This is a genomic window from Singulisphaera chitinilytica (genome assembly GCF_049331405.1).
Classification (GTDB): Bacteria; Planctomycetota; Planctomycetia; order Isosphaerales; family Isosphaeraceae; genus PoT.
The window spans coordinates 8,916,463-8,974,133 of sequence record NZ_CP186274.1; the positions used below are offsets into that span (position 1 = coordinate 8,916,463).

Annotated in this window: 39 protein-coding genes (2 of these 39 only partly in view); 17 read left to right on the forward strand and 22 right to left on the reverse strand. The window is 65.2% G+C overall.

Annotated elements, in window-relative coordinates:
• Together ACOYYX_RS34760 and ACOYYX_RS34765 are read left to right on the forward strand one after the other, a co-directional pair.
• Nucleotides 1–148: the 3' portion of a hypothetical protein gene (locus ACOYYX_RS34760; protein ID WP_422927246.1), read on the forward strand. Its footprint begins 155 nt before the window's first position; 148 of the gene's 303 nt are visible here — the last part of the coding sequence; its start codon lies beyond the left edge, outside the window; the stop codon is at nucleotides 146–148.
• Nucleotides 145–2,751 (forward strand): DUF1668 domain-containing protein, encoded by a 2,607-nt coding sequence (locus ACOYYX_RS34765; RefSeq protein WP_422927247.1) that lies wholly within the window; start codon nucleotides 145–147, stop codon nucleotides 2,749–2,751. Before ACOYYX_RS34760 ends, ACOYYX_RS34765 begins: the two co-directional genes overlap by 4 nt.
• 111 nt (nucleotides 2,752–2,862) lie before the next feature.
• Here ACOYYX_RS34765 and ACOYYX_RS34770 read toward each other — a convergent pair whose 3' ends face one another.
• Complete coding sequence (locus ACOYYX_RS34770) at nucleotides 2,863–4,254, reverse strand: DUF1501 domain-containing protein (RefSeq protein WP_422927248.1); 1,392 nt, start codon at nucleotides 4,252–4,254, stop codon at nucleotides 2,863–2,865.
• 525 nt (nucleotides 4,255–4,779) lie between these two features.
• On the opposite strand from ACOYYX_RS34770, the gene ACOYYX_RS34775 reads away from it, so the two are divergent.
• Nucleotides 4,780–5,319, forward strand: a complete 540-nt coding sequence (locus ACOYYX_RS34775) for a hypothetical protein (RefSeq protein ID WP_422927249.1) — start codon at nucleotides 4,780–4,782, stop codon at nucleotides 5,317–5,319.
• A gap of 800 nt (nucleotides 5,320–6,119) precedes the next feature.
• On the opposite strand, the gene ACOYYX_RS34780 is transcribed toward ACOYYX_RS34775, so the two are convergent.
• Genes ACOYYX_RS34780 through ACOYYX_RS34790 form a run of 3 tightly spaced genes read right to left on the reverse strand, consistent with a single transcriptional unit; the run spans nucleotide 6,120 to nucleotide 11,094 of the window.
• Complete coding sequence (locus ACOYYX_RS34780) at nucleotides 6,120–6,521, reverse strand: hypothetical protein (protein ID WP_422927250.1); 402 nt, start codon at nucleotides 6,519–6,521, stop codon at nucleotides 6,120–6,122.
• A gap of 28 nt (nucleotides 6,522–6,549) precedes the next feature.
• Entirely contained in the window at nucleotides 6,550–8,034 is a 1,485-nt protein-coding gene (locus ACOYYX_RS34785; protein WP_422927251.1) for a DUF1501 domain-containing protein, read from the reverse strand.
• Nucleotides 8,035–8,040: 6 nt separating this feature from the next.
• Nucleotides 8,041–11,094, reverse strand: a complete 3,054-nt coding sequence (locus ACOYYX_RS34790; RefSeq protein ID WP_422927252.1) for a DUF1553 domain-containing protein — start codon at nucleotides 11,092–11,094, stop codon at nucleotides 8,041–8,043.
• Between the two features lie 300 nt (nucleotides 11,095–11,394).
• Here ACOYYX_RS34790 and ACOYYX_RS34795 point away from each other — a divergent pair, with 300 nt between their 5' ends.
• The gene (locus ACOYYX_RS34795) at nucleotides 11,395–12,171 is read left to right on the forward strand and encodes a hypothetical protein (RefSeq protein WP_422927253.1); all 777 of its coding nucleotides are present in this window, start codon (nucleotides 11,395–11,397) and stop codon (nucleotides 12,169–12,171) included.
• Complete coding sequence (locus ACOYYX_RS34800) at nucleotides 12,168–12,692, forward strand: hypothetical protein (protein ID WP_422927254.1); 525 nt, start codon at nucleotides 12,168–12,170, stop codon at nucleotides 12,690–12,692. The genes ACOYYX_RS34795 and ACOYYX_RS34800 overlap by 4 nt, the downstream gene beginning before the upstream one ends.
• Nucleotides 12,693–13,021: 329 nt before the next feature.
• Here ACOYYX_RS34800 and ACOYYX_RS34805 read toward each other — a convergent pair whose 3' ends face one another.
• From ACOYYX_RS34805 to ACOYYX_RS34815, 3 genes are all read right to left on the reverse strand, one after another.
• Nucleotides 13,022–13,432 carry a PIN domain-containing protein gene (locus ACOYYX_RS34805; RefSeq protein ID WP_422927255.1) on the reverse strand — a complete coding sequence of 137 codons (411 nt, stop codon included), beginning with the start codon at nucleotides 13,430–13,432 and terminating at the stop codon, nucleotides 13,022–13,024.
• Between the two features lies 1 nt (nucleotide 13,433).
• Nucleotides 13,434–13,904 carry a hypothetical protein gene (locus tag ACOYYX_RS34810; protein ID WP_422927256.1) on the reverse strand — a complete coding sequence of 157 codons (471 nt, stop codon included), beginning with the start codon at nucleotides 13,902–13,904 and terminating at the stop codon, nucleotides 13,434–13,436.
• 143 nt (nucleotides 13,905–14,047) lie between these two features.
• Nucleotides 14,048–15,307 carry a WD40 repeat domain-containing protein gene (locus ACOYYX_RS34815; protein ID WP_422927257.1) on the reverse strand — a complete coding sequence of 420 codons (1,260 nt, stop codon included), beginning with the start codon at nucleotides 15,305–15,307 and terminating at the stop codon, nucleotides 14,048–14,050.
• Between the two features lie 161 nt (nucleotides 15,308–15,468).
• Here ACOYYX_RS34815 and ACOYYX_RS34820 point away from each other — a divergent pair, with 161 nt between their 5' ends.
• On the forward strand, nucleotides 15,469–16,158 hold the full coding sequence (locus tag ACOYYX_RS34820; protein WP_422927258.1) for a hypothetical protein: 690 nt from the start codon (nucleotides 15,469–15,471) through the stop codon (nucleotides 16,156–16,158).
• Nucleotides 16,159–16,194: 36 nt separating this feature from the next.
• Here the strand turns inward: ACOYYX_RS34820 and ACOYYX_RS34825 are convergent, their stop codons facing one another.
• On the reverse strand, nucleotides 16,195–16,587 hold the full coding sequence (locus ACOYYX_RS34825; protein WP_422927259.1) for a DUF6404 family protein: 393 nt from the start codon (nucleotides 16,585–16,587) through the stop codon (nucleotides 16,195–16,197).
• A gap of 198 nt (nucleotides 16,588–16,785) precedes the next feature.
• Between ACOYYX_RS34825 and ACOYYX_RS34830 the strand changes: the two genes are divergently transcribed.
• The 3 genes from ACOYYX_RS34830 to ACOYYX_RS34840 all read left to right on the forward strand — a co-directional run bounded on the left by ACOYYX_RS34830 (nucleotide 16,786) and on the right by ACOYYX_RS34840 (nucleotide 24,642).
• Nucleotides 16,786–19,689, forward strand: a complete 2,904-nt coding sequence (locus tag ACOYYX_RS34830) for a sigma-70 family RNA polymerase sigma factor (RefSeq protein WP_422927260.1) — start codon at nucleotides 16,786–16,788, stop codon at nucleotides 19,687–19,689.
• Between the two features lie 153 nt (nucleotides 19,690–19,842).
• The gene (locus tag ACOYYX_RS34835; RefSeq protein WP_422927261.1) at nucleotides 19,843–20,844 is read left to right on the forward strand and encodes a DUF1559 domain-containing protein; all 1,002 of its coding nucleotides are present in this window, start codon (nucleotides 19,843–19,845) and stop codon (nucleotides 20,842–20,844) included.
• A gap of 1,095 nt (nucleotides 20,845–21,939) precedes the next feature.
• A complete protein-coding gene (locus ACOYYX_RS34840) occupies nucleotides 21,940–24,642 on the forward strand; it encodes a serine hydrolase (RefSeq protein ID WP_422927262.1) in 2,703 nt (900 codons plus the stop codon).
• A gap of 62 nt (nucleotides 24,643–24,704) precedes the next feature.
• Here the strand turns inward: ACOYYX_RS34840 and ACOYYX_RS34845 are convergent, their stop codons facing one another.
• The 7 genes from ACOYYX_RS34845 to ACOYYX_RS34875 all read right to left on the reverse strand — a co-directional run bounded on the left by ACOYYX_RS34845 (nucleotide 24,705) and on the right by ACOYYX_RS34875 (nucleotide 31,079).
• Entirely contained in the window at nucleotides 24,705–25,379 is a 675-nt protein-coding gene (locus ACOYYX_RS34845) for a hypothetical protein (protein WP_422927263.1), read from the reverse strand.
• Between the two features lie 4 nt (nucleotides 25,380–25,383).
• Nucleotides 25,384–25,785: a RusA family crossover junction endodeoxyribonuclease gene (locus tag ACOYYX_RS34850; protein WP_422927264.1), complete on the reverse strand. Its 402-nt coding sequence runs from the start codon at nucleotides 25,783–25,785 to the stop codon at nucleotides 25,384–25,386.
• A gap of 199 nt (nucleotides 25,786–25,984) precedes the next feature.
• Nucleotides 25,985–26,509, reverse strand: a complete 525-nt coding sequence (locus ACOYYX_RS34855) for a hypothetical protein (protein WP_422927265.1) — start codon at nucleotides 26,507–26,509, stop codon at nucleotides 25,985–25,987.
• 770 nt (nucleotides 26,510–27,279) lie between these two features.
• Nucleotides 27,280–27,804: a hypothetical protein gene (locus ACOYYX_RS34860; protein ID WP_422927266.1), complete on the reverse strand. Its 525-nt coding sequence runs from the start codon at nucleotides 27,802–27,804 to the stop codon at nucleotides 27,280–27,282.
• Nucleotides 27,805–27,913: 109 nt separating this feature from the next.
• Nucleotides 27,914–29,230 carry an FMN-binding glutamate synthase family protein gene (locus ACOYYX_RS34865; protein WP_422931704.1) on the reverse strand — a complete coding sequence of 439 codons (1,317 nt, stop codon included), beginning with the start codon at nucleotides 29,228–29,230 and terminating at the stop codon, nucleotides 27,914–27,916.
• 172 nt (nucleotides 29,231–29,402) lie between these two features.
• Nucleotides 29,403–30,119 carry a glutamate synthase gene (locus tag ACOYYX_RS34870; RefSeq protein WP_422927267.1) on the reverse strand — a complete coding sequence of 239 codons (717 nt, stop codon included), beginning with the start codon at nucleotides 30,117–30,119 and terminating at the stop codon, nucleotides 29,403–29,405.
• A 48-nt stretch (nucleotides 30,120–30,167) separates the two neighbouring features.
• A complete protein-coding gene (locus tag ACOYYX_RS34875; RefSeq protein ID WP_422927268.1) occupies nucleotides 30,168–31,079 on the reverse strand; it encodes a glutamine phosphoribosylpyrophosphate amidotransferase in 912 nt (303 codons plus the stop codon).
• Between the two features lie 342 nt (nucleotides 31,080–31,421).
• On the opposite strand from ACOYYX_RS34875, the gene glnT reads away from it, so the two are divergent.
• The 5 genes from glnT to ACOYYX_RS34900 all read left to right on the forward strand — a co-directional run bounded on the left by glnT (nucleotide 31,422) and on the right by ACOYYX_RS34900 (nucleotide 38,692).
• Entirely contained in the window at nucleotides 31,422–32,792 is a 1,371-nt protein-coding gene (gene glnT / locus ACOYYX_RS34880) for a type III glutamate--ammonia ligase (protein WP_422927269.1), read from the forward strand.
• Between the two features lie 49 nt (nucleotides 32,793–32,841).
• Entirely contained in the window at nucleotides 32,842–33,984 is a 1,143-nt protein-coding gene (solA, locus tag ACOYYX_RS34885; protein WP_422927270.1) for an N-methyl-L-tryptophan oxidase, read from the forward strand.
• A gap of 380 nt (nucleotides 33,985–34,364) precedes the next feature.
• Nucleotides 34,365–35,321: a cyanophycinase gene (locus tag ACOYYX_RS34890; RefSeq protein WP_422927271.1), complete on the forward strand. Its 957-nt coding sequence runs from the start codon at nucleotides 34,365–34,367 to the stop codon at nucleotides 35,319–35,321.
• 832 nt (nucleotides 35,322–36,153) lie between these two features.
• Nucleotides 36,154–37,167: a 3-deoxy-7-phosphoheptulonate synthase gene (gene aroF / locus ACOYYX_RS34895; RefSeq protein ID WP_422927272.1), complete on the forward strand. Its 1,014-nt coding sequence runs from the start codon at nucleotides 36,154–36,156 to the stop codon at nucleotides 37,165–37,167.
• A 250-nt stretch (nucleotides 37,168–37,417) separates the two neighbouring features.
• Entirely contained in the window at nucleotides 37,418–38,692 is a 1,275-nt protein-coding gene (locus tag ACOYYX_RS34900) for a PHP domain-containing protein (RefSeq protein WP_422927273.1), read from the forward strand.
• Nucleotides 38,693–38,782: 90 nt separating this feature from the next.
• Here the strand turns inward: ACOYYX_RS34900 and ACOYYX_RS34905 are convergent, their stop codons facing one another.
• The 3 genes from ACOYYX_RS34905 to ACOYYX_RS34915 form a co-directional block, all read right to left on the reverse strand.
• Nucleotides 38,783–41,758: a sigma-70 family RNA polymerase sigma factor gene (locus tag ACOYYX_RS34905; RefSeq protein WP_422927274.1), complete on the reverse strand. Its 2,976-nt coding sequence runs from the start codon at nucleotides 41,756–41,758 to the stop codon at nucleotides 38,783–38,785.
• A gap of 123 nt (nucleotides 41,759–41,881) precedes the next feature.
• Nucleotides 41,882–44,863, reverse strand: a complete 2,982-nt coding sequence (locus ACOYYX_RS34910; protein WP_422927275.1) for a sigma-70 family RNA polymerase sigma factor — start codon at nucleotides 44,861–44,863, stop codon at nucleotides 41,882–41,884.
• Between the two features lie 129 nt (nucleotides 44,864–44,992).
• Nucleotides 44,993–47,959 (reverse strand): sigma-70 family RNA polymerase sigma factor, encoded by a 2,967-nt coding sequence (locus ACOYYX_RS34915; protein ID WP_422927276.1) that lies wholly within the window; start codon nucleotides 47,957–47,959, stop codon nucleotides 44,993–44,995.
• Nucleotides 47,960–48,216: 257 nt separating this feature from the next.
• On the opposite strand from ACOYYX_RS34915, the gene ACOYYX_RS34920 reads away from it, so the two are divergent.
• Nucleotides 48,217–49,356, forward strand: coding sequence for a tetratricopeptide repeat protein (locus ACOYYX_RS34920; protein WP_422927277.1), 1,140 nt, complete (start codon nucleotides 48,217–48,219; stop codon nucleotides 49,354–49,356).
• Nucleotides 49,357–49,610: 254 nt separating this feature from the next.
• On the opposite strand, the gene ACOYYX_RS34925 is transcribed toward ACOYYX_RS34920, so the two are convergent.
• Complete coding sequence (locus tag ACOYYX_RS34925; RefSeq protein ID WP_422927278.1) at nucleotides 49,611–50,654, reverse strand: catalase family protein; 1,044 nt, start codon at nucleotides 50,652–50,654, stop codon at nucleotides 49,611–49,613.
• Nucleotides 50,655–50,811: 157 nt separating this feature from the next.
• On the opposite strand from ACOYYX_RS34925, the gene ACOYYX_RS34930 reads away from it, so the two are divergent.
• Entirely contained in the window at nucleotides 50,812–51,315 is a 504-nt protein-coding gene (locus tag ACOYYX_RS34930) for a hypothetical protein (RefSeq protein WP_422927279.1), read from the forward strand.
• 621 nt (nucleotides 51,316–51,936) lie between these two features.
• Nucleotides 51,937–53,646, forward strand: coding sequence for a thiamine pyrophosphate-binding protein (locus ACOYYX_RS34935; protein WP_422927280.1), 1,710 nt, complete (start codon nucleotides 51,937–51,939; stop codon nucleotides 53,644–53,646).
• Between the two features lie 65 nt (nucleotides 53,647–53,711).
• Here the strand turns inward: ACOYYX_RS34935 and ACOYYX_RS34940 are convergent, their stop codons facing one another.
• The 3 genes from ACOYYX_RS34940 to ACOYYX_RS34950 all read right to left on the reverse strand — a co-directional run.
• Nucleotides 53,712–54,803 (reverse strand): redoxin family protein, encoded by a 1,092-nt coding sequence (locus ACOYYX_RS34940; RefSeq protein WP_422927281.1) that lies wholly within the window; start codon nucleotides 54,801–54,803, stop codon nucleotides 53,712–53,714.
• A gap of 305 nt (nucleotides 54,804–55,108) precedes the next feature.
• Nucleotides 55,109–55,432: a DUF5076 domain-containing protein gene (locus ACOYYX_RS34945; protein ID WP_422927282.1), complete on the reverse strand. Its 324-nt coding sequence runs from the start codon at nucleotides 55,430–55,432 to the stop codon at nucleotides 55,109–55,111.
• 965 nt (nucleotides 55,433–56,397) lie between these two features.
• On the reverse strand, nucleotides 56,398–57,671 hold the 3' portion of the coding sequence (locus ACOYYX_RS34950) for a polymorphic toxin-type HINT domain-containing protein (RefSeq protein ID WP_422927283.1). It continues 877 nt past the right edge of the window; the window shows 1,274 of its 2,151 coding nt (coding positions 878–2,151); the start codon falls outside the window, past its right edge; the stop codon is at nucleotides 56,398–56,400.

Genomic DNA, 57,671 nt, shown 5'->3' on the forward strand with positions numbered 1-57,671 from the left:
GAACAGGGAGGCCGAGGCCGCCTTCTATCGCAAGCTCCGGTCGACCCCCCCGGCCAATACTGACGCGAATCCCCCGGCCGGCCCCGATGCCAGGGTCGCCGGTTCCCCCAGCAGCAACCACACCGCCGATACCCGAGAGAAACCATGAAACGTCCCCCCTCGATCTCGCTCGCGTTATTCGGACTCGTACTCGCGCTCGCGCCGCCGGCTCAGGCGCACTTCCTCTGGCTGACCGGGGAGAAGACGGACAGGAAGGTCGCCGTCGAGGCCTTCCTCAGCGAGACGCCGGCCCCCGATTCCCCCGCGCTCCTGAGCCACATCGCCAAGTCGAAGATCACGGCCGGCGACAAGGCCCTGAACTGGAACAAAGGGGAGGACACGTACCTCGTCGAACTGCCCCAGGCGACCCCGAACGTCATCGACGGATTCTGCGACCTCGGCGTGATGACCCGAGGGCCCGCCTCCTTCCGCCTGCTCTACACGGGCCGCGTGCAGTTCGCCCCGGCGAGCGCCGGCGAGCCCGAGAACCCCGAACTCCTCCGCATGATGGTCGTCGAGCGGCCCGGCAAAAGCCCGGTCGTCCGCGTGACCTTCAAGGGCAAGCCCGCCCCGGCCGCGGTCGTCAAGGCGTATCCCGAAGGAGGCAAGTCGATCGAGCTGAAGTCCGACGCCGACGGCCTCATCGACATGCCGGGCGTCGCCGAAGGGAAGGCCGGGCTCCTCGCCAAGTGGGTCGAGAAGGAGGCCGGCGAATTCGAGGGCAAGCAATTCCCCGAGACCCGCTACTACGCGACGCTGACCGTCGCGAGCAACGTCCCCAAGGAAACGGCCAAGGTCGAGAAGGCCGCGGAGGCCGTGACGCAGGTCGAGACCCCGAGCCGGACCGCCCCGTTCGCCGTCATGCCCGAGGCCGTCAATAGCTTCGGAGGCGCCGTCAGCAACGGCTGGCTCTACGTCTACAGCGGCCACATCGGCGACACTCACAAGTACAGCGAAGCCACCACGACCAAGCACTTCCGCCGCCTCGACCTCGGCGACCGCACCACCTGGGAAGAGCTCCCCTGCGGCCCGGCCCTCCAGGGGGTCACGCTCGTCGCCCACGGCGGCATGCTCTACCGGATCGGCGGCGCGGCGGCCACCAACAAGCCCGGCACCCCCGACAACCTGACGTCGGTCGCCGACTTCGCCCGGTTCGACCCGCAGAACAAGACCTGGACCGACCTGCCCAAGCTCCCCGCGCCGCGGTCGACCCACGACGCCGTCGTCGCGGGCGACAAGATCTACGTCGTCGGCGGCTGGGCCATGAGCGGCGACCCCTCGTCCGACTCCGAGTTCGTCGAGGACGCCCTCGTCTTCGACCTCTCCAAGAAGGACGCGGCCTGGGAGAAGCTCCCGACCCCTCCCTTCCAGCGCAGGGCGCTGGCGGTGGCCGAGAACGCGGGCAAGATCTACGTCCTCGGCGGCCTGACCGACGACGGCAAGGTCGTCCGCGACGTCGACATCTTCGACACCGCCACCAACGCCTGGTCGAAGGGCCCGCAGATCCCCGGCGGCGAGATGCAAGGGTTCGCGGCCTCGGCCTTCGGCGTGGCCGGCAAGCTCTACGTCAACGCCCACGACGGCATCCTCTATCGCCTCAGCGGTGACGGCCAGTCCTGGGAGAAGGCCGGCAAGCTGGCGGTTCCTCGCCTGACGCACCGGCTCCTGCCGGGCAACTCGCGCGACCTGCTGGCCGTCGGCGGCAACTTCGCCGGCTCGCCCGTCCGGATCGTCGAGTCGCTCCCGCTGACCGAGGTCCCGGGCCCGAAGGTCGTGACCTGGAGCGTCCCCACCACGACCGATGCCAGGCAGGGCCAGGCCCTCGCCACCGTCCGCACGAAGCTGCTGGCCATCGGCGGCAACCGCACGACCGAGCCGCACTCGTTCAAGGCCGAGAACCTGATCCGCGAAGGGGTCGAGCTCTCGCTGAGCAAGCTGGACGCCCGCGAGATCGAGCCGCTGCCCGAGCTCCGACAATCGGCGGCCCTGGTCGTCAACCCAGCGAAGAAGTCGGAAGTCTTCCTGATTGGCGGCATCGGCCCCGACGGCAACCTCTCGCGCACGCTGGGCGACGTCTTCAAGCTCGACACGCAGTCGGGCAAGTGGACCAAGACCGGCGCGAGCCTGCCCGACGCCCGCGGGATGTTCGGCAAGGCCGTGTACAAGGATGCGGTCTACGTCTTCGGCGGCTCGATCTTCGACCCTCGCCCCGGCCAGGAGAAGAAGAAGATGCCGGTCGAGGTCCTGAAGTGGGAGCCCAAGAGCGAGGGCTCGACCTTCGAAGCGTTCGGCCCGAAGGCCCCGAACGCCCGCCGCTCGTTCGGCGGAGCGGTCCTCGGCTCCAAGTACTACATGGTCGGCGGCCTGAACGACGAGATGAAGCTGGTGGAGACGGTCGACGTCTACGACTTCGACGCCAACGCCTGGAGCACGATCGAGTCTCCCAAGCCCCGCCTCTTCGCCGACCTCGTCCCCCTCGACGGCAAGCTGTACCTCTCGGGCGGCTTCACCAGGGGGGGTGAGAATCACTTCGAGCCCGTTCACTCGATCGAGTCGTTCGACCCGGCGACCGGCAAGTGGACCACGGTGTTGGAGAACACCCCGTTCGACGACGCCAGCGTCACGATGCTCCCCTTCGCCGGCCGCCTCCTCCTCTACTCCCCCGCCACCAGCGGCAGCCGCGAAGCCAACTTCGCCCTGATCGCCCCTTGATCCTTTGAGAGTTGCGTCTCTCCCGCAAATCTCGATGTGTCAAAACGAAGACCCCCGCCGACCGTACACGTTGCGGTCGGCAGGGGTCGTTTCGTTTGGAACTTCGCCTCGTTACGACCGGCCGATCAGTTCGGGGATGGCCTGGCCGTTGGAGACGATCGGGATCGGGCGGCCGAGCTTGTCGGGGATGGTGGTGCGTTCGTAGTCGATGCCGAGGTGGCGGTAGATCGTGGCCATGAAGTCGTGCGGGCCGACGCGGCGGTCGACGACGTCCTCGCCGCGGCTGTCGGTCGCGCCGATGATTTGCCCCCCCGGGATCCCGCCCCCCGACCAGATCATCGAGTTGGCCCGGTTCCAGTGGTCGCGGCCGGGCTGGGTGGTCCCCGCCGGGGCGCTCGCGACGCCGCCGCCGCTGCTCGCCACGTAGGAGATGCGAGGGGTGCGGCCGAACTCGCCGGTGACGATGACCAAAACGCGATCCTGCAAGCCGCGGTCGTGGACGTCCTGGATCAGGGCCGAGACCGCCTGGTCGAAGTAGGGTGCGCGGAACTTGAGGGCGTCGAAGACGTGGTGGTTGACCGCGTGGTCGTCCCAGTTGGCGACCCGACCGCAAAGGGGGCCGTCGAAGGTCGTGGTGACGAGATCCACCCCCGCCTCGACGAGCCGACGCGCCATGAGGCACTGCTGGCCCCAGGAATGCCGGCCATAGCGATCGCGCAGCTTCGGGTCTTCTCGAGAGATATCGAACGCCAGCGCGGCCTGCGGGCTCGTCATCAACTCCAGGGCGCGGGCCTGGAAGCTGTTCATGGAACGCTCGGCCTCGGAGCGATCCAGCGAGCGCCTCATCTCGTCGAACGACTGGAGCAGGCGGCCGCGGCTGCGGAGGCGGTCGTCGGCCATGGCGTCGCCGAAGTTGACGCGGAAGTCAGGGGCCGAGGGATCCCCCATCACGGCGAACGGCTCATACGTCGAGCCCAAAAACGCCGGCCCGGCGATCCGGAACCCGTCATAGCCGTGGACCGGGTTCACGCCGACGTAATTCGGCAGCGCCCGGCCTTCTTGCTTGCTGAGGAAATTCGCCACCGACATGACGTCGGGGAAGGCCGGCCCCGGCTTATCCGCCGGGTCGGGGTCGCCCGAGAGCAACTGCAGCGACCCAGCCGGGTGTCCGCCCCCAGTGTGCGCCATGGATCGCAGGACGCTGAACTTGTCCGAGATCGCCGCCTGGAGCGGCAGCAACTCGGTCATCCGCAGCCCCTTCGTCTTCGTGCCGATGGTCGAGAAGGGCCCCCGGAATTCGGAAGGGGAATCCGGCTTGGGGTCGTACGTGTCGAGGTGGCTGCACCCGCCCCTGAGCCAGACCAGGATGACGGCCTTCCGCTCGCGGTTCGACTCCGCCTGCGCCCGCAATTGGAGCAGACCCGAGAGCGACAGCGAACCCATCCCCGCCAGCCCCGCCCTGAGGAATTCCCTGCGAGACCCCGCCCCGACTGCGTATTCCATGAGAAACCCTGCATTTGTCAACCGGAGGCTTCGATTGACAATAGTTTAACACATCCGCCGCGGGCCTTCCAGGCGAGGCCACACCCGAGAAGGACCGACTTCGGCAGGACCACTCCAACCCTTGGGCTTCGAACGTCAATCGCAGCCTTCTGGGTGAGCGAGCCGATGACGTGGCCGCTGATCGATGCGTGAAGCGCTTCCACGCATGCCGATTTCATAACGATTCCGTCCGCGAACTCATCCTCAACGAGCGAGCCTTGCGGCGGTCCTGCGGGACGCTCGATATCGGCGACGAAGCCAGTGACCTCCGGCAGCGGTCTGAAGTCACACGCCCGAGCCTGGCAATAAACCGTCGCTTGACGCGAATACTTGATTTGTTGACTCGCCAAATGTGACAGGACGGGCCTCGATGAGTGGCAGAGCCCTTTGATAGGCTGACGTAAGGCGAATACGTCGAGAAGGTCCCGGCTCTTTATCCGACCCATGTCGAGATTCCATCCGACGGGCTTCGAGGAGATGGTTTTGATGCTCACCCATGGATCATCTGACGCGGATAAGCTCACATACCGGGCGCACTGGCATCGCGGGATGCGGAAGATCGGCCGGATCTTCGTCCCCGTCTATGTCGCCGGCGTGCTGATCGCGATGGGTGGCCACGCCGGTCATCTCACCGACACCTTGCCGGCGTTCCTGGACATCGGCCTCGACGTCCTCATGGGCCTCGCGCTGCTTGTCGTGGTCCCCATCTGGATCTCACTATCGAGCCCCGCTGGGATTAGGGATGACGCGGAAGACCTCACGCTCCGGCTCGGCCCCCTGGTCGATAGGCTCGCGCAGGAGTCCGGCATCGACGTGACCTCCGACACCCTCTGGGCCGTAAGCCGGCTGGTCGATCAGGGGGACACGCCCAGGGCCGTGAAGCTCTATCGCGAGTCGATGAACGTCAGTTGGGATGAGGCCAACGCCACCGTCGTCAAGTGGCAGCAGACCATCTTCCAGCGCAAGCTCGAGGCGATCCTGGATCACATGCAGCAGCACTCATCCGTGCCTCAGGACAAATCTTGAGCTCCCTGCGAACCATGGAACGCCTCTTCGGTTCTGAAGCGACAGGCTGGAGCCGCATGACATCGGCATGAATTCGCGAGGCTACGCGATGGCCGACAACCTCGACACGATCGATACGAACTGCTGGTCCAAACCCGCCGTCCTCCTGTTCCAGCCCCCAGCACGTTCTCGGAGGTCGCTTGCAAAGCACTAATTCATTTACAAATTCATGTTTCGCTTTTTAAATTCGAGCCCTGGGGAGCCGAAGCGGCGCCGAGATCATCTCATCGATCGATTAGGAAGCCGCTTTCCAGGGACAAAGGAGTCAGCCGTTGGAACCTCCGGCGTCGCAAGTCCACGCCCTGGCGACCGCAGCCCCCTCAGCCATATCAAACGCCTCTGGGTGGCCGCGATTGGAACAATCGGGGTCGCGAAGCGACAAGAGGCTCTGTGCAAAAGGCCCCGGCCGAGACCGGAGGCTCTTCCCAATCGCCTTGGCCGACGCGACAGGCCATGCACATTCACTCGCCCGATGTTCCGCCTCATAGATGGCCGCGATCATCGGAGAGACCGAGGTTTGAAGGCAATCCCACTGTCACCTCAGTGTGACGACATCTCGGCTGGGGACAATACGAATACGGGCCTTCGCGTCGGCCAAAGCCTTGGATATCGTGCCTCTTGTCGCTTCGCGACCCCGATTGTCCCAATCGTGGCTACCCTAAAAGTGGAAGGCTCGCGGGGATGCCGAGGGGATTATCCAGAGGGGCCCGCAGGTCGGCAACTTGTGAATCATCGAAGTCATCGACATCCCCCAAGCGGATTCACCCCTGTGAGGGAGCGCGGAAACCGGGGTCATTGGACTCGCGCAGATAGCGAGCGGCGCACTCGCGTATCAGTCGCTCGGCTTCGGCGTAGGGCATGAAGCTCGCCTCATGGCCCCGAGGTGAGCCGTAGTCGCCGGCCAGTTCATAACCCTCGTACTCCCCATCGCGGAAGAGTCCCACCTGATTCTCTTCCGGAGGGTTAATGCAGGACGGGTCGATATCGGCGTTGGTGCAGAGGGTGAAGGTCCAAAAGTCGTGGCGGGCTCGGAAGTAGAAGGGATGCCCGGCGAGGCGCCCGTCTGCCTGGACGGGCGCAAGGCCGTAGATATGGCAAACCAGCCCGAGGGCCGCGTCGTGGACGTGGCGCTCGGGCTCGTTTATCCAGCTTTCCTCGGCCATAAGCGTTCCCCTATAACTTAAAGAGGGGTCAGGCCAGGATGCCTCGGATGACCTCGCCGTGGACGTTGGTCAGGCGGCGGGCGATGCCGTTGTGATAATAGGTTAATCGCTCGTGGTCGAGGCCGAGGAGGTGCAGGACGGTGGCGTGGAAGTCGTACCAGGGGACGGGGTCCTTGACGACCTTCCAGCCGACCTCGTCGGTCTCGCCGAAGGCCTGGCCGGATTTCAGGCCGGCGCCGGCGAGCCAGCAGGAGAAGGCGTACTTGTTGTGGTCGCGGCCGGCGCCCACGGTGTCGGCGGCGGACTGGGTGAAGGGGGTGCGGCCGAACTCGGTGGTGAAGAGGACGAGCGTGTCCTCAAGCATCCCGCGCTGGCGGAGGTCGCGGAGCAGGGCGGCGACGGGCTGGTCGATCCGGAGGGCCTCGGTGCCGTGGTTGTCCTTCACGTCCTCGTGGGCGTCCCAGCTCGTCCGGGGCGTGCCGGCGATCGGGCCGCCCGAGTAGATCTGCACGAAGCGGACGCCTCGCTCCAAAAGACGCCGGGCGGTGAGGCACTGGCGGGCGCAGCCGGAGGTCTCGGCGCGGTCGAGGCCGTACATCTCGCGGATCTTGGCCGGCTCGTCCTCGAGCTTGCTGGCTCGAGGGACGGCGAGTTGCATCTTGGCGGCGAGCTCGTAGGTTTTCAGGCGAGCCTCGAGGCCCGAGTCGCCGCCGGAGCCTTCGAGGTGCTCGGAGTTGAGCTGCTTGAGGAAGGCTCGCGCCGCCTCTTCCTCATCCGCCGAGATCGGTCGGCCGGGGAAGAGGTCGCGGACGGGCTCGTTGCCGCCTCGGAGGACGACGCCTTGATGCACGGAGGGCAGGAACCCGTTCGTCCAGTTCGAGGCCGCGCCGTTGGGGGCGCCTCGGGGGTCGGCCAGGACGACGAACGAGGGCAGGTCGTCCACCTCGTTGCCGAGGCCATAGGAGAGCCAACTCCCGAGCGCGGGGAACCCGTTGAACTGGAAACCGCTGTTGGCGACGAAGAGGGCCGGGGTGTGGTTGGCACTCTCGCAGGTCATCGACCGGATCACGGTCAGTTCGTCGGCCATCTCGGCGATATGCGGGAAGAGGTCGGAGACGTAAATCCCGCTCGAGCCGCGCTGTTTGAAGGCCCAATCCGATTGACGGAGCCGGCCCATCTGCCCGAAGAAGAGGTCGGGCTTCTGATCGGTTTGAAGGGTCTTGCCGTGAGATCGGATCAACGCCGGCTTGTAGTCGAATGAGTCGAGGTGGCTCATGCCGCCGACCAGGCTGATCTGCACGGCCCGCTTGGCCTTGGGCAGGAAGTGCGGCCCGGCGGGCAAGTTGCCGGCGAGAGTGAGCGAGCCGGCCTCGGCCGCCTTGACGGCACCGTCGCGGGCGAGGAGGTCGAGCAGGGCGGTCGCGCCGAGGCCACGGAGCCCCCACGAGAGGAGGCCGCGGCGATCGATGATCCCCGCGTTCGCGACGTCGTTGCGGGCGTCTGGATGAGGCATCGCGAGTCACTCCACCGTGAGGAATTCGTTCGTGTTGAACAGCACCCGCGCCAAGGCCCGATAGCCGAAGGCCGAGACGACCGCACGTGCCGAGTCGCGCTCGGTCGGCCTCGGCTCGCGCTGGAGGGCGAGTTGCCAGGCCCGGTCGATGCGGCTGTCGAGGATCTTGGCGTCGTCGTCGGGGCCGGGGATCTCGCCGTGCAGGCGATCCCCCAGGGCCTCGGCCGCGCGGAGGACGAAGCCGTTGTTCCAGAGCGTGAGGGCCTGGAGTGGGGTCGTGGTCATCGAGCGTCGCGGGGTCGTCGCGGCGGGGTCGGGGCAGTCGAACGTGTCGAGGAGCCCCTGGTTCGCCCCCCGGGGCTGGAACCGATAGACGCTCCGGCGATGGAAGGGGGAGCCGACGGGGTCGAACGGATCGAAATAGGTCGTCCCGTTGTTGTAGTCCTCGCGATAGTCGGAGAAGCCCTTGCCGCCGAGTTCGCGATTGAGCAGGCCGGAGACCTCGAGGATGCCGTCGCGGACGGCCTCGCCTTCGAGCCTCCTCGGGGTCTTGCGCCAGAGGAGCCGGTTGTCGGCGTCGACGGCCAGGGCTTTCGGGTTCGACTTCGCCGCTTGCCGGTAGGCGGCCGAGGTCATGATGAGCCGGTGCATCGCCTTGACCCGATAGCCGGAGTCGGCGAACTCGGCCGAGAGCCAGTCGAGCAGCTCGGGATGGCTCGGCCGGCCGCCGTTGAAGCCGAAGTCGTTGGGCGTCTCGACGATCCCGGTTCCGAAGTGGTAGTGCCAGATCCGGTTCACCATCACGCGGGTGAACAGGGGGTTCGTCGCGTGGGTGAGCCACTCCGCGAGCTTCTTGCGTCGCTCGGCGTCGGGAGCCTCGGGGGGGAGCCCAAAGTCGGCGATCTTGCCGATCAGGGCCGAGCAGCCGCCGGGGGCAATGACCTCTGATGGGTCGGTGACCTGGCCCCGGACGAGCAGTCGCGTCACGGGCGCCTGGCCCGAGAGCGAGACGTACGCCTTGTAGCTGGCCTTCGCGGCGTGCTCGTCGCGCTCGGCGGCGAGCTTCTTGCGCTGCTCCTCGAGGGCTTCGCGACGGCTCCTGGCCTCGGGGGAGAGACGCGCAACCACCTCCTTATCCGGGATGATCGCGCCGGAGGTGGCGGCGGCTGCGGCGACCTCGTCGGCACTCAAGGCACGGTCGAAGAGCCGGGCCTGGACGATCGTCCCGGCGAACATCCGGTTCCCGCCCGCCGGCTGGTGACGGCAGCCGAAGAGGAGGACGGACTGGGCCGAGCCGAACGCGGCGGGCCCGGTGCTGCGGTAGGAGCGGCCGTAGGGCTGGCCGTCGCGATAGGCGGCGATGGTGCCGTCGGGCTCGTAGGCGAGGGCGACCATCACCGTCTCGGTATTCGGGCTCATCTCGGCCGGGCCGTGGAAGGAGCCGGTGCGGCGGAAGTTCTCGCTGCCGGCCATCCAGCGCCCCGGCTCCAGCTCGCCGAAGACGATGGCGTCGAACGTCGCGGTGGCCTGGTCGAAGAGGCTGATCACGCCGCCGCCGCGCTGGTCGAGGTCGGCGACTTTGACCCAGGCCATGAGGGTCTTCTGCTTGAGGTCGCGGCCGATGGCCTTGCTCTGGGCCATCGCCTCCTTGCCGTCGAGCACGAGGCCCTCGGGCGTGAACCTGGCGCCGCCGGTTGCCTCCAGATCGAGGTTCCCGACCACGTCCTTGGGCCCCCGGCGGAAATCCCAGGCGGCGACGGGCGAGGGGGGAACCGAGTCGGGGATCGACGCACCGAAGCGCTCGGCGAGGACCACCCGACGGGCCGGGCTATCGATCTCCGCGATCTTCGCGGCTACGTCGTTGACCTCGGACGACAGCTTCTCAACCCTGGCCGTCTCGACCTCGTCGCGGAAGTCGCGCTCGCCTTGCTCGACGCCCCCGAGGGCCGACGCGATCCGGTAAAAATCCTTTTGCGCGATCGGGTCGAACTTATGATCATGACAGCGGGCGCAGTTGACGGTCAGGCCGAGGAAGGTCTGGCCGAAGGTGCCGACGATGTCCTCGAGCTCGTCCTGCCGGGCGATGGCCCGCATCATGTCGTTGCCGAGGGTCGTGTTGTGGACCCCCGCCACGAGGAAGCCGGTGGCCTTGGCGGCGTCGGGGTCGCCAACTTTGAGGACGTCGCCGGCCACCTGCATCCGGCAGAAGTCGTCGTAGGGGAGGTCGGCGTTGAAGGCCCGGATGAGCCAGTCGCGATAGTGCCAGGCGTTCTGCCGGGGCATGTTGCGCTCGAAGCCGTCGCTCTCGCCGAACCGGGCCACGTCCAGCCAGTGCCTCGCCCAACGCTCGCCATAATGGGGCGAGGCGAGCAGGCGGTCGACGAGCCTTTCATAAGCAAGCGGGTCGGTGTCTTTGACGAAGGCCTCGACCTCCTCGGGAGTCGGCAGCAGGCCGATGAGGTCGAGCGTCGCGCGTCGGATCAGGGTCCTGCGGTCGGCCTCGGGGGAGGGCGTGAGCCCCTTCTCCTTCAGCTTCGCCGCGACGAAGGCGTCGATCCCGGTACGGCCCCAGGCGTTGTCGATGTTTTGAGGAAGCTTCGGCCGGTCGATCGGCTTGAGGGACCACCAGTCATACCCCGCGCGTTTGGCGGTGGTGATGCGGAAGGGGTCGATGGGGTCGGTCCCCCACGAGGCCCCCGAGGCAATCCAGGCCTTGAGGATCTTCCTCTCGTCCTCGGCGAGCGGTTTCTTGGGGGGCATCTCCCCCTCGTCGACGCGGAGCCAGAGCTCGCTCTCGTCGACCTTCCCGGCCACGAGCGCCGGCCCGCTCTCGCCGCCTGCGAGCGTGGCCTTGTGCGAGGTGAGGTCGAGCCCCCCCTTCGGCTTCGGCCCGCTGTGGCAGTCGAGGCAACGCTCCGCCAGCAGCGGAGCGACCTCGCGGTCGAAGTCGACCGGGGCGCGTTGCCCCGAGCCCTCCCCCTCGAGGACGAACCCCAAGAGGAGGATGATTGCAGCCCCATACCCCATCGCTGGTCCCCCCGCGTCCAAGGCGGGTCGCACCGCAAGGCCCTCGCCATCGAATGTTGCGGATGCGACAGAGCTCGTCCCGAAGATCCCCGATTATCGAACGAACGCCTCGACGCGTCCACCCTTCTGGCCCGATCCCCGGGATCACTTCTCCGGGCTGATTCTCCCCAAGGCGAATGTCCCACGCCACTTAAATTTATCGAAGAATTGTTAAATCGTCGCCAGTGCCTGCGGATTTGCCGATTGGCTCTCGAACCGACCTCGACCCTGGCTCCTCCGCCGAATATGGTTCCTGCAGTGGCTTGTTCACGTCAGGCGGCCGAGGGTGTTTCGATGCTTAACCGTGGGGAGGCGTATGAGCGTGTGGCACCACCCCAGTGCTCGGAGTGCGAGGATACCCTCTTCAATCGCCGTGGCCGGGTTGGACTCTGGGATGGCAGCCTCTGGGTAGGCTACATCTACGAGGCGGCCTGTCTGAACTGCGGAGCCGTATTCAGGTCCAACTCCGACCCCAAGGTGGTGAAGGAGGAACCGTGGTCGATGACCTGGTATCGCTCGAAGACGTCGTCCCTCCCCGATCCCGGGGCGGAATTCGACATCACGAACCTATCGCTCCGAGCCAGGCTCGCCGTCGCCCTGCGGATCTTCGCCACCTATTGCGACGAGCGTAGCTTGTCGCACCCCGACATCGACCGCTACCTAGATTATCTCTGGGAGTTCATCGGGCAATATGGAGGCAGCGGCAGCCCTTCATGCCGCTGGATCAAGGAGGAACCCTCTTTGATCCAGGCCGGCCTCGGATATTCCTACCAGGACGAGTTCGAAGCCGCATTGCGCGAGGCCGAAGTCTCGATCACGACATTCCGAAAGGTGCTCGTCTCCACGACCAAGGTGCTCTATTCCAGCCTCTACGGCGCAGCCGATGAAAAGAAATCGAGTCACTACATGCAGAAACTGGAATTGCATGTCGGCTCCATGGGAGTACCGCTCGTCGATACCCGCATATTCAACGCCTCGCGCTGGTCCGACAACAACGGCTGGGGCAACGTCCCCTCGGGCGAAGAATTAGCCACCTGGCGAGGCTTATTTCTCAGGCACGACCCGAAATGAACCACTCTAGCCAGCGACGATTCACATTCGGCATCCAGCATTTCATGATCGCGATTGCACTCTTTGCCGTATGTCTCAGCATCCTCATGTGGGTGATGAACTCTCGCCTGGGGTGGGGGATTTCCCAAGCGTTCGATCTCGCTGCTTACTTCCTCCCTCGTTGGAAGTGGGCATCGTATGCCACGACGCTCGTCGCGTTGATTGCCCTGATCTGCGATCGCCGAACCTGGCGGATCCGCTCCATGTTACTCTTTCTGCCCTACAGCATCCCCATGGCGATTCTCCTCTTTGGAGAAGCCTTCGACCACAACCGAGGCTATTCCCGAACAGTTACGACCTGGTGTGCCTTCCTTCTCGAATGGTCCACCTGGCTCCATCTACCCGTGGGATTATTCCTTATTGCAAATTTTCGCTCTCCATCATACTGGTTGATCATTGCATGTATTTTGGTAGGAGCAACCTGGCTCTCTCGAGGTGCGATAGTCTTGAGCTGGATGATGGTGACGGATATCTGGCTGTAATTCAGCTCAGGAACAATGATAAACTTGCAAATCAATCAACAAACATCATATTCCAACTTCATGGGCTCTCTATCTCGGGGGCATAATGAATCCTCGAAGTCGCCATGCAGTCGTCCTCAGGAAGACCTTCATGGACCTTGTAGCGATCCAATCCAACCCAGGACACTCACGGCGTTGCGGAATGACTTACTGATACCAGCACCATTGAGGGCAACCTTGATTTCCTGGGTGCCGAAGTCCCTCGTATTGTCGGTGAGTAGTGCCCTCGCGGAGTCGGGATGTGAGGCCGAATGCTCGAGGATGGTGTGGAGGATGAAGTTGTCGGTCGGCTATGGGATGAGGATTTCCGAAATGGATTGACCCAGGACCTTATCCGACTCAGCGATGCGATCCAGCACGCCTGACGCTCTATCCACGAACCGGAAGAGACGATCCTGGATATCGTTGAGGAGGCGATCATTCGCGAGCCGACTTTCGGTGAAATTGGCGAGCAACTCTCGGGCATTCTTGGACGTCGCGTCGCGTTTCAGTTGGTTGATCTGCTTGTCGAGTTGATCCCGAAACCAGCCGCGACGCTTCTTCTCGTCCTCGAAGGCTGAGAACGACTCCATGAAGCAGCCTGACGGGATTGCCACCCGTACCGATTCGCTGACGGCGTCGAGGAGTTCGTAGCCCTTCTCCTCTCGGCCCATCGCCACGCTCATGAGGAAGTTGGTCTCTACGTAGATGATGACGCCCATCTCAGACCTCGAGGGGTTGCGTCGAGCCACCTTCGATTTTCTCGACGAACCCCGTACCTGCCAGACGGTCCAGCCCCGGCGGGCTTGCGGATTTCCAGTGATAGGCCAGGTCGCGGATCCACGCCTCGACCAATGACGAGAGATAATACAAAAACACCCGCTTACTTCCGAATTCGTCGTCGTAGTGCTTCAAGATCCCCGCGGTGGGGAGGGTGACGAGCGGCGAATCGGCGTCGAAGGTACGTCCCGGATTCGCGCGATAGAGTCGAATCTCCGAAGGATCGACCGTCAGGACAAACTCGGGGTTGAACGTCGAGGCAAACGGAGAGTGATCGAAAGGCATCGGCTCAGACGAGGCCATGTCCCAGCCATGCCGCTCAGAGTTTATCTTGATATCGACAAGTACGATCCAGCGACCTTCCTTGTCGGTGATGACAAAATCATTCTCTCCCCAAGGCATGACTTCCGGCATCGGCCCCATCTCCAAATGTCTTTGCCGCTGCGAATGCCTGTTCCATTCCTTCCCTGCGCCCCTCCAATGTACCAATGCACAGGGAACAAGAAAACTCCACCTGCCTTTCGAGGGCCAATCTGGCGACCTTGCCACCACTCCCCTCAATCCTCCACGAGTCGGCTCAGGCGGAGGCGGTTGTCGGGGAGGAGCGTGATGAACTGCTTCGAGCCGGGATGGTAGGCGGTTGGGATGAATTCCGCGTCGTGGAGGAGGCACTCGCCGGTGGCGACGTCCCAGACGCTGGTGCCGGCATCAAGAGAGGTTGAGAAGAGGTAGCGGTCGAAGACGAAGGTGCCGTCGGGGCCGGGGAACCAGCGGAGGAGGTGGCCGGTTTCGACGTCGTAGAGGAGGGCGGCGGGGATCAGGTTCTCGTCGTCGTTGCCATAGCCCCAGACGGCCACGGTGCGGGCATCGACCCAGCAAATCGAGCCGCCCCAGAAGTAGTTGCGATCGCAAAGGTCTCGCCGAGATGGGCCGTCCTCCGATTCCCAGGGGTTCGCCTCAAGCCAGCGCCGAAGGCTCCAACTCGAGACGACGCCCACCGGATGCCAGACCCAGCCGTTGTCCACGACCCATTCACCGTCGGGCGAAACGGCCAGGGCGCCGTGGAAGAAATCGAGGTAGTGCTCGGGCCGGGAGTCAAGACTGGTATAAGGCTCGATGGTTCGCTCGGTCAGCAACCGTCCGGTCCTCGGGTCGGAGATCTCAAGGCGGTTCCAGTCGGTCGCGTGGACGAGCCGCAGTTGGCCGTCGAGTTCGAAGAAGGCGAACGAGAAGTTCGTATGCTCGACTTGGTAGTTGCTCCGGTCGAGCCGCATCGTGGCTTTTCCCGTCGCGAGGTCGAGGACGATCCCGTGACGCCCCTTCGCCTCGACGATCGCGGCCATCTCGCCGCGGGGCGACGCCACGAGCGTCCATTCCGGCTCCCGAAGGGTCGCCGCGCGGAGCACCTGCGTGAGCCGGAGGACCGAGCCTCGGACCGGGTCGACCCGATACAACTCGCCGCCACGAGCCAGGACGAGGCACTCGCCCTGCTCGGAGGCCGCGATCGGGCTGAGGCTCACGACCTCGCCGGGGATCGACTCCGCGAAGGCTCTTTCTTCGTGTTGGAACCTCAACCGACTCGGCCGCGTGAGGATCGGGGGACGACCGATGATGCCGTCCTTTATGAAGTCCCAGCAGCCCTCATCCTCGACCTCGGCGAATTGCTCCGGAGTGACTTCCAACAGATTCGCCTCGATGGCGCCGGGATCGTTGCAGCAGGGCTTGCAAATCAGGGCGTAGTCGAGGCCCGTCCCGTCGAAATAGTGGGCGTAATCCTGGCTGTGAATCGTTTGCAGATGAACGCAGATGCGGGGCATGGTGTCACCTTCATGACAGGCTTTACGTCGACCCGATGCGATTGAATGCTCAATGATCCTCGCAAGCCATGAGATTCGCGGGCGTTTTCATCGTATAGTGAGCCTTGCCGCGATCCAACTGGCGGCGGCGCAGGGCGACGAAGGCCTCGGAGGGAACGACCATGTTCGCATCACTGGATCGCGTCGATATCGTGCTGAAAGAGGACTCGGACGGGCGGAAGAGGTTCGTGCAGACGGACCACCGCACGACGGCGGAACTCGAGCGGGAGCCGGAGCTTTCGTCGCTCATGGCCCTCGTCCGCATCCTCAACCCGAAGCGGATGGCCGAGCCGGGATCGCCCGAGCCGCTGGTCGTCTACTCGGCCCGCGAACGGCCCCCCGAGGCCCTCCGGCGGGTCATCCTCGCGGCGGGGGCCCAGATCGTCCTGGGCGACGACTTCAAGCCCGACGCCGCCGAGAAGGAGTCCCCCGCGCTCGACGCGGTGATCCAATCCACCTTCACCGGCCTCGCCCGCGCGGTCGCTGCCGAATTCCAGGCCCCCCTCACCGCCGAAGGCCTCAGGAAAGTCGAGGACGCCCTGGCCGGCCTCGCGGGGAGCCCCGAAACGGACGAGGCCGCCTACTGGATCTCGGTCCTGAAGCTCGGGAGCTTCGGCGGCGAGGTCATCCGCTCGACGAACGGCGGCCAGTGGCTCGTCTCCGACTCCGGCACCTTGCCCTTCACCCTCTCCACGAGTTTCCGCGGCGAGGAGGCCCGGGTCAACCCGCTCGGCAAGGCCATCAAGCGGTTCGCCAACGGGGAAGAGGATTCCCTCGTGAGCCTCGTGGAGCTGCTCCAGAGCGAGCCCTGAGAACGAGGAATCTCGAGATGCCTCGACCCCCTCGGCTCAGGCTGAGGGGGGCGGGGCCTCGGCGTCCTTGATGGCCGGCTCGGGGTAATCCTCCCACCTCGGGAAGGTCATGCCTTTCGCGAGGTCGGTGTACTGCTGCGCAACCTGTGTCCCGACCGCGGCGGCTACGCCGATGGCTCCCAGCACATACATCGCGATCTCACCGGGATCGTGGGGACGTTTCCAGAGCGAGATCGCCACGAAGGCGACAACCGCCATTCCGCAACCCAGCGTCCGCTTGAGCGCGGTCGGCGTCTGGAAGAAGGGGGGACGAACTTTGATCCCGAGCAACCAGAGGATCCGGTAAATCGGAGGGGCGGTGGTGAAGCGGTTGATCCCTCGTGCGCTCATCTCTCGGATGTGTTGAGCGACCTTCTGGCGATGATTCATCCTGACTCGACTCGCGGGGGGGTTCGGTCTGGTCTTTCGGCGGATGCCCCGCATGTTAGGCGTCGAGGGCTTGCCTGTCACGACCAAGATTCGCAGCGGCTTCCGTCCTCGACCAAAAAAATTGGGACTGATCCCCGACCGGCCAAGCACTCTACACTGAGACGTAGAGGATGAAGGCGGGGCAGGGGAGTCGTCCTTATGCTGAGCGAGCGGGCTGCGGTCGTGTTGAAGCCTGTCGAGGTCCTGTTCAGGGACGGGGCGGCGGGGGAACTCGACGACCACCAACTGCTGGAGCGTTTCGAGACTCGGAGCGGCGAGGCTGCGCAGGCGGCCTTCGCGCTGCTGATGGACCGGCACGCGGCGATGGTGCTGAACACCTGCCGGAACCTGCTCGGGAACGAGCACGACGCCCAGGACGCCTCGCAGGCCACCTTCCTCGTCCTCGCCAGGAAGGCCGGGGCGATCCGGAATCGCGAGGCCATCGGGGCCTGGCTCCATCGGGTGGCCGTCCGCATGGCGACGCGACTGAAGGTCGCCGCGGGACGCCGCAAGGTCCACGAGACGCGAGGCAGCGAGATGTCGGCCCGACGACTGGGAGAGCCCATCTCGGACGCGGAGGGATGGCCCGAGCTCCACGAGGAGATCGAGCGACTCCCCGAGAAATTCCGGATCCCGCTGGTCCTCTGCTACCTCGAAGGGCTCACGCATCAGCAGGCCGCGGGGCGGCTCGACTGGCCGGTCGGCACGGTCGAGAGCCGGCTGACCCGGGGACGGCAGAAGCTCCGCGAGCGGCTCCTGCGGAGGGGGTTTGCAGCGTCGGCGGGGCTCGTCGCTTCCACGGATGCGGCGGGTGTCGCCGGGACTTCGATCCCCGCCGGTTGGGTCGAGACGACCTCGCTCATCGCGACGCGATTCGCCGCGGGCGAGGCTGTCGCCGTCGTCGCTTCGGGCCAGGTCGCCTCGCTCACCCAGGGGATGCTCAGGACCATGCTGATATCGACATTCAAGCTCGGCGCCGGGGCCTGCGCGGCCCTCGGCCTCTTCGCCAGCGGGATGCTCGCCGTGATGGAGCCGGGGGCGGGATCGAAGCCCGAACCGGTCGTGGCGAAGGATATGCCGGCGAAGGATGCCGCTCCCAAGATCGCGGACGCCGACGAGATGCCGCGGGCTATGATCGAGGTCGAGGGCCGGGTCGTCGCGCCCGATGGAACTCCCGTCGCCGGGGCGAAACTCTGGCTCGGGTTCCAGACCCTCGACTGGACCTGGCCGAGCCGGATGCCCGAGGTCCGGGCAGTCTCGAAGGCCGATGGCCGCTTCGACTTCACGCTGAAAGACAATGACCCGGAGATCAGCCTGGCGCTCCGGATCACTTCGGGTTGGCCGGGAGGATTCGGCGGGGCGCAGGTGGTGGCCTCAGCCGAAGGATATGCACCGGCCTGGGCGCCCGCCGGACAGCTCGGCGACCTGAGCTTGAAGCCCGCGGATGCGCCGATCGAGGGCCGGCTCATCACCCTCGAAGGCAAGCCGATCCAGGGGGCCGAGGTCCGCCTCACGAGGCTGGAAGACCCGGCGAACTCGAACCCGCTCTTCTGCCCATTAACCGGCACCGCTCCCGCGAAGCGTGCTCAGAACAGGGACGCGACGGCGTTGAACCCATCCACCAGGCTCGAGTACAACCGCCCGACGAAGACCGACAACGACGGGAAATTCCAACTCCCGCCCATCGGCCCCGACAGGCAGGCGACGCTGGCCATCTCCGGGCCGGGGATCATGCGGCAGCACGTTCTCGTCGCATCAAAGTCCTTCCCGACGCCCCCGAAGGAGCAGCAGGCTCGCGAAGGGGTCTCCCGCTACGGGCTCAAGTTTGAACATCCGTGCAATCCCGGCAAGTCGATCTCCGGTGTCGTCCGCGACAAGGCGACGAAGGCGCCGATCGCCGGGATCAGCGTCCGCTCAGCATTCGGCTCGTCGGTCCTGGCCATGGCCGATCAGGAGGGTCGATATCGGCTCGACGGGCTAGGCAAATTAGCCTCATATACTCTGATTGCCTCGGCCAGGGGGACGGACGAGCCTTATGTCGACTCGCGGCAGGCCTTCGGCGACATCGCCGGGTATGAACCCCTCGTCGCCGACATCGAGATGGTTCGCGGGGTCGCGGTCACGGGCCGCCTGATCGATCGAGCCACCAAGCAGCCGGTCCAGGGCTGGGTCGCCTACGCGGCGATGCGGAGCAACCCCCACTGGTCGCCGGTCCCCGGGTTCGACCGGGGGATGAATCGCTATCATCCCAGTACGCACGTCCCGGCGATGGCCGACGGCAGTTTCCGGCTCGTCGCATTGCCCGGCACGGGCTTCCTCGTGGCGCACATCCAGTATCAGGACGACCGCTTCATCCCCGCCGGGGTCCCGGCCAGGGAGCAAAAGGGGGCGCTCTCGATCCAGTACGACACCGTCCCCTTCGAGGTCTGGCCGCAGCACTTCCCCGCGGTGAGCCGGATCGAGATCCCCGAGGGGGCCAAGACCTTCCAGTGCGACCTGACCTTCGACTCGGGCATCACACGGGAATGCCGGGTATTCGACCTTGAGGGTAATGAGCTCAAAGGGGCGAGCCTGATCGGCGACACCTTCCGCAACACCCACAACTTCAAGACGCTGGCCGATTCTCAATTCACGATCTACGGATTGAGCACCGACCCGCTTCTCTTGAGGAGGATCACCCTGCGGCACGAGGCCCGGGGCCTGGGCCTCTCGAAGTGGGTCGGCGCGGGAGACGGCTCGATGCTCGACTTCCGGCTCGAGCCGCTGGCCACCCTCAAGGGCCGCCTCGTCGACGCCGATGGCAAGCCACGGAAGCCCGGGGCGGCCTCGGCCCCGCTCCAACTCCTCGCGATCGTCGACGACCCCATCCGTGGCGCCCACCTCGAATTCAACCCGCCGATCCCCTCGAACCTCGACGACGAGGGCCGCTTCCACTTCGACGGAGTGGTCCCCAACCGCCCCTACAACATCCAGTGCGGCGTATCCTTCCCCCTCCGCGACTGGACCCCCAAACCCGGCGAGGTCAAAGACCTGGGCGACATCCGGCCCGGCCCCGGCGAGTAAACGCCGGTTCGCCAGGCTCTTGAAATGAAAACGTGATTCGATTCAAGAGGATTATTCTGCAAAGGATTTCGGATTGACAGGCCCCTGGGAAAGCCTACCCTGCAATTGGATCGGGACACTCCGGGCCCTCGTCAACGAGAGAAGGATCTTGCCATGCGTCGACAACGCCCATCGAGCCGGGTGCGAGCCTTCACCCTGATCGAGCTTCTGGTCGTCATCGCGATCATCGCCATCCTCGTCGCGCTGCTGCTCCCCGCCGTCCAGGCCGCCCGCGAGGCCGCCCGACGGCTCCAATGCCAGAACAACCTGAAGCAGATCGGCCTGGCGATGCACGGCTACCACGACGCCTGGCAGTGCTTCCCACCGGCCTACCTCGCTTCGTACACGATGCCGGCCTCGGTGCCGGCCCCCGAGCTCGGCGGCGGGTGGGCCTGGGGCACGTTCATCCTGCCTTATCTCGAGCAACGGCCCATTTACGACGCAGCGAACTTCGCCCTGGGCTTCGGCGGAGTCAACGGCGACGAGCCGGGCTTTCCCGGCTTGTTTGCCAACAAGACGGTAAGGCGATCCACCATCTCGGTCTTCCTCTGCCCGAGCGACGGAGGCGGCGAAGGCCCGCTCCGCCTCGGCGTTGGTTCCGGATCGATCGATGGGCGTGCCTGCCAGTATGTGGCCTCGGTCGGCTGGATGGACACCTCGCGACTCCCCATCCGGGCGACCGGCCTGCTCTACCCGAATAGCCGAGTCGGCATAGGCGACGTCCTCGACGGCACGAGCACGACCCTGATGGTCGGAGAACGTTCGCGCGACCTTGCTGAGGCCACCTGGACGGGCATCTTCGGCACTCGCAACCTGCCGGTCCCCCTTTGCACCAAGGAAGGGTGGCCCTTCCAGTCATGCGTCAGCCTGCTGTTCCTGGTGATGGGCCGCACGGGGCCCTCGGCCGACGTCATCAGCGGCAGCATCCCCGGCGACGTGGCCCTGAGCCCCCGCCGCAGCGGCGCCGACGGCTTCGCCAGTCTGCATCCCGGCGGCTGCCAGTTCCTCCTCGGCGACGGCTCGGTCAGGTTCCTCAAGGGCACCCTCGCCCCCTCCGTCTTCCGCGCCCTCGGCTCCCGCGCCGATGGCGAAATCGTCGGCTCGGATCAGTACTGAGCATCGAGCCGCTTCCGCAACGCTACGTATCGATGGCAAAGTGGGCTTGACCCTACGGCGAACGACACGGCGTCGCACAGCTTGCCGCGATCGGGACGATCGGAGTCGCGCAGCGTCGAGAGGCTGTACGCGATTCTCCCCGGCCGTCACCCGATGCCCCGGGCTCAGTTCCGGACAGGGATTGGCCCGAGATCGAGGGGAAGGACCCGTCGGAAACCCGCAAAGGCCCTCCATGATCGGGTGGCCGCGGCTGGAACAACCGGGGTCGCGCAGCGACAAGAGGTTTTCCGCAATTTCCCGGGACAAGAACAGGGGCCGTCCGTGAACTTCCGCCGCGACGTCATCATATAAGCAACTTCAAATGCCATCGGTTTCCTATCCAGAGTCTCCGGCCGTGCCTATCGAATCGACCGGAGATGAAGCGTCGAGCTCAGGACTTCGGCCGACCACTCGTCATCCCCGGGATCGTGTGTCGGCCGGGGCAACCGCAAAGGAACTCCGGTGCCGACGGGCATCTTGCGAGGAACCTCTCGTCGCTGCGCGACCCTGATTGTTCCAATCAGGGCCACCCAGACACCGTGCAATGGGCGTAAGTATCGCAGAAGTAGGTGACATGTCACGCCGGGGACTTCGAATCGGCCGAAAGCACCGCGGACTGACTCCGGTCACGGCAAGGGTGGACGGCTATCGGCCTCTCATCGCTCCCCGGCACAGATCGGGACAATGATCCCATTCAAGGTGATCCGGCAACCTGATATCGAGCAGAATGGGTCGAATGGCGAAGATAGCCAAGTTAAGACTTGTCCAATCCTCACCGGTCATCTTGAATTGCATCAGTGGTGATCGTTTCTATTCGGAATCGGGACCGACGGACAATCGACCCAATCGAGCCGAAAATCGGAGCCACGATCGCTCTTTACGACAATCCGGCGATTTCTCCGTTCAAGTATGGGTGCGACGACTGTGTAGGAGGTGGACGACCATTCGAAGGCTGGATCAGGGCTCATCGCAGTGCCGTCGAGGCTCGAGGACGAGCCTGGCCCCCTCGACGGCCGCCGGTTCCGGTCATCGCCTCTTCAACGGGATTTTGCGCTCATGCATGCACATCCTCGCTCGATGTCGATCAATTGGCGCCTGCTCGGGCTCGTCGCCGGGGCGTTGTGGTTCGGGGCTGGTACGACGTATGGGCAGAATGGCTCGGTCGGGGTCGCCCATCCGGCGGCGGGTATCAAGATCGACGGCGACCTCGGCGACTGGCCGAAGGACGCCGCGACGTATCCCATCGCACGCGCCGAGTACGGCGACAAGCTCGCCGGCAAGGACGACCTGAAGGCCCGCTTTCGCGCGGCCTATAGCGTGGCCGAGCACGCACTTTTTGTCGGCGTCGAGGTGGACGACGACTCGATCGTGCTCGTCGGCCCGGAGGTCACCAACTGGGATGCTCAGGACGGCTGCGAGATCTACCTGAACGCCAGCCACCTGGGCGCGGGTTCGCCGGTGATCCAGTATTCCCGCTACGGCGACCAGGATCAGGTGGTCGGGATGGAGTCGACCGAGAACAACTCGAAGGTGGCGGTGAAGCGGGATGGGTCGAAGATCGTCTATGAGTGGCGGATCGACCTCGGCAACGAGGCCGTCGACGACCGCGTGATCGGGTTCGACATCTCCGTCGGCGACCGGGACAAGGACGGCTCGTTCTCGTGGCTCGCCTGGGGGCCGGGGACGCAGAAAGTCGACATGCCCGACCGATGCGGCGAGCTCCTACTCGTCCGCGAGGGCACCGAGCTGGGCGAGGTCTCGGGGACGATCGCGTGGAAGGACGGGTCGGACTCGGTATTGCCGCCCCGGGTCCGGATCCAGTCGACCCGCTCGGCGAAGCTCTGGCGCGAGGCCAACGTCGACCCGTCGGGCGCATACAGGGCGACGGATCTCCCGCTCGGCCCCTACTCGATCCACGCGGCCGACTCGACGGACATCCGCGTCGACGTGAAGCCGCACGTCGATGTCGTCATCGAGGCCGGGAAGCCGGCGCAGGCCGATACGCTCAAGGCCGAGCCGATCCCCTGGCCGGGCCTGATCGGCGACGAGGGGGTGCTCCGGAGCGCGGGGCCGCTCGACACCAAGGCCCTCGACCGCGTCCTCGAAACCTATCTCGACTATTACAAGATCCCCGGGATGTCGGTCGCGGTCATCAAGGATTTCAAGGTCGTCTATCATCGCGGGGTCGGCGTCAAGGACGCGAAGACACGGGTGCCGGTGGCCGGTGACACGGTCTTCGAGGCCGCCTCGATGACCAAACCCGTCTGCGCGTACCTCGTCTTGAGGCTCGTCGATCGGGGCGTCCTCGACCTGGACACGCCCTTATACAAATACTTGCCGTATGAAGACATCGCCTATGACGACCGCTACAAGCTCATCACCGCGAGGATGGTGCTGACCCACCGCACCGGGTTCCCGAACTGGCGCTCGGGCAAGCTCGACATCAAGTTCACCCCGGGCACTCAGTATATGTACTCGGGAGAGGGGTTCGTGTACCTCGGCAAGGTCGTCGAGAAGCTGACGGGCAAGACGCTGGTCGAGCTCTGCAAGGAGGAGGTCTTCGAGCCGCTGGGGATCGAGCACGCCTCGCTCGTCTGGACCGACGAGATCGCGAAGCTCACGGCCACCGGGCATGGCGGCACCTCGCCGATGCAGAAGGGCAAGCCGGATCAGCCCAACATGGCCGCCAGCCTCCACGTCGACGCCAACAATTATGCGAAATTCCTGATCGCTTACGTCCAGGGCCGGGGGCTCGCCGAGGCCACCGCCAGGGATATGCTCCGCTCGCAGGGGGATGTCAAGGACGAGCCGCAATCGTCGTTCGGCCTGGGGGTCCACATCGAGCAGACCTCGCAAGGGGCCCGATATGGCCACGGCGGCAGGAACACCGGGTTCACCAGCCTCTCGGTGCTGTATAAAGACCTGGGCCTCGGCTACGTCTTCCTCGTCAACAACGACGACGCGGGCAAGGTTGAGAATATCCTCAACGCTTATCTCGTCGCCGGCAAGTCGGGCCTCAAGAACTCGAGCCCCGTCGCCCACAAGCTCGCCAAGGTCGACCCGAAAGTCTACGACGCCTACGCCGGGCGCTACGAGCTCATGCCCGGCACGACCCTGACCGTGGCCCGCGAAGGGGACAAGCTGATGGCCCGGCCCTCGGGCGAGGCGAGCTTCGAGCTCTTCCCCGAGTCGGAGGCCGTCTTCTTCCTCAAGCCGACCACCGACGCCACCGCCGCGTTCGTGAAGGACGCGAGCGGCAAGGTGACCCACCTCGTGCTGACCCGCGAGGGCCACAAGACCGAGGCGAAGCGTCTCGAAGGGGCCTCGAAGCCGGCCTCGACCTCCGAAGGGACGGGCTCCCTCTTCGACACGATCCACGACCTCGACCAGCAACTCTTCGCCGCCTTCAACGACCTCGATGCCGACGCCATCGACGGCTTCTTCACCGACGACGTCGAGTTTTACCACGACCAGGGGGGCCTGACCCGGACCCGCGAGGCGTTGGTCAAAACCTTCCGCAAGAAGTTCGACGAGAAGGACAGCCGGCTCCGTCGCGAGCTCATCGAGGGCAGCCTGGAAGTCTACCCCCTCGCCGGCGACGGAGCTATCGAGATCGGCCGCCACCGCTTCTTCCAGACCGCCGGCAACCAGGGCGAGCGCGAGGTGACCGTCGCGAAGTTCGTCCACCTCTGGCAGAAGAAGGACGGCCGCTGGAAGGTCTCGCGCGCCCTGAGCTACGACCACAAAGGGGTGAACTGATCCCGCCGAAGACTGCGGCCCGATCCTCGTCGCGCCGCAGTCATTCCTGGTTTCGCGTCTGATTATGAGTTCGCGGGATTCACGTTTCGAGAGTCGTGGACCAATCGAAGCCCGATCTCGGCGAGGAATTCCACAGCCCCTCCCTCCGAGGCCAGCGGGGAGAGGAATCCATGAACGATCTGGTTTCGCACGCGTGAAAGATTCCGCAAGCGGTTGAAATCATCGCCGTCGAGGATGCCGTTCGAGAAGAGCTCATTCAGCATGCTGATGGGCGACGACCCCCAGCCGGCTCGCTCTCCCATCGCCCTGAGCCTGTGCCGCATCGACGCTTCAAATCCAGCCCAGGCCGTGATGACGGCCTGGCTCAAGAAGCCCTGATCGTGCAGGTTGCGAGCATCGGCAAAAGACTTCTCGATATCATCAATCGAGAAGTCTTCGGCCCCGTCATACTCGTTCGAACCTGGCTTTTCCGAATCCAAGGTGGCCAAGTCAAACCTCCATCCATCCTGCCCGCCGATGACTTCCGCATATCGGGTCAGGTTGAAATCTCCGGCCAACTGGTCGCGATCCTGCTTCACGGCGACGAGGACACTCTCGGCCCCTCGCTTGCCGAGGATCTCGACCTTGAAGTCCTTGGCGAAACTGGGAAGCGCCATGGCGTCGGGCCGGATCGTGACCCGATATCCCCGGCTCGCGTAGGAATCCGCGACTCTCTTGAGTTCTTGTTCGAAGTCCATGAGGTCATCTCGGCAAGGGAAATGGGACGACAGGATCTTCGAGCCGCACATACACGAACTGATTCCCGGCCTGGACCGCCCTCACAAGCAACGCCGATGCGCCGGCAACTACGAAAGGAGCATCAATGCGTACGTGACTGATTTCGATTTGGCGAATTTGGCGATCGTCGGCATAAATGATATCTTGCATCTCGTCCAAAATAGGTTTGGACATATTATCGAGATCAAGAGACGGCTTATCACCCTCGTGGAAGTTGATCACGATCGCCTTGAGATGGCCCATCAGTTTGGGAGTCAGCCATTTGAGCGTTGCCTCCGCTCGGATCCTCGCCTTCCAGTTCGTGAGGTTGGGACCCACGGATTGATTCGAGATGGGTGGCCCGAGAAGTATGAACTCCAGGTGCATGCCTACGGTCCTGAGCCACTCTTCGATCAGAAACCTGTCAAACCACCCTTCTACCAAGATACCTGAACAAGAGCTCCGCGCCAATTGATCGCTTGGCCATCAGCCGCCGCGAGAGGCCTTTGCAAAACCTCTTGGTGGTAACACGAACTCGGTCGATCACCAAGATTGCGATGGCATGGCGAAGGCCTTGATTGATCCTCTAATCGAGGTAGCTCCATTTCCGTGTCTCGAAGTTGTAGATTTTCCGGAGATGTAGCGGAACTACGTACCATAAGAGCATAGGCGCTCCGGAATTGACATAAATGAAGCGACCCAGCAGGCAATACTTCGCACTTGGGACAGAACTCAGATATCGCGGCACGAGTTCATCAAGCTTCTTGGGGAACTCGCCGTTGGCGGCGTGATAGGCCTCGCAGGCCGCTATGACTCTCCGGGCGTTGGCCTCGGCAATCTTGTTCTGGAGAATGCTGTTGCCCCAGAGGAGTCCGAACGTCATGACGGGTAGTCCAATCCACACCAACGCGACGCCCCATCTGGGGCGCTTGGCCGGGTAGTGCGCGAGGCGGAGGAGGAACCAGACAGGACAGTAGAGCCATGCGATGGCGCAAGTCCCGCCAAACACCCCGTCGTAGAACAGAATAAATGCGGCGGCGACGAGGCTCCCCCTGATGCTACGGACAACCCCCCTCGCGCCGGCCCCTCGTGCAGGCGTCTCCTTCTGCATCCGATCGGCACCTCGGTGTGAATCGACTTCCGACCCCCGCGATCCCCGTATTCTATCGGACAGGATTCCTCTCCGTCGACACAGGTGGCAACCTTCGACATGCACGATCTCGCTCGCCATCGAGATCGGCCGCCACCGCTTCTTCCAGACCGCCGGCAACCAGGGCGAGCGCGAGGTGACCGTCGCGAAGTTCGTCCACCTCTGGCAGAAGAAGGACGGCCGCTGGAAGGTCTCGCGCGCCCTGAGCTACGACCACAAAGGGGTGAACTGATCATCCTATCAGCGCGACGAGGCCGCCTGGATGGGCCGCCTCGTCGCACCTGAATTCCATCCCGAAATCTTCGATCCCCTCAATCGAGGAGTTTGCCAGATAACCCAGTCGATGGTGGCTTTTTCGGCCCACGGCCGATCCCAAGCAACTCAACTATACTCAGAACCGCTATAGCACCGAAAAAGGCACCCGTAGCAACGCGATCTGAGAGAGTAACACCAGAGCGGGCATGCACTCCGCTACGGCCTCCACCCTTGTCGACCACTTGGATTGCGACGCTGGTGAGCGAGATAACGGTCAAGAACCATATCCCCGCCCGCTTCAGCCATTTCATAACGACTAACATTTCTTAGGTCCTGCTGCTACCGAAGCCTGCACCGGCCAATGCCGATCTAAATGTCACCCTTGAGAAGCAGAGTGGTCCTTCAAAAACTTCATTGTTCGCAAACCTGGCGATCACCGGAAGTACAACGCGCTCGAGGACGACATGGATGGCCCTCTAATCGAGGTATCTCCAGTGCCGTGTCTCGAAGTCGTAGATTTTCCGGAGGAACGGCGGAACAACCTGCCAATAGAGCATGGGCGATTCGGGATTGTGATAAAAGAAGCGACCCGCCAGGCAATACTTCGCACGTGGGACAGAACTCAGATATCGCGGCACGAGTTCATCAAGCTCCTTGGGGAACTCGCCGTTGGCGGCGTGATAGGCCTCGCAGGCCGCTATGACTCTCCGGGCGTTGGCCTCGGCGATCTTGTTCTGGAGAATACTGTTGCCCCAGAGGAGTCCGAACGTCAGGAAGGGGAGTCCAACCCACACCAACGCGACGCCCCATCTGGGGCGCTTGGCCAGGTAGTGCGCGAGGCGGAGGAGGAACCAGACAGGACAGTAGAGCCATGCGATGAGGCAAGTCCCGCCCGTCGCCCCGTCCTGGAACAGAATAAATGCGGCGGCGACGAGACTCCCCCAGATGCTACGGACGAACCCCCTCGCGCCGGCCCCTCGTGCAGGCGTCTCCTTCTGCATCCCATCGGCCCCTCGGTGTGAATCGATTTTCAATCCTGCACGATCCGCTTTCTATCAAATCATACGCCAACACCGAGGGGTCCTGTCGGGGCTTCATTCCGGGAGACGCTCAACCTCTCCACCCAGGCCCGCCGCCGACGACGCGGTTGGTGCCGGCGAGGGGGAGGCCGGTGATGAAGGAGGCTTCCATCGTCAGGGCGCGGAGGTCCTCGGGCTCGAGGTGGTGGACGTCGCTCTTGCCGCAGGCGCGGGCGAGGATCTGGATTTCCGACGACAACGCGTGGAAGAAGTTGGCGACGCGCTCGGCGGCGGGGTCGATCTCGAGGCGAGAGGCCAGGGCAGGGTCCTGCGTGGTGATGCCCACGGGGCAGCGGCCGGTGTGGCAGTGGTGGCAGGCGTAGGGGGCGGCGCCGATCGCGTGGTAGTCTTCCTCATAAATGGGCTTGTTGCAATTGAGCGCGATCAAAAGAGAGGTGCCGAGGTAGCAGGCGTCGGCGCCGAGGGCGATGGCCTTGGCGCAGTCGGAGCCGTGGCGGAGGCCGCCGGCGATCACGAGCTGGACCTTGCCGTATAGGCCCACGTCTTCAAGTGCGGCGCGGGCCTCGCAGACGGCGGCGAGGGTGGGGATGCCGGTGTGCTCTTGCAATAGTTCCGGAGAAGCCCCGGTGCCCCCTTCCATGCCGTCGACGACCACGACGTCGGCGCCGGCCTTGGCGGCGAGGCGGACGTCGTCGAAGACGCGCGAGGCCCCCATCTTCACGAAGATCGGGATCTGCCAGTCGGTCGCCTCGCGGAGCTCCTCGATCTTGATGACCATGTCGTCGGGGCCGAGGAAGTCGGGGTGGCGACACGGGGAGCGCTGATCGACGCCCGGCGGGAGGTCGCGGAGCTTGGCGATCTCGTCGGAGACCTTCGAGCCGAGGAGCAGGCCGCCGGTGCCGGGCTTGGCCCCCTGGCCGATGGTCAGCTCGATTGCGTCGGCCTTGCGGAGGTGCTGGATGTTGATGCCGTAGCGGCTGGGAAGGACCTCGCAGACGAGGAGCTTGGACTCGGCCCGCTCGACGTCGAGCATGCCGCCGTCCCCCGTCGTGGTCGAGGTCCCGGCCATCCTCGCGCCACGCGAGAGCGCGGTCTTGGCGTTCTTGGAGAGGGCCCCGTAGCTCATGCCGGTGACCATCAGGGGGATGTCCAGCTCGAGCGGTTTCTTGGCGAACCGGGTGCCCAGCACCGTTTTCGTCGAGCACTTCTCGCGATAGCCTTCGAGCGGGATCCGCGTCAGAGTGCCGGGGACGAAGGTCAGGTCGTCGAAGGTGGACCAGGTCCTCGGGCGGAGGATGCCGAAGCCTCGGATCCGGTAGCGGGCCAGCTCGGCCTTGATCTGGATGTCCTCGATCACCCCCGGCGTGAACGTCCCCGAGCGCTCCATCGGCGATCGGTCGGCGGCTGACGTCTGCGGAGTCGTGGATGCGACCGGATCCGATGGGTTCAAAGGACTCGCTCCCTGGGAGATAGGCGAAGGTTCGGATGTTTCGTGCGTGGGGATGAATCAATCAAGCAGAGGGGAAGCGTATGGTCATGATCGCGCGAGGACATGATCCTCAGAGCGCGGCCTTCCAGAGGTGCAGGTCTTCCTGGCGGAAGTTCCAGAGCTTCTGGCCGGCGATGAGCTTGCGGAAGCGGGCGGGGGCGGGGACCTTGGACCGCTCGAGGTGGCCGTAGACGAGCTCGCGGTCCTGCTCGGTGAATTCGGCGTCGATGGCGTCGGCCCCGAGCTCGCCCGTCGAGCCGGCGACATACACGGTGCCGGCGTACATGCTGTCGGCCACGCCGTCGCCCGCATCGCCGCAGACGATCATGATCCCCTTCTGCATCATGAACGCGGCCATCGGCCCGACGCTGCCGCCGATGATGAGGGCTCCCCCTTTCATCGCGATCCCCGCGCGGGTCGAGGCATCCCCCCGCACGACGACGAGCCCGTCGCGGATCGAGGCGGCCACGGCGTTGCCGGCGTCGCCGTCGATGAGGACCGTGCCGACGCGCATGCTCTCAGCCGCGCCCCAGCCGGCCGAGCCGCGAATCTCGACCGTCGCGCCGTCGTTGAGCCCGGCCGCGTAATAGCCCGCGCTGCCGTCGATCGTGAGGTGAACGCCTTCCGGCAGGGCCACGCCGAGGTTGTGCTTCGCCCCCGGATTCGAGAGCGTGACCCGCCCGATCCCGGAGGCGAACGCCGCGCGGACCTCCTGGTTGATGAGGCGCACCGCGCGCTCGGAACAGTCGATCGTCGCGCTCTCCGGAGTCGTCGAGGTCGAGGACACGGGCAAACCCCCAGGGATCTCTGGTCGTTGATGAATCGTGCGGCGATGTCAGACGAGGGCGGGCGCCTCGAGCGGATAGAACGAGGCCCGGCCGATCGGCGGCTCGAAGACGCGGTAGTTGCCAGGCAGGGCGCGACGCAGGGCGATCTCCTCCGTCGCCACCGCGAGGAACTCGTCGGTCTCGGCCATGACCAGCGGCTTGAAGCCGAAGCGGTCGCGGACCACGCCGAGCCCCTCGGCCGACGCCACCAGGAAGTTGAACGCGCCGTCGAGGTCGCGGATCGAGTCGGCCAGGGCCTCGTCGAGGCTCCGGCCCCGATCGAGCCGATCGCGCAGATAGACGCCGATGACCTCGGAGTCATTATCCGTGTAGAAGGTCACGCCCGCCTGCTCGTACCAGCGCCGCAACTGGTGGTAATTCGTGACGTGGCCGTTATGGACGCTGGCGAGGTCGAGGACGCCGTGGGCCCAGAAGGGCTGCGAGTGGCTCAGGTCGATCCGGCTCTCGGTCGACATCCGCGTGTGGCCGATCGCCAGCGGGCCCCGCCACGAGGAGATGCCGTATGTCCCTTCGAGCCGCGAGGGGGTCCCCACCTGCTTGACGAGGTCGAGCCGCGTCCCCATGCCGAGGACCTCGAGCCCCCCTCGACAGGCGCCGAGGGCCTTCTCGACGGCCTCGGGGGTCACTCCCGCATGGGCTTCGAAGCGGAAGCTGAGCGAATCCCCCTGGATCAGGGCCCCCTCGACGTGCCCGAGCCCCTGGATCCGCGAGAGGACCTCGGCCTCGGGAGGGGCGATGCGGACCCTCCAGGCCTCCCCTTGCGGACGCTCGCGGAGCATGGCCACGCCCGCGCTGTCGGGGCCCCGGCAGCCGAGGGCCTCGAGCATCGCCAGGACGACCTGGCCGGTCGCGAAGTCGCGGCGGGCGAGCTTGTCGACGAATCCGATGATTCCGCACATATTGTTCAGGACCTATGGGTTCGGCGGGCTCGCGGCGGTCGCCGGGGTCGTGCGTCCACGCACAAGGTAGCCTGGGCGCGGGCGGCGGCCCCGTCAAGACGGGGCGAGCGGGCACCCGGACTTTTCTTGCATTTCGAAGGTAGGAACGTTGCGTCGAGGACTCGCGGGGAGGCGCGAGGTCCGGGCCGCGATCGGGTCCCCCGGTCGAGGACTCGCCCCGGGATCGAGATGATTTTAGTGGCTGGGCTCGCGTTTGTCGCCAAGATTTGTTTTACAATCGCAACCCGCGCCGTCGCGACCCGACAGCCAGGGGGTCCGGCGGGCGACCAGGAGCCCGAGTTGATGTCTCAGAATAGTGCCCGGATCACGGCTCTCCTCGGGCAATTCGAAGCCGACGGCATCTCGTATCTGCTGATCCAGTTCGTCGACATCCACGGCGCGGCGAAGGTCAAGCTCGTCCCCGCGAGGACCCTGCCGAGCATGGTCGAGTCGGGCGCCGGGTTCGCCGGGGCGGCCGTCTGGGGGGCCGGGCAGGGGCCCCACTCCCACGACCTCAACGCCCGCGTCGACCTCGACACGTACACGCCGCTCCCCTACGAGCCCGGCATCGCCAGGTTCGCCTCCGACCTCTACGTCGACGGCGAGCCCCACCCCTTCTGCCCCCGCGTGAACCTCCGCCGGATCCTCGAGCGGGCGAAGTCCCTCGGCTTCACCTTCAACGTCGGCATCGAGCCCGAATTCTTCCTCGTGACGAAGAACGCCGACGGCACCATCTCGGGCTGGGACCCCGCGAACGTCGACGACCTCGCCAAACCCTGCTACGACTTCAAGGGGATGTCCGCCGCGCTCGACTTCCTCCGCTCCCTCAACGACGGCCTCGACGCCCTCGGCTGGGACGTCTACCAGGTCGACCACGAGGACGCCAATTATCAATATGAGATCAACTTCAAATATGCCGAAGCCCTGACGACCGCCGACCGCCTGACCTTCTTCCGGATGATGGCCGGGCAGGTCGCCCAGCGCGTCGGCGCGGTGGCGACGTTCATGGCCAAGCCCTTCGCCAACCGCACGGGCTCGGGCGCCCACATGCACTACCACATCGCCGACGCCCGCACCGGCAAGAACCTCTTCCTGGACGAGTCCGACGAGCGCGGGCTCGGGCTCTCGAAGCTCGGCTACCAGTTCCTGGGCGGGGTCCTGAAGCATGCCCCGGCGTTGTGTGCCGTGACCTCGCCGACGGTCAATTGCTACAAGCGGCTCCAGCTCGGCGCGGCCCTGACGGGCTCCAGGTCGGGCTTCACCTGGGTCCCCGCCTTCATCACCTATGGCGACAACAACCGGACCCAGATGCTGCGAATCCCCGAGGGGGGGCACGTCGAGGACCGCACGGTCTCGAGCGCCTGCAACCCTTATCTGGCGATCGCGGCGTACCTCGCGGCCGGGCTCGACGGCATCGCCAACGACCTCGACCCGGGCGAGCCGAACCTCGGCAATCTCTACGAGGCGAGCCTCGCCAGCATGGCCGAGCGCGGGATCAAGACCTTGCCCCAGTCGTTGACCGAGGCCCTCGACCACCTCGAGGCCGACGCCGTCGTCCGCGAGGGTCTCGGCCCGATCGCCGGGGAGTTCCTCCGCCTCAAGCGCGACGAGTGGCGCGAGTATCATGCCCAGGTCGAGGCCTGGGAGCTGCGCCGCTACCTGACCGCCCTCTGATGACGATACAAGCCGAGACGAGCCGACCCCGCCTGGACCCAGCACGACCATGACCGAAACGATCCATGCCCCCAACGTGATCCTCGGCGCCGGCGCGATGGGCGCCGCCGCGGCCTACCACCTCGCCCGGCGAGGGGAGCCGGTGCTGCTCCTCGAGCAATTCGCGATCGGCCACGACCGCGGCAGCTCGCACGGGGCGGCGAGGATCACGAGGCACTCGTACGCCGACCCCTTCTACGCCAGCCTCATGCCCGCCGCCTTCCGCGCCTGGAAGGTCCTCGAGGCCGAGGCGGGTCAGAACCTCTACCTGCGGACCGGCGGCATCAGCCTCTGCGCCCCGAGACTCGACTACGTGGCCAGGGTCACGGCGAACCTCGAGGCGATCGACGTCCCCCACCGAAGGATGACGGGGAAGGAGCTGAGGCGGACGTTCCCGATGTTCGGGGTCCCCGACGACCACGACGTCGTCTTCGAGCCGGATGCCGGCATGCTCTCCGCCGCCCGCTGCATCGCCGCGCAGGTCGACCTGGCCAGGCGCCTCGGCGGCGACAAGACGACGATCCTGGAGAACACCAAGGTCGAGCGGATCGACGTCGAGGGGAGCCGGCCGGTCATCCTGACCAAGTCGCATCGGATCGTGGCGGATCGCCTGATCGTCACGGCCGGCTCGTGGACGAGCCAACTCCTCCCGCAGGTGGCCAGGCCGCTGAAGCCGACCCATCAGCGGGTCTTCTACTTCCGCGCGGCCGACCCCTCTCCGTTCCAGCCGGGCCGGTTCCCGGTCTTCATCTCGAAGGGGACGAAGGAGCTGGACGACTTCTACGGGATGCCCGAGTTCCTCGGCCTCGGCGTCAAGGTCGCGAGGCACGGCGGGCCGGAAGTCAGCCCCGACGATCCCGCACGTCCGGTCGAGGAAAACTATGAGGGGATCGTCCGCGCGTTCCTCCGCGAGCACATCCCGGCGCTCGCCGAAACGCCCATCGATCTCACCGAGGTCTGCCTCTACACGGTCACCCCCGACGACAACTTCTGCCTCGGATCGCTCGGGAGCTGCCCCGAAGTGATCGTCGCAAGCCCATGCAGCGGGCACGGCTTCAAGTTCTCGTGTCTGATCGGGAGCATCCTCGCGGACCTCGCCACCCGCGGGAGCACCGAGTTCGCGACCGAGCCCTGGGCCTTTGCCACGCCCTAACTCGTGTCTTGCACAAATTTTAAGCGAACGAACCCCTCCCTCCGACCTTGCCGACGGCGCAGGTTCTGCCGCCGACCATCCACCTCTGGCACGGAACCTGCATCCCCAAATTCCTCCGTTGTCTCATACCTTCCCACCGCCCAAACCAGCCCGACGCAGTATAAGCATCGTCAATAGTATGCCCAAGTTGTATCAAAGAGGCCGATGGGGTATAGTTCGATTTAGGGTGATTGAGGATCGAGTTGAAGGCCGACAGGAAGTGTAGGGCGTAGAAACGGAGTCAGGTTTCTAGCCGATGGCCTTGAGCGAGTTGCTTTTCGCCCAGCGCGATCACCCGTTGCCCCTTGTGCATCTTCGTCATTCAAGAATGAGGTGGCAAGATGTCTCAAACATCGCTGAGCGCGACCGATCCGAAGACGCTTCCCCGACGCTCCTCTCTGATGATGGGGACGGCCCTGACCGTCTTCATGGGTGCGGCCCTCATCCTGGGCGGCAGGCCGACGACGAAGGCGTCGTCCTCGATAACCTCTCAGATCGACGCGAAGGCCCCGATCGTCCAGGTCGTCGAGCAGCCTTCGGGCGGTAAGCTCGTGATCTGCGGCGGCGGCAAGCTGCCCCCGTCGATTCGGAAGCAATTCTGCAACCTGGCCGGCGGCGAGAAGGCCAAAATCGTGGTGATCCCGACGGCCACGACCAACGCGGATCACCTCGACTACCTGAACCATGTCCTCGACGACTGGCGGCAGAGCGGCGCGGCGTCGGTGACCTTGCTCCACACCCGTTCGAGGGAGAAGGCCAACGACCCCGAGTTCGTCAAGCCGCTGACCGAGGCCACCGGCATCTGGATGACCGGCGGCGACCAGGTCTGCCTGACCGACGCCTATCTCGGCACGCTGGTCCAGAAGGAGTTCAAGTCCTTGCTCGACCGCGGCGGCGTGATCGGCGGGACCTCGGCCGGGGCCGCGGTGATGTCGGGCGTGATGATCGCCGGCGGCAATACCAAGGCCGACATCGGGCAGGGGTTCGACTTCATCGCCGGTGCGGTGATCGACCAGCACTTCCTCAAGCGTAACCGGGTCGAGCGGTTGGTCGGGGTCCTCTCGGCCCATCCCAACCTCGTCGGCCTCGGCATCGACGAGGAGACGGCCCTGGTGGTCGACGTCCGCGAGCACCACCTGAGCGTCATCGGCGACTCCTACGTCGTGGCCTGCGTGCCCGACACCGAGAACAAGTCGGTCCGCCTGAAGTTCCTCAAGTCGGGCGACCAGACCCCGCTGGCCGACCTCAAGATCCCGGCCCTGGCGGCGACGCCGGTCCTCGGACTCGGGTCGCTCTGAGGCGACGAAATCGACCGAAAATCGACGGATCCAAACGGGAGTCGGCGCCCCAGCCCGGGCGCCGGCTCCCGTTTCGTTTGTCCGTGGCTTGCCTTCATTTAAGGACGGAGACACGTCTGGGGATGTCGTCCGGATCTCCCGAAAAGTTCGACGAAAAAGGGGACGGATCGGCGGATGACGATTGATCCACGCGGAGGTCTCGCCTATATTGGAATTGTCGGTTGGGTGTTCGCACCCGACCGGCTTACGGGTCGTACGAGCGTGGTACGACGGGCTAGTGCCCGCTCCTGTGCCGAGGCTGGACTCCCACGGGACCGGGAAGGCTTAACGTAAAGGGGGTGATTTTGTGAGTAGTGATAACCAGAGGCGGCTCGCCTAACGGCAGCCGACGGGTTGCCCGTCGGGCAAGCCGCATCCGCAGGTTAGTCTGTTCGATAGCGAGGCCGGGCCCGATGCATCTGATCGGGCCCGGTCCTCCACATTCAGGGCACCTTCCCTAACGCATTCTCAGATCTTCTTGTCTGATTCACACTCGGGAGAGCGGCAGTTGACCAAGGCTTCGGCGAACTATGGCTCTTTTAGCTTTAGCTACCGAAGCTGGTGGTGGTATCCCGTGTTTACGGGGTTCATACACAGGTCGCCGGGCCGAGGGCGTTATTGAGACGCCTTCTCCTTCCCAAGTGTCATCCATACACGGCCCCGGGACCTGACCACAGGTCCCGGGGCTTTTTTCGTTGATGGATTTCCCGTTTCGTTGGTTATCCCGGGGCTTACGCCCGCGGTTCTATTCTCAAGCCTGAATTCGAGATTCCAAAGGGGAGGGCGGGGTACCGTGATTGTCGTCATGAAGTCCGACGCGACGGGCGAGCAGATCGATCATCTGGTGAACCACATTTCATCGCTCGGCCTGTCACCGCAGGTCATCAAGGGGACGCATCAAACCGTGATCGCAGCCATCGGAGAAGAGCGGCAGGGGCTGACCGAGGCCCTCGAGCCCGCCCCGGGCGTCGAGAGGGTCCTGCCGATCATGGCTCCCTACAAGCGGGCGTCGTCGGAGCTGAAGAAGGATCGGACCGTTGTCAAGGCGTTGGACCTGGAGGTCGGCGGCAACAGGATCGCCGTCATCGCCGGCCCCTGTTCGGTCGAGAGCGAGGAGCAGATCGTCTCCATCGCCAAGAAGCTCAAGGCCCTCGGGGCGACCGGGCTCCGCGGTGGTGCCTACAAGCCGAGGACGAGCCCGTACAGCTTCCAGGGACACAAGGAAGACGGCCTCAAGATGCTGGCCGCCGCCCGCCAGGAGACCGGCCTGGCGATCGTGACCGAGGTCATGGCCCCCGAGCACGTCCCCTTGCTCGCCGAGTACGCCGACGTCCTCCAGATCGGCGCCCGCAACATGCAGAACTACCAGCTCCTCCAGGCCGTGGGGGACTCGGGCAAGCCGGCCCTGCTGAAGCGGGGCATGAGCGCCACCATCGACGAGTTCCTCCTCGCCGCCGAATACATCCTCGACCGCGGCAATCCCAACGTCATGCTCTGCGAGCGCGGGATCCGCACGTACGAGGAGCACACCCGCTTCACCCTGCCGCTGGCCACCGTCCCTTACCTCCACGAGAAGAGCCACCTGCCGGTCGTCGTCGACCCGTCGCACGGCACGGGCAAGTCGCGGCTCGTCACGCCGATGTGCAAGGCGTCTGTCGCCGCCGGCGCCGACGGCCTGATCATCGAGGTCCACGAGGATCCCGAGCACGCCATGAGCGACGGCTCGCAGACGATCACCCCCGCCGCCTTCGGCGAGATGATGGCCATGTGCCGCCGCATCGCCGAGGCCGTCGACCGCTCGATGTGATCCGGGCTCGGATCATGAAACCAGGCCGAGGGATGCGCAACGCTGTTGCCCGTCCCTCGGCCTCTCGAATGAAAACCGCTCCCGGGTGGCCCGGGGGGAACCGACCCGGTAGGCTTCACGCTCTTGCGAACGAGCGTCTCTCCGACCGGTCCACCCCCCGCGAGACCCGCCCATGCCTCGTGCCCGCCTCCGAACGATCGCCTGCCTCTTCACAATTGCACTTGCTTGCGCATGCGTCGCGCCCTCGACGATGGCGTCCCCTCCCGACGCCGCCCCGCGCTGGTGGAAGGGGAACCTGCACACGCACTCGCTCTGGAGCGACGGCAACGACTATCCCGAGATGATCGTCGACTGGTATGTGAAGAAGGGGTATCAGTTCCTCGCGCTCTCGGACCACAACGTCTTGAGCCGGGGACAACGCTGGGTCGACATCGAGGCCGCGAACAAGCGGGCCAAGGTCGATGCGTTCGCGCTCTACCGCGGGCGGTTCGGCCCCGACTGGGTGGAGACGCGTGACCACGACGGCAAGAAACAGGTCCGGCTCAAGCCCCTCTCCGAGTTCCGCCCCCTCTTCGAACAGCCGGGCAAGTTCCTCCTGATCCAGGGGGAGGAGATCACCGACCAGCACGATTCCAAGCCGATTCACATGAACGCGACGAACCTCGTCGATACGATCCCGCCGCAAGGGGGCAAGAGCGTCGTAGAGGCGATGACGAACAACCTGCTCGCGGTCGAGGCCCACGTCAAGAAGTTCGGCGTCCCGGTCCTGACCCACCTGAACCACCCCAACTTCGGCTACGCGATCACGGCCGAGGAGCTGGCGATGGTCACGCGCGAGCTCTACTTCGAGGTCTACAACGGCCACCCCGACGTCCATCAGATCGGCGACGAGACGCACGTGGGCATCGAGCGGATGTGGGACATCGTCAACACCATCCGTATCGCCGAGATGCGAGTGGCCCCCGTCGCGGGCCTGGCGACCGACGACTCGCACCACTACTTCGCCCCCTCGGGCAACTCGACCCCCGGGCGCGGCTGGATCATGGTGCGGAGCCGCTTCCTCACCCCCGAATCCCTGATCCGCGCCATCGAGTCCGGCGACTTCTACGCGAGCACCGGCGTCACCTTGGCCGAGGTCAAGTTCTCGCCCGCCTCCAAGCTCCTCGAGGTTGAGGTCGCCCCCGAGCCCGGCGTCGAGTACACGATCCGGTTCATCGGCACGAAGAAGGGCTACGACCCGAGCCGCAAGCCCGTCCTCGACGCCTCGGGCAAGCCCCTCCCCGTCACCCGGCGCTACTCCGACGACGTCGGCCGCATCTTCTCATCTTCCAAGGGCACCAAGGCCACCTACCGCCTCACCGGCGACGAATACTACGTCCGCGCCGTCGTCACCTCCGACCGGGCCCCCGAGAACCCCTCATACCCCGGCCAGAAATCCCAGGCCTGGACCCAGCCCGTCGGCTGGGAATCCCTGATCGAGCCCAATGTCGCCCCCGACCCCAGTGCGAAGGCGAGTCCCAACTGATTAGCTCACATCCACAAACGAACACTTGTCAGGTGATAGTAAACGAACGGGCCGGGGCAATCCCCGGCCCATTCGCATTCACCGCACGAATCATCGAGGCTCGGCCTTCTTCTGGTCATCCCAGTCGAGCCGAACCGTCTCTCCCGGCTGTGGTGCGATGGGCTGATGGCGAATGTTGACGTTGCCGACCTGATGGCTGACGATCATCGGGACCGGCGGGACACGATCGAAGACAAAACTCCCTCGATCGTCAACCACGGCCCTGTGGACATAGAAACCGATCTTAACGGGAGGAATTGTGATCACATTCCCATCAACTTGACGCCCGGCGGCGTCCAACAGTTTGGGGGGCGGTGCGATCACCTCGTTGCGAGTGTCCTCCACCCAATCCAGGGTTTCCTGGTTTCGAAGCGGCCCATTGGGTAATTTCCCCTCGATCCGACACCAGTCCTGGAGCCGGATCTCGGCGAGTCCCTTCGCCTCGTCCGAGTTGTACCTCGCAAAGCCGGCCGGATCCACGACCGCGAGTGCGTACGGCTCGTCCGTCGTCGGCAGTTGATAGCGCCCGTCGGGGCCCGTCTCCACGAAAATGCATCCGGGCCTGGTGGTCGGATTGCAATCGATCGAGAGCGAGTCCTTCTTGAAAGCCATGAGCACGCGAGCCCCGGCCCTCGGCTTACCGTCGGGGCTGAGGACCACCCCGGAAGGACCGGGCAGCGGATCCTTCTTGAGCTTGATATCGAGCCTCGCTTTCGACCGGTTGCCGGGGATGACCTCCGAGACGAACGGCTCGAACCCCGGGGCCCGGACCCGGAATCGGAACCCCTTCGCGGTCTCGGAGTCGAAGGTCATGATGAAGCGACCATCGCGCTCCGGCTCGTATCCAAGACGCGTCTCCCAGGACGCGACGTTCCCCTGTGCATCAGCACCGCCAAATTCCATGATGGCGTGACGGACAGGCTTCCCGGTTTCTCCCGAGGTGAGTTGCCCGTAGACGGTGAGCGACCTCGCCATGCGAAACTCGATCGCATCGCCGGTGACCTCCAGCGACGGGAGGATCGGCGGGACAGTGTATCCCTCTCGGTAGAGCGAATAGATGAGCACACCTTCCGGTGCATGATCCCAACGGAACCGGCCTTCGGAATCGGTCTCGAAGGGCTCGCTGAACGCCGTCAGGCCCTTCCAGCGTTGGAAGTAGAATTGTGCCTTGTTGATCGGCCTGCCTTCGCTATCGACGACCCGACCGTGGAAGGACTTGCCGGGCTGCATCCGCACTTCGATCGGCTCGATCCCCGCCTGAATCTCCTTTTCGAGGACCTGCGGCGCGAAATTCGGGGCCCGGAACACGACCGACTGTCGGCCCGGATTGACGCTGGCGAAACGGAAGCGACCTTGCTCATCGGTGCGAGTATGGAGGATGTCGTCGAGGAAGATCTCGGAGCGGCTCCCCAGCATCACGATCGCCCCTTCGACCGGGGCACCGTCGCCGCCCAGCACTGTTCCGGATAAGGGGACGCCTTTCTTCAAGATTGTCTCGGCGGTGCCATCCCTGAGCTTGGCGATGGGAGGAGCCGAACCATACGAGAATTCGCTGATGTAGTCCGGATGGTAATATCTTATGCCGATCAACTCCCCGGTAATCTCCGGGGCACTCGTCGTCTCCCAGCGCCCGTCGGGGCCGCTGGTCGCCTGCAAGTCGAAGAAGAGCTCATGCGGATCGTTCTGCTTGTAATTGTGGCTCCAGAGATAGACCGTCACGCCCCCCACGGGCTCGCCCGCCTGATTCACGAACCTTCCCGCGAGCCTGTACCCCTTTCGAAGCCGCGCGACGATCTTCTCCGGGATCGTCTCGAACATGCCGTCAGCCCTGTAGGAGAACCGCTGGAGCGCATATCCGTCGGCCCAAAGGTCGATAGAAACACTCCGATCGGTCCGATTCGTCCCATGTTCGAGATCGAGATGCCCCACGGAGTCCGTCCTGATCAGGCTCCGACGCCCGTTGTCAAAACTGCGGACCATCTGCGCCTGGACCGGTCGACCCGTCTCCGCGTCGACGACCTCGAGGCTCGTTCGGCCGGCCCTGGCCTTGTAAGGGTCGAGTTTGCTCAGTACTTCGGTGTCGTCGGGGGCGTCCGGCTCCTCGATCGCCTTGGGCGTCAGCACCGCCGCCGGAGCGGGGGCAGGGTCGGGTGTAGGGTCGGCCCCCTTCTGGTTCGGCTCGGCAGGAGGTGAACCGAAGCCTCCTCCGAGCACTCCGACGGCTGCCACGACCACCAAAGCTCCGACGACGATCCCAAGGCCCTTCAACTGCCCCCAGAGCATCGTCGAAGCCACCTGCCTCGCCAGCACCGCCGCCGTCCCGGAGGCCCCCAGCGCAAAACTCGCCGTCTTCTCGACGAGGTGGCCGGGCAGGGGATAAGTCCGCGTCATCGCCAGCAGGAGCGTCGAGCGCCGAGACGGCTCGAGACCGCGCCGCTCGAGGCCCAACCTCAACCGCCTCCTCGCCTGGAAGAGTCGGCCCCGGACCGCGGCGGGGGTCAGGCCGAGCTCCCTGGCCGCCTCGTCCACCGTCTTCTCCTGCATGTGGCAGAGGAGCACCGGTTGGCGGAACCGCATCGGTAGCCGCAGGATCTCCTCGTCGATCGCCCACCGAAGCTCGGCGAGGGAGGAGCGGTCGAGATCCACGACGGCCTCGGATCGCATCGCGCGGACCTCACGGTCCTTGCGTCTCAAGGCGTTCGCCCGTGCCCTCGAGGCCGTCCGAACCGCAACCCCGTAGAGCCAGGGGCCGAGCCGACTCGGGTCGCGGAGCATTCCCGCCTTGCGGACCATCACCAGGAACGTGGCCTGGAAGGCGTCCTCGGCGTCGTTCGGGTCCGGGAGCAACCGCCGGCAGACCCCCCAGACCATCCCCCCGTGCCTCTGCACCAGGGCCTCGAACGCCAGCTCGTCCCCCTCGGAGACGAACCGCCCCAGCAATTCCTCTTCCGAGAGCCCCGACGTCGTCCCCGACACGAAGACCTGCCGGATCCTCCCCAGCACAGCCCCCCGATCCTCGCTCGCCATTTCGCACCCCTCGCGTTCGTCCCGTCCGATGTCCTCAACCGCCGGAGTACTGCAACCGCACGAACGCTCATCACAAAAATCTTACCGCGAGACAGCGATATCCGGACGCGAGGGTTCCAACCATCAGGGCTCGGACCGCGGCGTCTCGTCCCAGCGGATCTGGACGGTCTCGCCCGGCTTCGGGGTGATCGCCTGCAGGCGGACGCCCTGGTTCTTCCGGAAAATCCCGACGTTCATCGGGATCGGCGGGACCCGCTCGAAGACGAACCTCCCCTGGTCATCCACCCCGGCAACGTGGCTCATGAAGGCGAACCGCAATGTGGGAATCGTGGCGACTTTCCCATCGATGACCCGCCACTCCAGGCGTTCCCCATCGCGTAGTGGTCCATCCGGCAATCGCCCCTCGATCCGGCTCCAGGCTTCGAGGCGGATCTCGGTGAGCCCCTTCACCCGATTCGAGTCGACCCGGGCGAAGCCGGATGGATCCACGACCGCGAGGGCGTAAGGGTCGTCCGTCGCGGGGAGTTGGAAGCGACCGTCGGGGCCCGTCTCCACGTGGAAGCCGATAAGGAACATGCTTGGGTCGAAATCGACCCAGAGCGGTTCCTTTTCCGACGCCATCAGGACGCGAGCCCCGGGCCTCGGCCTGCCGTCCGGCCCGAGCACGACCCCGGAAAGCCCGGGTTGCGGGACCTTCTTGAGCCTGATATTGAGCTTCGCCTTGATGCGGTCTCCGGGGATCGCCTTCGAGAGGTACACCTCATAACCCCTCGCCCTGACGCGGACCCGAAATCCGGGCGAGGACTCGGTGCCGACCCCCATGCCGAAGCCTCCACCGGTCCAGTCGCTCCCGGCGTACTCCCCCGATCTGGCGACCGTCTTCAAGGAGTCGGCCTCGACGATCTCGAGCTCGGTCCTCTCGATGGGCTCCCCGGTTCCCTCGTCGACGATGTTCCCCAGGATCGTGAGCCGCCGGTCCATCCGATAAACGTGCTCCTCTCCGTCCGCAAACGCCGTTTGCGTGACGTCCCCCCTGGCGATGTATCCCTCTCGAACGAGGCTGAACCACATGGCCTCCGCCGGGGCGTTCTCCCAGCGGAATCGGCCGTCGGAATCCGTGTCGAGGCCTTCCTGCAGGGTGCCAAAGCCATTGTCGAACGCAAAGGAAAGATGCGCCTTGTTGATCGACCGGCCCGCGCCGTCGACGACCCGCCCCTGAAGGAGCTTCCCCTTCTTCATGCGAATCTCGACCGGCTCACCTCCCGGCTTGATCTCCTGGACGAGCCTCGGTGCCAGGCCCGGGGCCTTGACGAGGAGGCTCACCGCGCCGCGACGGGGCAGGCCTGGATATTGGACAAGGCGCGTCTCCTCATCTTGCCGGGCGAGGACGCTCCGGAACCGCCCGAGGGCATCGGTCCGCGTGTGGGGGGAGCTGCCGAAGTCGTAGGCCCCGCGTTTGATGAACCCGACGATCGCGCCTTCGACCGGCTTCCCATCCATGTCCAGCACCCGCCCCGAGAATTTGGCCCCTCGCTTGAGGACGGTCACGGCGGTTCCCGCGAGCAGCTCCGCGACGGCAGGCGCCTTCACCTTCGCATATTCACCGACATATTCGGGATGACTGCACTCCATGAACATCAGCTCGCCGTTGACCTCCGGGGCGCTGGTGGTCTCCCAGCGGCCATCGGGGCCGCTGGTCGCCCGCACGTTATGGAACCACTCGTGGGGATCCCTGGGCTTCCAGTTGTAGCTCCAGAGCTTGACGGTCACGCCGCTCAATGGCTCTCCCGCCTCGTTGACGAACCGCCCGGCGAGCCTCCGACCCTTGTGGAGCCGCACGACGATCTTCTCCGGGATCTTCAAGGAAGGAGTCGTCCCCCAGGTCTCGAACGATGCGCCGGACCAGCCACTCCCCCAGTAGCCGAACCGCTGGATCGCGTACCCTTCGGCCCAGAGATGGATGAGGATATGATCGTCCCCCCACCTCGTCGAATGCTCCAGGTCGATCCGCCCCTCCGCATCGGTCTTGAGCGAGACCTCATCTCCACTGTCGATCGTGCGGATGATCTGAGCCTGGAGCGGCTTGCCAGTCTCTGCGTCGACGACCTCGACCCTCGTGCGCCCCGGCTTGTACGGGTCGAGCTTGCTGAGGGCCTCGGGGTCGACGGGGCCAGGTGCCTCGAGATCCTCGTCGGCCCTGGGGGCGAGGGCCGCCGCCGGGGCAGGTGCCGGCCTCGCCACGTTGGGCTTTCGGGGAGGGGCAGGGGGAGAGCCGGCGCCGCTCCCGAGGACCCCCGCCGTCGCCACGACGAGCAGCGCCCCGAGGACGAGCCCCAGGCCCTTCAACTGACCCCAGAGCATCGTCGACGCCACCTGCTTCGCCAGCAACGCCGCCGTCCCGGAGGCCCCCAGCGCGAACCGCGCCGTCTTCTCGACAAGCTGGCCGGGCAGGGGATAAGTCCGCGTCATCGCCAGCAACAGCGTGGCGCGACGAGTCGGCTTGAGCCCTCGGCGTTCGAGGCCCGCCCTCAGACGCTTCCTCGCCTGAAAGAGCCGGCCGCGGACCGCGGCGGGGGTCAGTCCGAGTTCCCTCGCGGCCTCGTCCACCGTCTTTTCCTCGATGTGGCAGAGGATCAAGGGCTGACGGAACCGCATCGGCAGTCGGAGGATCTCCTCGTCGATCCCACACCGAAGGCCCGAGACCGAGGATCCATCGTCAGGTTCCACCGCCTCCGGCCGCCTTGCACGAGCCTCGCGATCGTGCCGCCTCGCGGCATTCACCCGGGCATGCGAGGCCGTCCGGAACGCCACCCCGTAGAGCCAGGGGCCGAGCCGATTCTTGTCTCGCAGCAATCCCGCCTTGCGGACCATGACCAGGAACGTCGCCTGGAACGCGTCCTCGGCGTCATCAGGGTCGCGCAGCACCCGGCGGCAGACGTTCCAGACCATCGAACCGTGGCGCTGCACCAGGGCCTCGAACGCCAGCTCATCCCCCTCGGCGACGAACCGCTCGAGCAACTCGCTCTCCGAGAGCCCCGACGTCGTCCCCGACGCGAAGACCTGCCGGATCCTCCCCAGCACGGCACCCCGATGCTCGCTCGGCATATCTCAATCCCTCGCGTCCGTCCCGTCTCGTGACTTCTCCCTTGAGGTACTGGATCCGCGAAGGGCATTCATCACAAAAATCTTGCCGGGTGCACGAGATTGGCAAGAGGCGAGGGCGATGGGAAAGGATCAGGGCTCGACCTCCCGACCCGCGTTCCAGCGGATCTGGACCGTCTCGCCCGGCTCCGGGCTGATCGCCTGTCGGCGAAGGCACTTGTCGTCGCGATATAGACCGATGTCCACGGAAGTCGGTGGTATGTGCTCGAAAACGAATCTCCCCTTGCTATCGACCTTGGCAACGTGCCCATTGAAGTGAGGCCTCAGGGGAGGCGTGGTCACCACGACCGCATCGACCTTGTTCCCCGAGGCGTCGACGAGTTTGGCGGGAGGCACCCTGGCGGGCGGGCTATAGTCCTCCGACCATTGCAGAAACTCTCGAAATCTAAGCGGGCCATCCGGCAGGCTTCCCTCGACACGGGCCCAGGGTTCGAGGCGGATTTCGGTGAGCCCCTGCGTAATATCCGATTGATACCGCGCACAGCCCGACTCGTCGACCACCGCCAAGGCATACGGATCGTCGGTCGGAGGCAGTTGATAACGCCCGTCGGGGCCCGTACTCACGAAGTATTGTTCGGGAACCTCTTGCGGGTCTGTGCTGAGTCGCGTACGGCCCTTGTCTCGAACCATGATGACGCGGGCTCCGGCCCTCGGCTTACCATCAGGCCCCAACACCACTCCCGAAGAGCCGGGATGCGGATCTTTGGCCAGTTTAATGCTGAGATTCGCTTTCGAGAAGTTGCTGAGGATGACCCTCGAGACGAACGTCTGATACCCCAGGGCCCGAATGCGAACCCGAAATCCAGACGCTGACTCGGCGTCTATCACCTTGACATAATGTCCAGTTTGGCTTAGCCAAGCCCCATGCTCCTGCCTCCAAGAAATCACCCCACCAAGCGCATCGGTCTTACCAATATCAAAATCAATATCCTTGGGTGGTTTGCCGGTCTCTGCATCTGTGATGTTCCCTTCGATTGTGAGGCTCCTCGCCATCCGATAGACGAGTTCCCTTCCGTCGACGATCGTGGGTTGGTTGTCGAGGCCCTCGGCGATGTATCCGGATCGATCGACTCGAACCGTCATGGTTTCTTCGGGAGCACCATCCCAATGGAATCGGCCGTCGAAGTCGGTGTCGAGTCCCTCGGAGAGCGGCGCGAAGCCATTCAGCCGGGTGAGGAGGAAATGAGCCTTGTTGATCGGCCTGCCTGCGCTATCGACCACCCGGCCGTGGAAGACCTTCCCCTTTGACATCCTGATTTCGATCGGCCCATCTCCACGCTTGATCTCCCGCTCGATGATCTTCGCCGAAAGGCCCGGGGCCCTTATCAGGATCGTCGACTGGCCGGGTAGCGCATTTGTGAATTGGAACCGACCGAGTGCATCGGTCTGGGTGTGAAGGGTATCGGCGAGGAAGAGGACACTGCGATCGGTGAAAACGACGATCGCGCCTTCGACAGGCTTGCCGTCCATGTCGAGTACCCGCCCCGAGAATTCGGCCCCCTTCTTCAGGACCGTCCTGGCCGTGCCCGCGAGCATCTCCGCGATGGGAGGCGCCGTTTCGTATCGAAACGCACCGACATACTCCGGGTGACGGTACATGATGCCGATCATTTCCCCGGTGACCTCCGGGGCGCTGGACGTCACCCAGCGGCCGTCGGGGCCGCTGGTCGCCTGTAAGTTGTAGAGGAGCTCGTTCTTATCTTTCTTCTTGTATTTGTGGCTCCAGAGATAGATCGTCGCACCACTCACGGGCTCGCCCGCCTCATTCACGAACCGCCCTGATAGCTTCTGGCCCTTCTGGAGACGCACAATGAGGGGGTTCGGGATCTTCTGGGTTTCCTCGCTTCCCCAGTAAGAGACCCTCTGGAGGGCGTGGCCCTCGGCCCAGAGGTCAAGCATCAGGTGATCATTCTCCCACTTCGTCGAATACTCGAGGTCGATCCGACCTTGAGCATCGGTCTCGAGCACCTGTTCGTGCCCGTTGCCGATCGAGCGGACCATCCGCGCCTGGAGAGGCTTGCCTGTGTCGGCATCGACGACCTCCATCGTCGTGCGGCCGGGTTTGTAGGGGTCGCTCTTGCTCAGGGCCTCGGGGTCGACGGGGGTGTCGGCGTCATCCTCGGCCGGAGGGACGAGGGCCGCAACGGGGTCTGGGGCAGGGGCGGGCTTCGCCGCCTCGGGCTTGGCCGGAGGGGCGGGGGGAGAGCCAGAGCCGCCGCCGAGGACACCGGCCGTCGCGACGACCACCAGCATCCCCAGCACGACACCGATCCCCTTCAACTGGCCCCAGAGCATCGTCGAGGCCACTTGCCCGGCCAGCAGGGCGGCGGGGCCGGAGGCTTCGAGGACGAACCGCGTGGTCTTCGCGGCGAGGTATTCCGGGATCGGATGATTGCGGGCGATACCCAACCCAAGCGAGCCGACCGAGGAAGGCGCCAGGCCCCGCCGCTCGAGGCCCGCCCGGAGCTTCTTGCGGGCCCGGGAGAGACGGCCCCGGACGACCCCCAGGCTCAGGCCGAGCTCGCTGGCGGCCTCGTCGACGGACTTCTCCTGGAGGTGGCAGAGGACCACCGCAGTCCGGTATCGGGCCGGGAGCCGACCGATCTCCTCGTCGATCGCATGACGAAGCTCGGCAACGGCGGGGGCGTCGGCCGTGTCAAGAATCTCGGGGCGCATCGCACGAGCCTCGCGGTCCCTCCGCTTCGCCGCGTTGACGCGGGCACGCGAGGCGGTCCGGAAGGCCACGCCGTAGAGCCAGGGGCCGAGCCGGTTGCCATCCCTCAGCAGCCCCGCCTTGCGGACCATGACGAGGAACGTGGCCTGGAAGGCATCCTCGGCGTCGTTCGGGTCGTGCAGGAGTCGCCGGCAGACGCCCCAGACCATCGACTCGTGGCGCTCGACCAACGCCTCGAAGGCGAGCTCATCCCCCCCCTCGACGAACCGCTCGAGGAGTTGCGCCTCCGACAGGCCCGTCGCCGTGCCCGCCGCGAAGACCTGCCGGATCCTCCCCAGGACGATGTCCCGATGCTCGCTCGGCATGCGACTAACCCCTCAGACCTTGAACCTACGACGTCCTCTCCTCCTCTACTGCACCAAACCACGAACACGGCGCGCTTTTTCTCCGATCCTTCGACGTCGGCGAGCACGGTTCAACATTGTATCAACAACGAAAATCGCGCGTTCAATCCGAATCCATACGTTTTGCGGTTCCCGGTCCGACCGGGTAGATTGGACGCGCCGATTCGACGCCGGGGTCTAACCGCTCGTTCAGTCGCCCGCTCGATGGGGAGTCCGCGATGGCTCTGCTCCGAGGGATCCGCCTCTCGCACCTGATTGCGCTGGCGCTCATCGCGGACGCGGTGGCGCTCGTCTTCTGGCTGACCGACACGCCGCACGTGCACTACAACGGCCACGGGATTCCCCTGGTGAACCAGGGGCGGTTCGCCATCTTCCAATCGTGGCTCGGCGGGCACGAGACCCCTTACACCCCCGCGGGGTTCCTCTGGGCGTTCGACCCGCTCGATCGGGTCCTGATCTCGCTGCTGCTCGTGACGGCCGCCCTGTTCGGGCTCCTCGGGTTCAATCACCTGCGAGGCCGCCCCAATTCGAGGCTCGCCCGCATCCCCTGGCCCCCCGCCAGGCGTCTGAACCTGGCGGCCTGCCTGGTGATCGTGGCGGGCATCGCGGTCGTCCTGGCCTGGGAGGCCAATAGCTGGCGGTTCTGGCCCCTGCGTATGAAGTACGTCAGCAAGGCGGATCACGCACGCCACCTGGCGAAGCGGGCACGCGATGGCATCGAATGGAACCGCGAGAAGGCCGCGAAGGCCGAGGCCGTGTTGAAGAATCCGCAGTTCCCGGACCATGTTTCTCGCATCAGGCGTGAGTCCCTCCTCGGGGAGCAGCAGGCCACCGCCGCCTACATGACGCGACGTGCCAGGGCTCTCGAAAGCGAAGCGGCCTATTACGACCGGCTCGCGAGCAAATACGACTCGGCGATCCGGAACCGGCTCGCCGCGGTCGAGCCCGACCCGCCGGCGCCCGAGCGTGAGCGATTCGGCTGGGAGTTGATCGACGACCGCGACTATCGCGAGGCCCTCAAGTGGTACGACGCGATGATCGAGAAGTATCCCTCGTGGGCCTTCGCCCACGAGGATCGGGCCCGGATCCTCGCGACCGCCCCCGACGGTCAGCTCAGGGATGGGAAGGCTGCCATCGCGTCGGCCACGCTCGCCCTTGACCTCATCGGCAACGCCCCCGACACCTTGAAGATGTCGGTCCTCGCCTCCGCCTACGCCGAGGCCGGCGACTTCGCCAAGGCCATCGAGTGGCAGACCAGGGCCGAGACCCTCACCGCCACCAGCAATGGCAAACCCTTCACCCCCAGCCGCATGCTCCTCGACTACCGGGCGGGCAAGCCCTACCGCATGCCGAAGTGATTTCTTGTTTCCACCTCGAATTGCGGGCCCCTCTTCGCGACCGATCCGACAGGTCTCCTTCGACTTCGAATCGCGAGGATCCATATCCGGGAGTCCCGTCGCCCGCGGGCATTGGGCTTTCCCGGCTCCCCGGCCTTGAGTTTCGGTGGATGGAGCCTCGACGCGATCCGCCGGGGCCGAGATCGGAGTCCGTCCGCACTTTGCGACATCGGATGTTCCATCATCCGTGTCGCGGGAGGCGAGTCACGCCCCTCTTATTTCGCCGACGCACTCTCTCGGCGGAGTTTGGCATTGGCCCGGTAGAGTTCCTTGCGGAGGCGATTGAGGCCGCCGAGGGGTCGATGGTCCTCGAGCGAGTGCCAGGGGTTGAAGGACATGGCCTCGACCGATTCGTGGAACGCCCTGGAGTCGGCCGAGGTCAGATCGACGGGGGCGATGATGAGCGTGGCGACCTTGACCGGGGGAGAGGCGGTCGTCGTCCACTCGACGCTCGGGTCCTCGATCGGGGTCCCCTTCGGATCTGCCTGGAACTGGACCTTGATGTCGAAGCGAGCCTCTTTATGGCGGAGGTGCGCCTTGAGGACGTCCGCGAGCATGTCATCGCCGGTGGCGGCGTTGCTGAGCGCGGGGAGATCCTCCGCGTTGATGGGCTGAGGCTCGGCGAAGAACTTGATGGCCCGTTCGCCCAGGCGAAAGGGGGACATGCTCCAGTAGGTCTCGACGAGCGGACTGCGGCTCTTGCGCTTGATCTTCACGCCGACCTTCAGGAAATTCCCGAGGTGCCAGGGCACGAAGAACAGGAGTTGCGAGAGTTCATTGCCGAGCGGCCCTATGTTCGCCATGAGAATACGTTTGATCTGCGTCGCAACCCGATATTGGCGAACGTTGCGGAACGGGAATGTCGGGAAATTGATCATCACGAAGTCCTGCGTGTCCTGATCCCCGACTTCGTCGAGGGCCCGGGCCCCCTCCACGCCGAGGACCTTGATCGCCATGCCTCGCCCGTCCGACTTCCTGTCCGAACGAACCCGGCCCATCCCGTTCGAAAAGCGGACGATCGCGTCGTACGTCGTCGTCGGCTTGAAGATGCCGAAGTGGGTGCTGGCAGGTCGCTCCGGATCGACGACGAACCGGGCCCTGACATTGCCCGTTGCCTTGGCGTGCTGACCTCGAAGGATGCGGCCTTGCGTGAGCTTGAGTATCCTATGATTCAGGCAAATCGTCTCGGCGATATCGTCGGACTCGCCCGCGGGGGGATACTCCCGATCCAGATCCGTCCATCTCGATGATTCACGCATTGTTGATTGTTCTCGACAAATTTTATGTATGATAAATCTGAGTCATACTCAGCCATGCCAACATGACGGACTCACTTGTTCAAGGTCCTGGTTCGAAACTTTCTCGACGTACCAATCCGGCCCGGACGCGACCCGGGCCCTGACATCGGATACCCCCATGCCCGAAATTCACACGATCGACTTCGATCGATTCGCCGTGAACATCCTCAGCGACGCCGAGCGGGGCACGATCGCGCTCCAGTTCGACATCAGCGCCTGCAAGGCGACGGAGATCCGTCCGATCCTCAACAGCATCGATGAGAAATTCGGCTACGAGGCCTGGAGCCGATTCCGCCGGAAGCTGGACGCCGTCGCCCCCGTCCTGCGCGTGACCTCGCCCCCCGCCGCACACCCCGATAATCGTCACGTGATGCGCGTCGAAATGGCGCTCGCCGAAGGGGCTCGGATGGATTCGTCACTCCAGGTCCTGATCGCCTTCCTCCGGCAACAGAGGGGCTATCACCGCACCCTGGGCGCGCAGCTCGATCCCGATCATGAGGACCGGCCGAAGCGGATCGCGTCGGGTGATACGTCCGAGGCCGCCATCGGTGCGTTTCATAAAATGCGCCTCAGGTGGAAGGCGTATCGCCAGGGCTCGTCCGGGAATGGAGGGCAAGATTGAAGGAAGCCCTGAACATCTCCTGCCGGGATTCAGGTACGGGCTTGTTGCAGGATTTCGAGCCCTGGGCATGAAACTATCATTACCATGCTAGATTCGAGAGAGCCTTCGATGATCATTCGAGGTCCGTCGGCTCGGCGTGTTTCCGATGCTTATCGTCGTAACCATGATGTTTGGGTTGCGTATCGTCAGGTTCTATGTTGAATCGCCGGTTGGTGCAGGAGTGCGCGTCGCTGCGTGATTTCGGCGGTTCCAATCCAGGCCAATTCCACGTCGCTGCACGACTCGGGTTGAGAGAATCGGAACAACTCGCGGCCTCGATGTTTCGCAGGTTGAACATGCCGGGGCGATTGTCCAAGCTAATCCGCAAATCCGATCACTGTCTCACTTTTTCAAATCCATCACTGGCCTTAAGATCTCCGTTCGATCAAACTCGCCGGGGGCGAGGATGAATTCCAGCCGGCGATAGAGGCAATGGCGGGATTCAGGGCGTGGCCGATCGCGCCGCGGGCGGGTAGGTTGGTGCGGGGCTCGAGACGCTCGGCGGGGCGGGCCCTTGAATAACTATTAAACAGCCGATGGCGGTTGCCGCGGCGACGATATCACCCTGGTCGTGACGAGACGATGACGCAGAACACCGTTTCCCTCGGAAGCTACCTCGCCTCGAGGCTTCGCCAGATCGGCCTGGGGCACTACTTCGCGGTGCCGGGCGACTACAACCTCGTGCTGCTCGACCAGTTCCTCGCCGAGCCGGGGCTGGCGTATGTCGGCTGCTGCAACGAGCTGAACGCCGGGTATGCGGCCGACGGCTATGCCAGGGCCAAGGGGGTCGCGGCGGCGGTCGTCACGTACAGCGTGGGCAGCCTCAGCATCATCAACGCGATTGCGGGGGCGTCGGCCGAGGATTTGCCCGTGATCCTCATCGCGGGAGGACCGGGGACCACCGCCAAGGCCGAGAATCGACACCTCCACCACACGCAAGGGGGGGTCGACTACGATTACTGCCGCGAGATCTTCGGGCGACTCGTGGCCGAGTCGGTCGTGATCCACAGCCTCGACGACGCGCCGAGCCTGATCGACCACGCCCTGACGACCGCACTCGCGAGGAAGCAGCCGGTCTGCATCGAGGTGCCCTGCGACCTCGCGGGGCTCCCGGTCCCTGCGCCGCAGGCGTTCGACTTCTCGCGCGAGATCCCGGCCGACCCGGGGGCCCTCGAGTCGGCCATCGCCGCGGCGGCCGCGATCCTCGACGGCGCGAAACGCCCGGTGCTCGTCGCGGGGCCGAAGCTCCGACGCGCCGGGGCGATCGAGGCCTTCCGCAAGCTGGCCGAGGCGTTGAACGCCCCGGTGGCCGTGATGCCCGACGCCAAGGGGTTCTTCCCCGAGGCCCACCCGCTCGCGATCGGCCACTACTGGGGTCCGGTCAGCAGCCCCGGCTGCGCGGAGGTCGTCGAATCGGCCGACGCTTGCCTGTTCGCCGGGGCGCTTTTCACCGACTACACGACCGTCGGCTATACCCTGCCTCTCGAACATCACAGGATCCTCGACGCGAAGCCCGGCCTCGTGACGCTGCCGGGCTCGACGCACACGGGGGTTGACCTCGCCGCGTTCCTCGAGGCCCTGGCGGGCCGCGTGCGGAGCGAGGAGGACGGCCCCGAGACGAGGCGTCCGAGGAAGGCCGCGCCCCCCGAAGTCGTGCCGGGCGCGGTGCTGACCACCCGGGCGATGATGGGGCAGGTGCAGGCCCTGCTCGGGCCCGAGACGGTCGTCGTCGCCGAGACGGGGGACTCCTGGTTCAACGGCCTGAAGCTCGACCTGCCCGAGGGGGCCGGGTTCGAGATCCAGATGACGTACGGCTCGATCGGCTGGTCGGTCGGGGCGACGCTCGGCCTGGCGATCGGGCACGGGCCGGGGCGAAGAGTCGTCGCGCTCATCGGCGACGGCTCATTCCAGCTCACGGCGCAGGAGGTCTCGACGATGATCCGCCAGGAAACCCGGCCGATCATCTTCCTCATCAACAACCAGGGCTACACGATCGAGATCCAGATCCACGACGGGCCTTATAACAACATCCAGGACTGGGACTACGCCGGCCTGATGGCCGTCTTCTCCAGGGGGGGCGGCAAGGGCTGGGGCAAGCGCGTGGGCACCGAGGGGGAACTCGCCGAGGCCATCGTCTTCGCGAAGTCGCACGACGGCCCTTGCCTCATCGAGTGCCTGATCGACCGCGACGATTGCAGCGAGGAGCTGCGCACCTGGGGCACCCGCGTCGCCGCCTTCAACGGCCGCAGGCCCTCCTCGATCCCGGAAGGATCCGCGTTCTCCTCGCTCTGAGGCGGGGCCCGACGATCGGGACCGATTGGCCCCGCTCTATTTTCACATCAAATGCTCGCCTTCTATCAACGCCTCTTTGCTTCAATTGCCTTTCGATACAGGTTGAGCCGCTCACGCCAGTGCGGGACGTCCTTCTCGGCGAGGCTCAACGCCTTCTCCTCCAGCCGGGCCGCACGCCCGGGGTCGCCCGAGGCGAAGCAGACGCGCCCGAGGGTGTCGAGGATCCGCCCGGACTCGCCGCGGGTGATCTCGACGGCCCGCTCGGCCGCCCTCATCGCCAGCGCGAGCACCGGGGGCGAGGGCGGGGCCTTCCGCTCCTCGACGACGATCGTGAGCGCGAGGAAGTTCAGGGCGTCGGAGTCGTCCTTCCAGATCGTCTCGCAGAGCCTCGAGCCGTAGGCGACGAGGGCCTCGGCGTCCCCCGACGCGACGAGCACGCCGACCTTCATCAGGCCGAGCCGACGCTCCAATTCGGGCTCGGCGAGGATCGCGCGGTCGAGGCCCGCGATCGCCTCGCCGTGCTTGCGCTCCTGGACGAGCTTGCCGGCCGCCTCGAAGAGGGCTCCCACCCTGGCCTCGGTCGTGCGCCTCTCCAGGCGTTCCTTCGCGGCGGCGTCGAAGTCCCACGTCCCCGCGACCGCCTTCGCCAGCGGCTCGTCCAGCTCCATCGGGTGCCCGATCCAGGCGATCCTCCCCCCCTTGACCAGGAACGTCTGCGGGATCCCCTGCGTGCCCGAGGCCGCGAGCCAGGCGTCGGCCGTCTTGCCTCGGGACTCGGCCCGGTCTCCCTCGGGCACGACGTCGAGCGCCACGCGATAGCCGAGCTTGTCCCCCATCCTCGCGACGAAGGGATCGACCTCCGCCTGATCCGACTCCCAGACGCTCACACCGATGAACGTCGCCTTATCCTTGTATGTCTCCTGGAGCTTCGTCAGGTGCGGCATGGCGAAGCGGCATGGCTCGCACCAGGTCGCCCAGAACTCGACGACGTAGACCTTCCCCGGGTCGAGCCGATCAACCTTCTCCCCCTTCGCCCAGCGCGAGACCTCGAGCCGAGGCGCCGGGTCCCCCACGTCGAGCGCCCAGGATCGAACGGGAGCCCCGGCCAGTCCAGCCAGGAGAATCGCGAGGCGAAACGTCGCCGGCAGAAGTCGCATCGAAATCCCTCTTGAATGCAGACGAGTCAAAATCAAAATATCTAATGAATATAGATATCGTGCTAACCCCAAACTTCTTTTCGGACCTGCAATCCACGGCTGCCGCCAATAATGACAGATGTCAGATTGGTAAGCTTAGCACGCTCTCCCTCGAATTGCATCGGGTATTATGTGCGACAGACCGGGAGATCCCCAAGGTCCGGCGCTCGACCTATATTGGGACGGTCGGGGCACCCGGGATGAGCGACTAGCCCCCAGGAGAGAGGCTCGACACAGCGGCGGAGGGCCGAATTACGCCCGCCGGATCAAGGCTCCTGGCCGCGGCGTTCTTTGATGAATTGCCCGAGGCGTTCGCTGGTCGGGTGTCCCATTTCCGCCTCGAACGCCTGCCGGATCCTCGCGATCGACTCCGAGGGGGCGTGCCCGTACTCCGACTCGTGGGCATCCGCGACGTGACGGACCACGTCAGCCAGCAGGACGCCCCAGGCGGACCGCTCGTCGAGGCCTCGATCCTCCCAGAAACCAATGTTCAGAACCGTATGCAGTTGGCCATTGGCCAGCCAGACCCGGATCATCTCGATGGCCGGTGATGCGTTCGCCGCGGGGGGGATCGGGAGCTCATTTGCCATGGGTGACGTCCTGGTCGGTTGTCGATCGGATGTGAGTCAGGCGTTGGCCCAACCGAGGCATTGTCGGTGACGCCCCCCGCGGCCGGGCTCGCGACGGTATCATCGCATCCCACGCCCCCCACGGCCAGTCGTCAACCGGTCTCGATGAAGGGAACCGGGTGGTGGGACCAATTGGTCCCGCCGCGAGTTCGAGCGGGAAAGCGGGCGTCAGCCATGATCAGGTGTCGTGAAGAAATTCCGAGCGATTTTCCCAGGAAGTGCGCCGGAAGTGGGTTCGGCCGGGGTATTAGCTTATGGCCGGTGGGATTTCGGGCTCGTTCGCCGATGGGACGGGTCGCGAGAATCTCGCTCGCCGATAGGTCGGGTCGACGTGACCCCGGTGCCCCCGCCGGGCGACTCACGCAAAAGGCGTTGCCGGCCCCTGCCGGTGCAGACAGCTCGGGGGTCGTCGGGCCTGGTGGATCAAGGATGGTCCAACCTCGTCTCGCCGTGGTGGCGATGGAGATGCACCGGCCCCGGCCGGTCTCCTCGCTGGCAACAATAACGAGCGCGCATCGGGAAGAAATGCACGAGGTGTCTCATGTCGAAGTGGCAGGCCACGCCGCGGGTTCAATCCCCGCATCGACAACTCTTTCTTTCCTTTGCTTTTCTTGGTTCACGACTTCCTGGGTTTTCGTTTCCTTTCTTTCTGGGGATTGGCCCCGGCCGATGACGCGCATCGGCCCCCGGGAAAGGGCAGAGGCATCCCGACGGGATGCCGGCCCTCGCCCGCGGAGACAAGCCCGAGGGTCGCAGAGACTGACGCCGGCGCAAGACGCCGAGACTCCCCGCAAAAACCCCCGCCGAGGCCAGGAACCCCGGCCAAGCCCCTCGCTCGGCCTCCCCGCGATCTCGCCGCAGGTTGTCCGCCCCGGGGCCTCGGCCGCCCATCAGGCTGGGAGCCTGGCTGACGGCCTCCGACTCCCTCACCGCGAAGCGGCCGAGGTCTTGGCCGTCTCGAGGACCAACCCCGAGGCCGCATCGAACGGCTTGAGGACCGGCTCGACGACGCTGTTGTCGTGGACGAGGACGCCGCCTCGACCGACGAAGAAGCTCTGGCCCGAGGCGACCTCGAGGTTGAAGACCGGCTGGGCCTCGTCGTCGTCGACCGAGATCACGCGACGCGAGCCGCCGAGGGTGCGGACGAGGTCGCCGGGCCTCAATTCTCGGGCCATCACCCATCCCTTGCCCGCCTTCCAGACGCGGTGGATGCCGGTCACGACGATGTCGTCCTCGCCGTCGAGCTTGAGCCTCAGCGTGCGGTTCGGCGGGTTGTGGTAGACGGCCACGACCGGTTCGTAGCGGAGCGAGCCCGTGGACGTGTCCTGGACCAGGGCCCGATCCCCCACGCGGATCCTCTCGATGGGGACAGCCCCGGTCATCGTCTGCACGGAGGTCCCCTTGCCGAAGCACGAGTGCGCCAGTCGCAATGCGCCGGCGGTCGCGACCTGGGCCGGCATCGGGACGTCCACGGCGGCAAGCGGGACGTCCTCGATGAGCGTGGGGCCGGGCGTCTCATCCTCGGACGTGATCGCATAGCCGCGGAGGTCGGCGAGCCAGACGGACCACCCCTTGCGGTCGGCCCCGAAATCCTCTCCCGTCGCCGACGTCAGCACGTCGGACACCCTCTCATTCACGCCGTCGACCTCCATCTTCCTCGCCTCGAGATCCCGCACGTCGGCATCCAGGCGGCCCTGGGCCACCGCGGCCGATTGCTGGGCGGCGTGCATCATCCGCCCCACGGGTATGGCCAGGTTCTGGGTGTACTCCTGCTCGAGCCGGTAACCGGGCGGAGCGCCTGACATGAGCACATTCAGCAGGGTTTTATCGCCTTCCCCGACCGCGCTGACCGAGTCGCCAAGGAGTTTGCTGGTCTGGGGGGAGAGCCCCGGAAATCCGTGCTTGGAGATCTCGTGCCCCCGCTGAATCACCGCGTCGAAGTTCGAGTACAACCCGTTGACATCGATCGTTTGCCAGGTCGACCACTCGGGCCTCAGCAGCACGGCAAAACCGTCCGCGTCGGTGGTCCACTTGTCCCCCGGCTGGAACGGCACGGGCGGCAGGCCCTGGGCCGTATACCGGCGCTGGAGGTTGGACTCCTTACCCTCGACGTGGAGGACGCCCGTCGAGCCGGCCCCCTTGACCGGCTCGACCCGGTACTTGATCGGGTCGCGCAACAGGCCGATCAGGAGCCCGGCAT

Bases quoted from the DNA above. Each gene is read 5' to 3' on its own strand.
- ACOYYX_RS34765 (WP_422927247.1), top strand. From the start codon at position 145: ATGAAACGTCCCCCCTCGATCTCGCTCGCGTTATTCGGACTCGTACTC.
- ACOYYX_RS34770 (WP_422927248.1), bottom strand. From the start codon at position 4,254: ATGGAATACGCAGTCGGGGCGGGGTCTCGCAGGGAATTCCTCAGGGCG.
- ACOYYX_RS34775 (WP_422927249.1), top strand. From the start codon at position 4,780: ATGCTCACCCATGGATCATCTGACGCGGATAAGCTCACATACCGGGCG.
- ACOYYX_RS34780 (WP_422927250.1), bottom strand. From the start codon at position 6,521: ATGGCCGAGGAAAGCTGGATAAACGAGCCCGAGCGCCACGTCCACGAC.
- ACOYYX_RS34785 (WP_422927251.1), bottom strand. From the start codon at position 8,034: ATGCCTCATCCAGACGCCCGCAACGACGTCGCGAACGCGGGGATCATC.
- ACOYYX_RS34795 (WP_422927253.1), top strand. From the start codon at position 11,395: ATGCTTAACCGTGGGGAGGCGTATGAGCGTGTGGCACCACCCCAGTGC.
- ACOYYX_RS34800 (WP_422927254.1), top strand. From the start codon at position 12,168: ATGAACCACTCTAGCCAGCGACGATTCACATTCGGCATCCAGCATTTC.
- ACOYYX_RS34805 (WP_422927255.1), bottom strand. From the start codon at position 13,432: ATGGGCGTCATCATCTACGTAGAGACCAACTTCCTCATGAGCGTGGCG.
- ACOYYX_RS34810 (WP_422927256.1), bottom strand. From the start codon at position 13,904: ATGCCGGAAGTCATGCCTTGGGGAGAGAATGATTTTGTCATCACCGAC.
- ACOYYX_RS34815 (WP_422927257.1), bottom strand. From the start codon at position 15,307: ATGCCCCGCATCTGCGTTCATCTGCAAACGATTCACAGCCAGGATTAC.
- ACOYYX_RS34820 (WP_422927258.1), top strand. From the start codon at position 15,469: ATGTTCGCATCACTGGATCGCGTCGATATCGTGCTGAAAGAGGACTCG.
- ACOYYX_RS34825 (WP_422927259.1), bottom strand. From the start codon at position 16,587: ATGAATCATCGCCAGAAGGTCGCTCAACACATCCGAGAGATGAGCGCA.
- ACOYYX_RS34830 (WP_422927260.1), top strand. From the start codon at position 16,786: ATGCTGAGCGAGCGGGCTGCGGTCGTGTTGAAGCCTGTCGAGGTCCTG.
- ACOYYX_RS34835 (WP_422927261.1), top strand. From the start codon at position 19,843: ATGCGTCGACAACGCCCATCGAGCCGGGTGCGAGCCTTCACCCTGATC.
- ACOYYX_RS34840 (WP_422927262.1), top strand. From the start codon at position 21,940: ATGCATGCACATCCTCGCTCGATGTCGATCAATTGGCGCCTGCTCGGG.
- ACOYYX_RS34845 (WP_422927263.1), bottom strand. From the start codon at position 25,379: ATGGACTTCGAACAAGAACTCAAGAGAGTCGCGGATTCCTACGCGAGC.
- ACOYYX_RS34850 (WP_422927264.1), bottom strand. From the start codon at position 25,785: ATGCACCTGGAGTTCATACTTCTCGGGCCACCCATCTCGAATCAATCC.
- ACOYYX_RS34855 (WP_422927265.1), bottom strand. From the start codon at position 26,509: ATGCAGAAGGAGACGCCTGCACGAGGGGCCGGCGCGAGGGGGGTTGTC.
- ACOYYX_RS34860 (WP_422927266.1), bottom strand. From the start codon at position 27,804: ATGCAGAAGGAGACGCCTGCACGAGGGGCCGGCGCGAGGGGGTTCGTC.
- ACOYYX_RS34865 (WP_422931704.1), bottom strand. From the start codon at position 29,230: ATGGAGCGCTCGGGGACGTTCACGCCGGGGGTGATCGAGGACATCCAG.
- ACOYYX_RS34875 (WP_422927268.1), bottom strand. From the start codon at position 31,079: ATGTGCGGAATCATCGGATTCGTCGACAAGCTCGCCCGCCGCGACTTC.
- glnT (WP_422927269.1), top strand. From the start codon at position 31,422: ATGTCTCAGAATAGTGCCCGGATCACGGCTCTCCTCGGGCAATTCGAA.
- solA (WP_422927270.1), top strand. From the start codon at position 32,842: ATGACCGAAACGATCCATGCCCCCAACGTGATCCTCGGCGCCGGCGCG.
- ACOYYX_RS34890 (WP_422927271.1), top strand. From the start codon at position 34,365: ATGTCTCAAACATCGCTGAGCGCGACCGATCCGAAGACGCTTCCCCGA.
- ACOYYX_RS34900 (WP_422927273.1), top strand. From the start codon at position 37,418: ATGGCGTCCCCTCCCGACGCCGCCCCGCGCTGGTGGAAGGGGAACCTG.
- ACOYYX_RS34905 (WP_422927274.1), bottom strand. From the start codon at position 41,758: ATGGCGAGCGAGGATCGGGGGGCTGTGCTGGGGAGGATCCGGCAGGTC.
- ACOYYX_RS34910 (WP_422927275.1), bottom strand. From the start codon at position 44,863: ATGCCGAGCGAGCATCGGGGTGCCGTGCTGGGGAGGATCCGGCAGGTC.
- ACOYYX_RS34915 (WP_422927276.1), bottom strand. From the start codon at position 47,959: ATGCCGAGCGAGCATCGGGACATCGTCCTGGGGAGGATCCGGCAGGTC.
- ACOYYX_RS34920 (WP_422927277.1), top strand. From the start codon at position 48,217: ATGGCTCTGCTCCGAGGGATCCGCCTCTCGCACCTGATTGCGCTGGCG.
- ACOYYX_RS34925 (WP_422927278.1), bottom strand. From the start codon at position 50,654: ATGCGTGAATCATCGAGATGGACGGATCTGGATCGGGAGTATCCCCCC.
- ACOYYX_RS34930 (WP_422927279.1), top strand. From the start codon at position 50,812: ATGCCCGAAATTCACACGATCGACTTCGATCGATTCGCCGTGAACATC.
- ACOYYX_RS34935 (WP_422927280.1), top strand. From the start codon at position 51,937: ATGACGCAGAACACCGTTTCCCTCGGAAGCTACCTCGCCTCGAGGCTT.
- ACOYYX_RS34940 (WP_422927281.1), bottom strand. From the start codon at position 54,803: ATGCGACTTCTGCCGGCGACGTTTCGCCTCGCGATTCTCCTGGCTGGA.
- ACOYYX_RS34945 (WP_422927282.1), bottom strand. From the start codon at position 55,432: ATGGCAAATGAGCTCCCGATCCCCCCCGCGGCGAACGCATCACCGGCC.